This is a genomic window from Streptococcus oralis (assembly GCF_026782375.1).
Taxonomy (GTDB): domain Bacteria; phylum Bacillota; class Bacilli; order Lactobacillales; family Streptococcaceae; genus Streptococcus; species Streptococcus oralis_CL.
On the sequence record NZ_JAKUWJ010000003.1, the window covers coordinates 1 to 57,671 of the forward strand.

Annotated in this window: 61 protein-coding genes, 1 tRNA gene and 1 pseudogene (1 of these 63 running past the window's edge); 6 read left to right on the top strand and 57 right to left on the bottom strand. The window is 42.5% G+C overall.

Annotated features, from left to right (window positions below; genetic code table 11):
• Window positions 1-196: 196 nt before the first annotated feature.
• The 3 genes from MK409_RS06880 to rlmD form a co-directional block, all read right to left on the bottom strand.
• A tRNA-Glu gene (locus MK409_RS06880) sits at window positions 197-268 on the bottom strand.
• 89 nt (window positions 269-357) lie between these two features.
• Complete coding sequence (locus MK409_RS06885; RefSeq protein WP_268705791.1) at window positions 358-927, bottom strand: hypothetical protein; 570 nt, start codon at window positions 925-927, stop codon at window positions 358-360.
• A 114-nt stretch (window positions 928-1,041) separates the two neighbouring features.
• Window positions 1,042-2,400 (bottom strand): 23S rRNA (uracil(1939)-C(5))-methyltransferase RlmD, encoded by a 1,359-nt coding sequence (gene rlmD / locus MK409_RS06890; protein ID WP_268705792.1) that lies wholly within the window; start codon window positions 2,398-2,400, stop codon window positions 1,042-1,044.
• A 55-nt stretch (window positions 2,401-2,455) separates the two neighbouring features.
• Here rlmD and MK409_RS06895 point away from each other — a divergent pair, with 55 nt between their 5' ends.
• The 3 genes from MK409_RS06895 (at window position 2,456) to MK409_RS06905 (ending at window position 4,641) form a co-directional block, all read left to right on the top strand.
• Window positions 2,456-3,232, top strand: a complete 777-nt coding sequence (locus MK409_RS06895) for an aminoglycoside 3'-phosphotransferase (protein WP_268705793.1) — start codon at window positions 2,456-2,458, stop codon at window positions 3,230-3,232.
• 10 nt (window positions 3,233-3,242) lie between these two features.
• Window positions 3,243-4,019 carry a recombination regulator RecX gene (gene recX, locus MK409_RS06900; protein WP_268705794.1) on the top strand — a complete coding sequence of 259 codons (777 nt, stop codon included), beginning with the start codon at window positions 3,243-3,245 and terminating at the stop codon, window positions 4,017-4,019.
• 88 nt (window positions 4,020-4,107) lie between these two features.
• Window positions 4,108-4,641: a DUF402 domain-containing protein gene (locus tag MK409_RS06905; RefSeq protein WP_000775318.1), complete on the top strand. Its 534-nt coding sequence runs from the start codon at window positions 4,108-4,110 to the stop codon at window positions 4,639-4,641.
• A gap of 69 nt (window positions 4,642-4,710) precedes the next feature.
• Here the strand turns inward: MK409_RS06905 and MK409_RS06910 are convergent, their stop codons facing one another.
• The 35 genes and pseudogenes from MK409_RS06910 to MK409_RS07080 all read right to left on the bottom strand — a co-directional run bounded on the left by MK409_RS06910 (window position 4,711) and on the right by MK409_RS07080 (window position 34,864).
• Window positions 4,711-5,478, bottom strand: coding sequence for an epoxyqueuosine reductase QueH (locus MK409_RS06910; protein WP_000567567.1), 768 nt, complete (start codon window positions 5,476-5,478; stop codon window positions 4,711-4,713).
• 139 nt (window positions 5,479-5,617) lie between these two features.
• Complete coding sequence (groL, locus tag MK409_RS06915; RefSeq protein WP_268705795.1) at window positions 5,618-7,240, bottom strand: chaperonin GroEL; 1,623 nt, start codon at window positions 7,238-7,240, stop codon at window positions 5,618-5,620.
• Between the two features lie 15 nt (window positions 7,241-7,255).
• Window positions 7,256-7,540 carry a co-chaperone GroES gene (gene groES, locus MK409_RS06920; RefSeq protein ID WP_000917335.1) on the bottom strand — a complete coding sequence of 95 codons (285 nt, stop codon included), beginning with the start codon at window positions 7,538-7,540 and terminating at the stop codon, window positions 7,256-7,258.
• A 155-nt stretch (window positions 7,541-7,695) separates the two neighbouring features.
• A complete protein-coding gene (locus tag MK409_RS06925; RefSeq protein ID WP_268705796.1) occupies window positions 7,696-8,091 on the bottom strand; it encodes a single-stranded DNA-binding protein in 396 nt (131 codons plus the stop codon).
• 76 nt (window positions 8,092-8,167) lie between these two features.
• A complete protein-coding gene (locus MK409_RS06930; RefSeq protein ID WP_268705797.1) occupies window positions 8,168-8,929 on the bottom strand; it encodes an SDR family NAD(P)-dependent oxidoreductase in 762 nt (253 codons plus the stop codon).
• A gap of 41 nt (window positions 8,930-8,970) precedes the next feature.
• Window positions 8,971-9,597, bottom strand: a complete 627-nt coding sequence (gene ytpR, locus MK409_RS06935) for a YtpR family tRNA-binding protein (protein ID WP_268705798.1) — start codon at window positions 9,595-9,597, stop codon at window positions 8,971-8,973.
• 9 nt (window positions 9,598-9,606) lie between these two features.
• Entirely contained in the window at window positions 9,607-9,924 is a 318-nt protein-coding gene (locus tag MK409_RS06940; RefSeq protein WP_268705799.1) for a thioredoxin family protein, read from the bottom strand.
• Window positions 9,921-10,220, bottom strand: a complete 300-nt coding sequence (locus MK409_RS06945) for a DUF4651 domain-containing protein (RefSeq protein ID WP_002875970.1) — start codon at window positions 10,218-10,220, stop codon at window positions 9,921-9,923. The genes MK409_RS06940 and MK409_RS06945 overlap by 4 nt, the downstream gene beginning before the upstream one ends.
• A gap of 233 nt (window positions 10,221-10,453) precedes the next feature.
• A complete protein-coding gene (locus MK409_RS06950) occupies window positions 10,454-11,527 on the bottom strand; it encodes an N-acetylmuramoyl-L-alanine amidase family protein (protein WP_268705800.1) in 1,074 nt (357 codons plus the stop codon).
• Between the two features lie 118 nt (window positions 11,528-11,645).
• Window positions 11,646-13,253: a CTP synthase gene (locus MK409_RS06955; RefSeq protein WP_268705801.1), complete on the bottom strand. Its 1,608-nt coding sequence runs from the start codon at window positions 13,251-13,253 to the stop codon at window positions 11,646-11,648.
• A 329-nt stretch (window positions 13,254-13,582) separates the two neighbouring features.
• Window positions 13,583-14,173 (bottom strand): DNA-directed RNA polymerase subunit delta, encoded by a 591-nt coding sequence (gene rpoE / locus MK409_RS06960; RefSeq protein WP_268705802.1) that lies wholly within the window; start codon window positions 14,171-14,173, stop codon window positions 13,583-13,585.
• Between the two features lie 404 nt (window positions 14,174-14,577).
• Window positions 14,578-15,723, bottom strand: coding sequence for an FtsX-like permease family protein (locus MK409_RS06965; protein ID WP_268705803.1), 1,146 nt, complete (start codon window positions 15,721-15,723; stop codon window positions 14,578-14,580).
• Between the two features lie 3 nt (window positions 15,724-15,726).
• On the bottom strand, window positions 15,727-16,407 hold the full coding sequence (locus MK409_RS06970) for an ABC transporter ATP-binding protein (RefSeq protein WP_033629367.1): 681 nt from the start codon (window positions 16,405-16,407) through the stop codon (window positions 15,727-15,729).
• A complete protein-coding gene (locus MK409_RS06975; RefSeq protein WP_268705923.1) occupies window positions 16,404-16,979 on the bottom strand; it encodes a TetR/AcrR family transcriptional regulator in 576 nt (191 codons plus the stop codon). The genes MK409_RS06970 and MK409_RS06975 overlap by 4 nt, the downstream gene beginning before the upstream one ends.
• Window positions 16,980-17,097: 118 nt before the next feature.
• The gene (locus MK409_RS06980; RefSeq protein ID WP_268705804.1) at window positions 17,098-17,241 is read right to left on the bottom strand and encodes a hypothetical protein; all 144 of its coding nucleotides are present in this window, start codon (window positions 17,239-17,241) and stop codon (window positions 17,098-17,100) included.
• A gap of 37 nt (window positions 17,242-17,278) precedes the next feature.
• A pseudogene (locus MK409_RS06985) lies at window positions 17,279-18,034 on the bottom strand (DUF3883 domain-containing protein).
• A 69-nt stretch (window positions 18,035-18,103) separates the two neighbouring features.
• Complete coding sequence (locus MK409_RS06990; RefSeq protein ID WP_268705805.1) at window positions 18,104-20,755, bottom strand: valine--tRNA ligase; 2,652 nt, start codon at window positions 20,753-20,755, stop codon at window positions 18,104-18,106.
• Complete coding sequence (locus tag MK409_RS06995) at window positions 20,748-21,326, bottom strand: AAA family ATPase (RefSeq protein WP_268705806.1); 579 nt, start codon at window positions 21,324-21,326, stop codon at window positions 20,748-20,750. Before MK409_RS06995 ends, MK409_RS06990 begins: the two co-directional genes overlap by 8 nt.
• The gene (locus MK409_RS07000) at window positions 21,326-21,886 is read right to left on the bottom strand and encodes a GNAT family N-acetyltransferase (RefSeq protein ID WP_268705807.1); all 561 of its coding nucleotides are present in this window, start codon (window positions 21,884-21,886) and stop codon (window positions 21,326-21,328) included. The genes MK409_RS06995 and MK409_RS07000 overlap by 1 nt, the downstream gene beginning before the upstream one ends.
• A 277-nt stretch (window positions 21,887-22,163) precedes the next feature.
• Window positions 22,164-22,559 (bottom strand): helix-hairpin-helix domain-containing protein, encoded by a 396-nt coding sequence (locus tag MK409_RS07005; protein WP_042902047.1) that lies wholly within the window; start codon window positions 22,557-22,559, stop codon window positions 22,164-22,166.
• A 97-nt stretch (window positions 22,560-22,656) separates the two neighbouring features.
• Window positions 22,657-22,911, bottom strand: a complete 255-nt coding sequence (locus tag MK409_RS07010; RefSeq protein WP_000119707.1) for a DUF1912 family protein — start codon at window positions 22,909-22,911, stop codon at window positions 22,657-22,659.
• Between the two features lie 9 nt (window positions 22,912-22,920).
• Window positions 22,921-24,255 (bottom strand): DUF438 domain-containing protein, encoded by a 1,335-nt coding sequence (locus MK409_RS07015; RefSeq protein ID WP_268705808.1) that lies wholly within the window; start codon window positions 24,253-24,255, stop codon window positions 22,921-22,923.
• On the bottom strand, window positions 24,255-24,488 hold the full coding sequence (locus tag MK409_RS07020) for a DUF1858 domain-containing protein (RefSeq protein WP_000368739.1): 234 nt from the start codon (window positions 24,486-24,488) through the stop codon (window positions 24,255-24,257). Before MK409_RS07020 ends, MK409_RS07015 begins: the two co-directional genes overlap by 1 nt.
• 213 nt (window positions 24,489-24,701) lie before the next feature.
• Window positions 24,702-24,884, bottom strand: a complete 183-nt coding sequence (locus MK409_RS07025; RefSeq protein ID WP_268705809.1) for a hypothetical protein — start codon at window positions 24,882-24,884, stop codon at window positions 24,702-24,704.
• 1 nt (window position 24,885) lies between these two features.
• Window positions 24,886-25,665: a hypothetical protein gene (locus MK409_RS07030; RefSeq protein WP_268705810.1), complete on the bottom strand. Its 780-nt coding sequence runs from the start codon at window positions 25,663-25,665 to the stop codon at window positions 24,886-24,888.
• Between the two features lie 151 nt (window positions 25,666-25,816).
• Entirely contained in the window at window positions 25,817-26,167 is a 351-nt protein-coding gene (rbfA, locus tag MK409_RS07035) for a 30S ribosome-binding factor RbfA (RefSeq protein ID WP_001273601.1), read from the bottom strand.
• Window positions 26,168-26,417: 250 nt separating this feature from the next.
• On the bottom strand, window positions 26,418-29,204 hold the full coding sequence (infB, locus tag MK409_RS07040) for a translation initiation factor IF-2 (RefSeq protein ID WP_268705811.1): 2,787 nt from the start codon (window positions 29,202-29,204) through the stop codon (window positions 26,418-26,420).
• Between the two features lie 16 nt (window positions 29,205-29,220).
• Window positions 29,221-29,520, bottom strand: a complete 300-nt coding sequence (locus MK409_RS07045) for a YlxQ-related RNA-binding protein (RefSeq protein ID WP_016466786.1) — start codon at window positions 29,518-29,520, stop codon at window positions 29,221-29,223.
• On the bottom strand, window positions 29,513-29,806 hold the full coding sequence (gene rnpM / locus MK409_RS07050; RefSeq protein WP_006144965.1) for an RNase P modulator RnpM: 294 nt from the start codon (window positions 29,804-29,806) through the stop codon (window positions 29,513-29,515). The genes MK409_RS07045 and rnpM overlap by 8 nt, the downstream gene beginning before the upstream one ends.
• A 21-nt stretch (window positions 29,807-29,827) precedes the next feature.
• Entirely contained in the window at window positions 29,828-30,964 is a 1,137-nt protein-coding gene (gene nusA, locus MK409_RS07055; RefSeq protein WP_268705812.1) for a transcription termination factor NusA, read from the bottom strand.
• A gap of 42 nt (window positions 30,965-31,006) precedes the next feature.
• Complete coding sequence (gene rimP / locus MK409_RS07060; RefSeq protein WP_268705924.1) at window positions 31,007-31,486, bottom strand: ribosome maturation factor RimP; 480 nt, start codon at window positions 31,484-31,486, stop codon at window positions 31,007-31,009.
• 126 nt (window positions 31,487-31,612) lie between these two features.
• Entirely contained in the window at window positions 31,613-32,248 is a 636-nt protein-coding gene (gene trmB / locus MK409_RS07065) for a tRNA (guanosine(46)-N7)-methyltransferase TrmB (RefSeq protein ID WP_001266087.1), read from the bottom strand.
• Window positions 32,245-33,039, bottom strand: a complete 795-nt coding sequence (ccrZ, locus tag MK409_RS07070) for a cell cycle regulator CcrZ (protein ID WP_268705813.1) — start codon at window positions 33,037-33,039, stop codon at window positions 32,245-32,247. The genes trmB and ccrZ overlap by 4 nt, the downstream gene beginning before the upstream one ends.
• A 47-nt stretch (window positions 33,040-33,086) precedes the next feature.
• The gene (locus tag MK409_RS07075) at window positions 33,087-34,136 is read right to left on the bottom strand and encodes an ABC transporter permease (protein WP_268705814.1); all 1,050 of its coding nucleotides are present in this window, start codon (window positions 34,134-34,136) and stop codon (window positions 33,087-33,089) included.
• Window positions 34,133-34,864 (bottom strand): ABC transporter ATP-binding protein, encoded by a 732-nt coding sequence (locus MK409_RS07080; protein ID WP_268705815.1) that lies wholly within the window; start codon window positions 34,862-34,864, stop codon window positions 34,133-34,135. The genes MK409_RS07075 and MK409_RS07080 overlap by 4 nt, the downstream gene beginning before the upstream one ends.
• A 67-nt stretch (window positions 34,865-34,931) precedes the next feature.
• Between MK409_RS07080 and MK409_RS07085 the strand changes: the two genes are divergently transcribed.
• Together MK409_RS07085 and MK409_RS07090 are read left to right on the top strand one after the other, a co-directional pair.
• Entirely contained in the window at window positions 34,932-35,342 is a 411-nt protein-coding gene (locus tag MK409_RS07085) for an HIT family protein (RefSeq protein WP_268705816.1), read from the top strand.
• A gap of 9 nt (window positions 35,343-35,351) precedes the next feature.
• Window positions 35,352-35,639 (top strand): hypothetical protein, encoded by a 288-nt coding sequence (locus MK409_RS07090; RefSeq protein WP_268705817.1) that lies wholly within the window; start codon window positions 35,352-35,354, stop codon window positions 35,637-35,639.
• A 25-nt stretch (window positions 35,640-35,664) separates the two neighbouring features.
• Here the strand turns inward: MK409_RS07090 and dnaJ are convergent, their stop codons facing one another.
• From dnaJ to MK409_RS07150, 12 genes are all read right to left on the bottom strand, one after another.
• The gene (gene dnaJ / locus MK409_RS07095) at window positions 35,665-36,801 is read right to left on the bottom strand and encodes a molecular chaperone DnaJ (RefSeq protein ID WP_268705818.1); all 1,137 of its coding nucleotides are present in this window, start codon (window positions 36,799-36,801) and stop codon (window positions 35,665-35,667) included.
• Between the two features lie 453 nt (window positions 36,802-37,254).
• Complete coding sequence (dnaK, locus tag MK409_RS07100) at window positions 37,255-39,078, bottom strand: molecular chaperone DnaK (RefSeq protein WP_268705819.1); 1,824 nt, start codon at window positions 39,076-39,078, stop codon at window positions 37,255-37,257.
• A gap of 251 nt (window positions 39,079-39,329) precedes the next feature.
• Window positions 39,330-39,845, bottom strand: a complete 516-nt coding sequence (gene grpE / locus MK409_RS07105; RefSeq protein ID WP_268705820.1) for a nucleotide exchange factor GrpE — start codon at window positions 39,843-39,845, stop codon at window positions 39,330-39,332.
• 26 nt (window positions 39,846-39,871) lie between these two features.
• Complete coding sequence (gene hrcA, locus MK409_RS07110) at window positions 39,872-40,906, bottom strand: heat-inducible transcriptional repressor HrcA (RefSeq protein ID WP_268705821.1); 1,035 nt, start codon at window positions 40,904-40,906, stop codon at window positions 39,872-39,874.
• 160 nt (window positions 40,907-41,066) lie between these two features.
• Window positions 41,067-41,579, bottom strand: coding sequence for a DUF2812 domain-containing protein (locus MK409_RS07115; RefSeq protein ID WP_268705822.1), 513 nt, complete (start codon window positions 41,577-41,579; stop codon window positions 41,067-41,069).
• A 34-nt stretch (window positions 41,580-41,613) separates the two neighbouring features.
• The gene (locus MK409_RS07120; protein ID WP_268705925.1) at window positions 41,614-42,189 is read right to left on the bottom strand and encodes a DUF2812 domain-containing protein; all 576 of its coding nucleotides are present in this window, start codon (window positions 42,187-42,189) and stop codon (window positions 41,614-41,616) included.
• A complete protein-coding gene (locus MK409_RS07125) occupies window positions 42,189-42,509 on the bottom strand; it encodes a PadR family transcriptional regulator (protein WP_000423976.1) in 321 nt (106 codons plus the stop codon). Before MK409_RS07125 ends, MK409_RS07120 begins: the two co-directional genes overlap by 1 nt.
• 112 nt (window positions 42,510-42,621) lie before the next feature.
• A complete protein-coding gene (gene glnA, locus MK409_RS07130) occupies window positions 42,622-43,968 on the bottom strand; it encodes a type I glutamate--ammonia ligase (protein WP_042902032.1) in 1,347 nt (448 codons plus the stop codon).
• A 36-nt stretch (window positions 43,969-44,004) separates the two neighbouring features.
• Entirely contained in the window at window positions 44,005-44,361 is a 357-nt protein-coding gene (gene glnR, locus MK409_RS07135) for a transcriptional repressor GlnR (RefSeq protein WP_268705823.1), read from the bottom strand.
• Window positions 44,362-44,440: 79 nt separating this feature from the next.
• On the bottom strand, window positions 44,441-44,965 hold the full coding sequence (locus MK409_RS07140) for an FUSC family protein (RefSeq protein WP_268705824.1): 525 nt from the start codon (window positions 44,963-44,965) through the stop codon (window positions 44,441-44,443).
• Between the two features lie 137 nt (window positions 44,966-45,102).
• Window positions 45,103-46,302 carry a phosphoglycerate kinase gene (locus tag MK409_RS07145; protein ID WP_268705825.1) on the bottom strand — a complete coding sequence of 400 codons (1,200 nt, stop codon included), beginning with the start codon at window positions 46,300-46,302 and terminating at the stop codon, window positions 45,103-45,105.
• A 248-nt stretch (window positions 46,303-46,550) separates the two neighbouring features.
• Window positions 46,551-51,275 carry an endo-beta-N-acetylglucosaminidase gene (locus MK409_RS07150; protein WP_268705826.1) on the bottom strand — a complete coding sequence of 1,575 codons (4,725 nt, stop codon included), beginning with the start codon at window positions 51,273-51,275 and terminating at the stop codon, window positions 46,551-46,553.
• 334 nt (window positions 51,276-51,609) lie between these two features.
• Between MK409_RS07150 and MK409_RS07155 the strand changes: the two genes are divergently transcribed.
• Entirely contained in the window at window positions 51,610-53,241 is a 1,632-nt protein-coding gene (locus MK409_RS07155; RefSeq protein ID WP_268705827.1) for a Na/Pi cotransporter family protein, read from the top strand.
• A gap of 95 nt (window positions 53,242-53,336) precedes the next feature.
• On the opposite strand, the gene MK409_RS07160 is transcribed toward MK409_RS07155, so the two are convergent.
• From MK409_RS07160 to xerD, 7 genes are all read right to left on the bottom strand, one after another.
• Window positions 53,337-53,633 carry a bacteriocin immunity protein gene (locus tag MK409_RS07160; RefSeq protein WP_268705828.1) on the bottom strand — a complete coding sequence of 99 codons (297 nt, stop codon included), beginning with the start codon at window positions 53,631-53,633 and terminating at the stop codon, window positions 53,337-53,339.
• Between the two features lie 21 nt (window positions 53,634-53,654).
• The gene (pepA, locus tag MK409_RS07165; RefSeq protein ID WP_268705829.1) at window positions 53,655-54,719 is read right to left on the bottom strand and encodes a glutamyl aminopeptidase; all 1,065 of its coding nucleotides are present in this window, start codon (window positions 54,717-54,719) and stop codon (window positions 53,655-53,657) included.
• 117 nt (window positions 54,720-54,836) lie between these two features.
• Window positions 54,837-55,073: a membrane protein insertion efficiency factor YidD gene (gene yidD, locus MK409_RS07170; protein ID WP_268705830.1), complete on the bottom strand. Its 237-nt coding sequence runs from the start codon at window positions 55,071-55,073 to the stop codon at window positions 54,837-54,839.
• Complete coding sequence (locus MK409_RS07175; protein ID WP_268705831.1) at window positions 55,073-55,795, bottom strand: pseudouridine synthase; 723 nt, start codon at window positions 55,793-55,795, stop codon at window positions 55,073-55,075. The genes yidD and MK409_RS07175 overlap by 1 nt, the downstream gene beginning before the upstream one ends.
• Window positions 55,782-56,351: an SMC-Scp complex subunit ScpB gene (scpB, locus tag MK409_RS07180; protein WP_268705832.1), complete on the bottom strand. Its 570-nt coding sequence runs from the start codon at window positions 56,349-56,351 to the stop codon at window positions 55,782-55,784. Before scpB ends, MK409_RS07175 begins: the two co-directional genes overlap by 14 nt.
• Window positions 56,352-56,369: 18 nt before the next feature.
• A complete protein-coding gene (locus tag MK409_RS07185; protein WP_049538168.1) occupies window positions 56,370-57,098 on the bottom strand; it encodes a segregation/condensation protein A in 729 nt (242 codons plus the stop codon).
• Window positions 57,098-57,671, bottom strand: partial view of a site-specific tyrosine recombinase XerD gene (gene xerD / locus MK409_RS07190; protein WP_326845914.1) — the 3' portion only. Its footprint extends 161 nt past the window's final position; 574 of the gene's 735 nt are visible here — the last part of the coding sequence; its start codon lies off the right edge, out of view; it ends in the stop codon at window positions 57,098-57,100. Before xerD ends, MK409_RS07185 begins: the two co-directional genes overlap by 1 nt.

The window sequence follows — 57,671 nt, forward strand, 5'->3', positions numbered from 1 at the left end:
TTGTTTTTTTCATTGTTCAGTACTATAACCTCAGTTATAGTGCCCTGCACATTGGTTTGTCTTGTTCAGTTTTCAAAGGTCTTTGTCTCTCACTTCTCTCATGAGCGACAACTATATTAGTATATCACAGCTAGCTCTCTCTGTCAACAAGTTTTTCAAACTTTTTTCCAAGTTTTTTCTAACCACAATATACCCATAGTCCGTACGGGATTCGAACCCGTGTTACCGCCGTGAAAAGGCGGTGTCTTAACCCCTTGACCAACGGACCTGAGCTTTTCGACTCTTTCTATTATACCTACTTTTTTACCTTTGTCAAGAACTTTTTTTACATTCTACAACAAAATTTTTAACTTCTATCTAATTGCTAATTGTTTTCTTTTCTTGTTTTAAAATTTGGAGTATTTCTCGTTCTTTATTTCCATATGTTGGTGGGGCTGGATTCCATAAATAAGCATGATGTTCAAGAGCAAATTTCACTTCCGAATAATTGATCTTATCATAGTTTTCATAATCTATATTAGCTAAATATTTTTCAACAATAATTTCATAAATAATAAATTCTTCGAATTTTTCATAAATAGATCTGTATTTGACACTGTCTTTATCCATGAATGTAGTGAATATATATGCTTCAACGAAAAATTCTGTAGAAACTTTTTCTTTTTTCGGTTCAGAAATCATACACCTTAATATCCCTCTTAACTCTGAGTATATGTTTTTACTACTCCCAACTTGTATGCAAATTTGTGTCATATCTGAGTTATCGTTATCCAAATCTCTCTTTTTCCGAGCAAACATTGCCCACAATTTTTTCTCGTCACTTGACACCCCTTTTATCAATTTTCTTATATCTTCATTTCTTAAATCTGAGAATTTACAAATTTCTTTTAAATAGTCATATTTATTTAGATTTTCTTCTACTGACATTTTACTTACTCCTCTGTACTCTATCACTGCTATATAACAATTTTCCTTTGCTAATTAATTATCCATTATACGTTTTTGTTTTGATTCGTTTATAATTTTTAGGTCGTAGAACTTCTATGCTTTTCTCTTAACCAACTTCACGACCGCTTCTGTCCGTGCAGTGTGAGGAAACATATCGACTGACTGGATGTAGTGGAGGTCGTATACTTTCACAAGTTTAACCAAATCTCGTGCTAATGTTGAAACATTACAAGATACATAGACCATCTTTTCTGGAACATAGGTTAGGATTGTCTCTAACAACTCGTCGTCTAAACCAGTTCGCGGAGGATCTACAATCAAGGCATCTGCTCGGTATCCTTCTTTGTACCAACGTGGAATAATCTCTTCTGCAGTCCCAGCTTCATAATAGGCGTTATCAAATCCCATTCTCTGGGCATTTCGCTTGGCATCTTCAATGGCCTCTGGGATAATGTCCATCCCTCTAAGGCTTTTGACCTTCTTCGCGAATGCGAAACCAATTGTCCCGACTCCACAATAAGCATCAATCAAATGATCTTCTTCACTAACATCTAGGGCCTTAACCGCTTGACTATAGAGAATCTCGGTCTGCTCAGGATTGAGCTGATAGAAGGCGCGGGGGGAGAGAGAAAACTCATAGTCGAGTACTCCTTCTTGAATACACTCTTGGCCCCAGATAATTTCCGTCTTTTCACCATAGATTTCACTTGTTTTTGCTGTATTTGTATTGACAGCAACCGTGACAACTTCTGGAAAATCATTAACTAGGTCTTTGACTAGTTGATTCAAATTAAGCTGGCGATTTGTGACAATGATAATCTGGACTTGTCCAGTTTTTCTCGCTCGACGTACCATGATGGTGCGAACACCTAGCGTTTTTCTCTCATCGGTGATGGGGATTTGATGGTAAGTGAGAAGCTCAGCTAGGCGATTCGCAATCACTTGGGTTTCCTTATCTTGCACCAAGCAGTCTTTCAACTCGACAAGGTAATGAGAATTTTGCGCATACAAACCCGCCTTGACCTGATTGTTGAATTTTCGAGTCTGAAATTGCAACTTAGCACGGTAGTACTTTGGTTCCTGCATTCCGATAGTTGGACGGATTTCATAGTTTTCATATCCTGCAGGAGCAAATTTTTTCAAGGCTTGTTGGAGCAAATCTGTTTTGAACTCTAACTGTTTATCATAGTGGAGATGCATGATTTGGCAACCACCACATTCATTATAAATCGTACATGCTGGTACGACTCGAAACTTGGACTTTTTATTAACTTTGAGTAACTTTGCTTCCACAAAGTTACGTTTAATAGAAGTAATCTGACAATAGATATCTTCTCCCTTGAGAGCACCTGGCACAAAAACGAGGGTTTTCTGGTAGAAACCGATTCCCTCACCATTAATGCCCATACGCTTAATTTTTAATGGAATTTTTTGTTTGACTTTTAGATTCATAAGTCTATTATACCACGTAGTTTCTCAATGGTTAAGAATATGTTACAATAAAACCATGAATACAAAGACATCTCATTTTTCCCCATTGGATTTTCCTGAGCAATTACGAACTTATATAGAGGGAGCAACCCTTTCTGACAGCTCTTCTCATTCAGGCGCAACGGTTCTCTATCTTGATTCAGGTTACTATTTGAAAATTGATCAAAAGGGCAGATTAGAGCGAGAAGCTGCCATTGCAAGGTGGTTTGAAACTAAAGGACTGGGAACTCCAGTTATCGACTACTTATCTACAGATAAAGACTACCTTTTAACAAAAGAAGCGCCTGGCAAAGATGCCCTTGCCTTTCTGGATCAGCCAGAAACAATTTGCCGAACCATGGCACATGCCCTTAAAAAACTTCACAACTTACACCCACACAATTTTCCATCAGAAAATCATTTACAGACCTATAAAGACAGAGCTTTGAAAAACTATGAAAAAGGCGAGTTCTATGCCAAGGCCCTCCTACCCCAATTTCAGATTAATAGTCGCGAAGAGGCCTTCCAACTCATCCAAGAACAAGGACACCTTTTAAAGACTGATGCCTTTATTCACGGTGATGCCTGTCTACCAAACTTTATTCTAAAAGATGCTAGCCGTTTCTCTTGCTTTATTGATCTGGGCTTGGCTGATTTTAGTGATCGTCATATCGATCTCTTTTGGGCAGTTTGGTCTCTAAACTATAACCTAGATAACCCAAAATATGCTGAACTGTTTCTTGACTATTACGGCAGAGAAGAGGTCGACACAAACAAACTTCGACTCGTTGCTGCCTTTGAAGCATTTGGATAAAAGGTAAACCATGAAAATCACAAAACTTGAAAAGAAAAAACGCCTCTACTTAATGGAGCTAGATAATCAAGAAACCTCTTATATCACGGAGGATACCATTGTCCGTTTTATGCTATCTCGAGATAAGGTCATTAGTAAAGAGGAACTGACCGAGATTCAGGACTTTGCACAATTCTCTTATAGTAAAAATCTAGCCCTCTACCATTTATCCTTCAAGGCTCGTACTGAAAAAGAAGTGCGAGAGTATCTGAACAAGTACGATATTGAAGATACAATCGCTAGTCAAGTTATCGCTAATCTAAAAGAAGATAACTGGATTGATGACCATCAGTATGCTTATTCCATCATAAATGTCAATCAACTTTCTGGAGATAAAGGACCCTATTTACTAACTCAAAAACTAACTCAAAAAGGGATTGCCAAATCAACTATTGAAGAGGTTTTAAAGGATTTTGATTTTTCAGAGGTTGCTCAACGTGTTGCAGAAAAACTGCTTAAAAAATACACAGGAAAGCTTCCTGCTCGTGCCTTGCAGGATAAGATTATTCAAAATTTGACGAACAAAGGCTTCTCCTATTCTGATGCTAAAAGTGCCTTTGATGACTTGGACAGCCAAGTCGACCAAGAAACGACTCAAGAACTCATTTTTAAAGAGCTAGACAAACAATATACTAAATATGCTCGAAAGTATGAAGGATACGAACTTAAACAGCGTTTAACCCAAGTTTTAGCTCGAAAAGGCTATGATTTTTCGGATATAGCTAGCGCTCTCAGAGAATATCTTTAATATTTTCGTGTAAAATTCAAAAAAATTAGACCGATTTATGATATAATAGTAAACGATAAACTTATAAATTGTAGAAAGTTGGTTAGTTATGAAACTTCCAAAAGAAGGCGACTTTATTACAATTCAAAGTTATAAGCATGATGGGAGTCTTCACCGTACTTGGAGAGACACCATGGTACTAAAAACAACAGAGAACGCTATTATCGGCGTCAACGACCACACACTTGTTACCGAAAGTGACGGTCGTCGTTGGGTGACTCGAGAACCGGCTATTGTTTACTTTCACAAAAAATATTGGTTTAATATCATTGCTATGATTCGCGATAATGGGATTTCCTACTATTGCAATATGGCCAGCCCTTACTATCTAGATGAGGAAGCCCTGAAATACATTGATTACGATTTGGATGTCAAGGTCTTCACTGATGGTGAAAAGCGTCTCTTGGACGTTGAAGAGTATGAGCGCCATAAACGCAAAATGAAGTATTCTGATGATTTAGACTATATTTTGAAAGAGCATGTTAAAATCCTTGTTGATTGGATTAACAATGGACGCGGTCCTTTCTCAGAGGCCTATGTCAACATTTGGTACAAACGCTACATAGAACTAAAGAATCGGTAAAGTTGTCAAACTGGGGTAAAAACCCTGGTTTTTTATTTGAAAAACCCAGCTTTACAGCTGGGTTGATTGCTATATATCTAATTTAGTAACAGTAAACTTGATGTGGGAATAGTCTTTTTCAACATCCTTATCCAACAAGAAAGCCGTGGCATCCTTCTTAACCTGAACCAGGTCAATATTCTGGGCTTGAGCCGCATAGACGCATCCACAATAACATTGACGATAAATATCATACTCCTCGCACATCTCCACCGAACGCTTGTAGCCTTGATTTTTCTTGAAATCACTTGGGAGATAGTGGGTGGTATAAATCTTTTGCACATCAATTCCGATGCTGTTGATGGTTTGAGAATTCTTATGGGGACTGATGGTTAAAGCTGAACCAAAATAGTCAAAGCCCAAATCCATAGCTACCTGCGCTGTTTTGTCCAAACGGTAATCAAAACAAACCTTGCAACGGTCGCCACCCTCGGGTTCTTCTTCCAGTCCTCTGACTAACTTCCGGTATTCATTTGGTTCGTAGGGAGCTTCTAGGTACTGAACCGTATTGCCTGTTCGCTCATTGAAATCACTGACAAATTTCTTTGTGACGTAAGCCCGCTTGTGGTATTCTGCCTTAGGATGGATATTGGAATTGGCAAAATAGATGGTCACATCAGCGTACTTGGTCAGATACTCGAGAGTGTAGGTACTACAAGGAGCACAGCAAACATGCATGAGAATAGTTGGACGTTGCTCATTTTTTTCCCAAACCTGAACCATTTTCTGCATGACACGGTCATAATTAATCTTCTGATTGGGATTCATCTTGCTCAGAATTTCTTCTACATCGATCATGTTCTTCTCCTTTTACTATTAGTTATTTTACCATATATCACCAACCAGCTCAAATCTATTTTATAAAAAGGAAGCGATAAAAGGAGGGATGCTCATTCCCTCCTTTTATGTTTTTTACGAATTGCTTAGTATAAACAGCTTACATCATCCCGCCCATCATGCTTGGGTCCATTGCTGGAGCTGGGGCTACTGGTTCTGGTTTATTGGCTACGACTGCTTCTGTTGTCAAGATCAAGCTGGCTACAGATGCTGCATTTTGAAGGGCAGAACGGCTCACTTTAACTGGATCGATGATTCCTTCTTCAATCATATTAACCCACTCACCAGTTGCTGCGTTGAAACCTGTACCAAGCTCAGCATTCTTCAAGCGATCGATGACGATAGATCCTTCGAATCCTGCATTGTGGGCGATTTGACGAACAGGTTCTTCCAAGGCACGGAGAACAATACTGCGTCCTGTTGCTTCATCACCTGTCAATTCCAAGGCTGCGACAGCTGGAATCACATTAGCAAGAGCAGTTCCGCCACCAGCAACGATTCCTTCTTCAACGGCTGCACGAGTAGCGTTAAGGGCGTCTTCGATACGAAGTTTCATTTCCTTCAACTCAGTTTCAGTTGCTGCACCGACCTTGATCACTGCGACACCACCTGACAATTTTGCCAAGCGTTCTTGCAATTTTTCGCGGTCAAATTCAGATGTTGTAGTTTCGATTTGAGACTTGATAACTGCAACACGGTGAGAAATGGCTTCAGGATTGCCAGCACCTTCTACGATAACCGTACTGTCTTTGTCCACAGTCACTCTAGCAGCTTGACCAAGCGCTTCAATCGTCGCGTCTTTTAACTCAAGACCAAGATCTTCTGTAATGACTGTTCCGCCTGTCAAGATAGCGATGTCTTCTAACATAGCCTTACGACGGTCACCGAAACCAGGGGCTTTGACAGCTACGACATTGAAAGTTCCACGAATCTTGTTCAAAACAAGGGTTGGAAGAGCTTCGCCATCTACATCATCTGCAATAATCAAGAGGGGACGATTGCTTTGGAGAATGCTTTCTAGGAGTGGCAAGATTTCTTGGATATTTGAAATCTTCTTGTCAGTAATCAAAATGTATGGATTTTCAAGGTCCGCCACCATTTTTTCGCTATCTGTCACCATGTACTGTGAAAGGTAACCGCGGTCAAACTGCATTCCTTCTACGACTTCAAGTTCTGTTTCCATACCACGTGACTCTTCAATAGTGATGACACCATCTTTGCCAACTTTTTCCATAGCTTCAGAGATGTATTCACCGACTTTTTCAGAACGAGAAGATACAGCGGCAACCTGAGCGATGGCTTCTTTGTTGGCAACTGGAATGGCTTTGTTTTTCAAGGCTTCTACAGCTGCGGCAACCGCTGCTTCAATCCCCCGACGGATACCGATTGGATTGGCACCTGAAGTAACGTTTTTGATTCCTTCGCGGACGATAGCTTGGGTCAAGACAGTTGCAGTTGTCGTTCCGTCACCTGCGATATCATTGGTTTTTGAAGCGACTTCTGATACCAACTTGGCACCCATATTTTCAAAATGGTCTTCCAACTCGATTTCTTTGGCAATAGTCACCCCGTCGTTGGTGATGAGAGGTGAACCGAATGATTTTTCCAACACAACGTTACGACCTTTTGGTCCCAAGGTTACTTTAACAGTGTCTGCAAGGATATCGACACCACGAACCATAGCTGAACGAGCATCAGATGAAAATTTAATTTCTTTTGACATACTTACTTTCTCCTTCTATTCTTCAATGATCGCCAAGATGTTAGCTTCACCAACGATGATATACTTTTCATCTCCATCTTTGACATCAAGACCTGCATGTGCTTCAACTAAGACACGGTCTCCAGCCTTAACGCTCGGAGCAACCAAGTCACCGTTCAAAGTACGAACACCTTGTCCAGTAGCCACTACTGTAGCTGTTTTCGTTTCTTCTTGGGCTGATTTTGCGAGGACAAATCCCCCAACAGTTTGTTCTTTTTCTTCAATTTTCAAGACCACACGGTCTCCCAATGGTTTCAACATTTGCTTTCCTCCATAATACAATCATATTATTAGCACTCTTTACATATGAGTGCCAAACTATAGTTCTATTGTATCACTTGGTCAGAAATAGTCAAGAAAAAAGTCTGACTTTCTCAAGATAAAAAAGCCTAAGATTGACTCAGGCTTTTCTATGCTTAAAATGGTAATTCTTCCTCTTCCAAAACCAAATCAGCCAAATCCTGACCTGCGTTATTTTCACGCATGGCACGTTGAGCACGACTTTCCAAGAGTTGGAATCCTGTCACGAGAACTTCGGTCACATAGTTGGTCTGACCATTTTTCTCAAAGCGACGGGTACGAAGTTCTCCATCCACAGAGATAAGACTACCTTTGGTCGCGTAACTTGCCAAGGTTTCAGCCAATTTTCCCCAAAGAACAAGATTAACAAAATCAGCTTCACGTTCCCCATTTTGGTCTTTGTAACGACGGTTCACAGCGATAGTTGCACGCGCTACTGACTTGTCATTGTTGGTTTTGTGCAATTCTGGTGTAGACGTCAAGCGCCCGATCAAGATAACTTTATTATACATTTTTCATCCTCCTACTTATCTATTCGCAGGAAATCAAAAAAAGTTACAGAAATTTGTAACTTTTCGAAGAAATTTTTTATTTTTTATGCACCATGAAACCTGTCGCCTGTTGATTGGCCATAATAGTCATATCTGTAATCTGCACACGACGGGGTTGACTGGTCACATAGACAACAGTGTCTGCGATGTCTTGTGCCTGCAAGGCTTCGATTCCCTGATAAACCGTCTCAGCCCGCTCTTTGTCCCCATGAAAACGTACTGTAGAAAAATCTGTTTCAACGATCCCCGGTTGAATGGTTGTCACCTTGATGTCCGTTGCGATCGTATCAATTCGAAGCCCATCTGAAAAAGTCTTAACTGCTGCCTTGGTGGCTGAATAAACTGCTGCACCCGCATAGGCATAGATTCCTGCAGTTGACCCCATGTTGATGATATGTCCTTGATTGGCTTTTGCCATTGCTGGCAAGAAAGAGCGAGTGACTGCCATCAAACCTTTGACATTGGTATCTAGCATGGTCAACATATCCAACTCTTCATAGTCTTGATAGGGAGCCAAGCCAAGAGCCAGTCCGGCGTTATTGATCAAGATATCAATCTGCCCTATCGTTTCTAGAATATCGGAACAAACAGTCTTTACCATGGTCATATCCGTCACATCCAGAGGAAAAGTCCAAACTGTTTGATTTGGAAAAGTTGCTGCAAACTCCGACTTGAGAGCTTCTAGTCTGTCTGTCCGTCGCCCTGTTAGGACGACATTCTCACCCTGATCCAGATAAGCACGCGCAATCGCTTCACCGATTCCTGAAGTCGCTCCTGTAATCACTACATTTTTTGCCATCTTATTTCCTTCTATCTGGTCTATCAGATATTAACAACTTCTTAGGCAGTCCAGTGCTTAGCTGGATCAAATGGAGTTCCAACAACTTGGTCTTCTGATAATTCAATAATACCACGTTTTTGCGGAGCATTTGGCAAATGCAATTCACGAGGACTGCACATCATGCCAAAACTCTTTTCGCCACGAAGTTCGCCTGGGAAAATGAGATTGCCTTTGGGCATCATAGCTCCAGGAAGAGCGACAATGGTTTTCAAACCGACACGCGCATTAGGAGCTCCTGCAACGATTTGCACTGTCTTGTCACTTGCAACGGCAACTTGGCAAATGTTGAGGTGGTCACTATCTGGGTGAGCGACCATCTCGACAATTTCACCAACAACAAACTTAGGTTCCTTGTCATTGACAATTTCTTCCTCAAAACCTTCCGCCTGCAACTCTTGGTTTAAACGAGCGACTTGCTCATCTGTTAAAAAGACTTGACCGCGTTCTGCAATTTCAAATAAACGTGAAACTTCGAAAATATTCCAAGCTACTGTTTCCCTATTTTCTTTGAGAAAAACACGGGCTACCTTGCCTTTGCGCTCCACGTCCAACTTGGCATCTCCGCTGTTTTTCACGATGACCATAAGGACATCGCCGACATGCTCTTTATTATATGTAAAAATCATTCTTTTCTCCTATTTCAGTCCTGCTAAAAAGTCGTTAATTTGTTCCTTGCTTTTACGATTACGATTGACAAAACGGCCGATTTCCTTGTCCTTTTCTAGCACAACAAGGCTAGGAATCCCGTACACATCCCAGAGTTTGGCCAGATCCATGTACTGGTCTCGGTCCACTCGAATAAAGGTGAACTCTGGATTGGTCTCCTCAATCTCTGGCAAGGCTGGATAGATATAACGACAATCTCCACACCAGTCTGCCACAAAAAGAAAGACCTTCTTACCATCCTGCTCGACAAAACCTGCGAGTTCTTCTATATTACTGGGAATAATCATAAGACTTCCTCCTCATAGACTAGGTCTTCATTTTCATAGACAAAAGTATAGTGACGACCATCCTCGAAAATGACCCCTCCGACGAGTCGCTCTAGACTACTTTCGTAGACTTGAACATAGAGAGTCGCAATCTCACCCATATCTGAGAAAAGTTCGCGCACGATAGCGGTCAACTCTTCTTGCGTCTTCATGAGTTTGTGGTTATCTGCTGCTTTTTTAGCCCCCAAAGCAAGGGCGCTTAGACCAGCCACAGTCAAGCCAGTCATCCATAATTTCTTAGCTTTCATACCATTCATTGTAACACAAAAAGGGCTCTAGGACAAATAGGGAAGCCGCAGAAAAGCAAGTAAAAAGCCCCTTCCTTAAAGGAAAAGGACTTCTTATACTCAAAGAGCAAACTAGGAAACTAGCCGCAGGTTGCTCAAAACAGTGTTTTGAGGTTGTGGATAGAACTGACGAAGTCAGTAACCATACCTACGGTAAGGCGACGCTGACGTGGTTTGAATTTGATTTTCGAAGAGTATTATTCTTATTGCCAGGCGCCTGAGTTGCCAACGTAGTAACCATCAGGTGTGTAGGTATTGCGAAGCATCTTACCTGAGGAATCCATATAGTACCACTTGTCCTGATTCTTAACCCAATCACTCTCGATCATAGCGCCAGAAGAAGTGACATAATACCACTCTCCCTTATCATATACCCAAGAACTTGCCTTCATAGCTCCGGATGCTGATAAATAGTACCATTTGCCTTGATCGAAAAGCCAATCGCCCGCAATCATAGCTCCTGATGACTTAAAGGCATACCAGAAGCCACCTTGATAGAGCCACGTTTGATGAAACATAACTCCCTTTTCATCCATAAAGTACCAAATTTCCTTGTCCTTAACCCAATCATTTTGAACCAATTGGCCTTGTTTTTGATAGTACCAATTTTGGTCTGATTTTAGCCAGCTTTCTGCTTTTACAATCGGATAAAGTTCTCGGAAGGCTCCTCCCCCCTTGTAGGAATGACTGATCGATTCTGGTTTTGTAAGTTTTAACTCACCATTGTCATGGTCTTTCCAAGCATAAACTTTTTGACCATTGACAGTCTCTGGTAAGGTAGCAGTGTAGGTCTTGGTTTGATAGTCCCATTTTGTATCAAGGTAGGTGTAATGGTCTTTTGATTCTTCAATACGGTAGTAGCCACTTTTCTCACCATTATATACATCATCTACCACTTTAGAGGACCAGGTCTTTACTTCATTTCCACTCTTGGCCTCGACCTTGATATCTCCTCTATAGCCGTAAGGTACGTAGAAATTCAGGTAACGCCCCTCTGTACCGACCATAGACTTGTCCTTTTCTTGGCCTAGGAAATTGACTGTCTGATCTTGACCATTGAGACTGACCGTCCACTCGACTTTCTCAGTTTTTGGCAAATCCAAGACTTTGATATCTACTTCATGGCCATTATTAAATCGAAGAATTTTGCCATCTTGATACTTAACCCCACCCTTAATAACCCATTCTTCTTCCAATTCGAATGCTTTTCCTGAATGAGGGAAAGCCAGTAAAGCTAAACCTGCTAGAGACAAACAAAATAGTGTGATTTTTTTCATTGTATATCCTCCTTAGGGATTATTATATTAATTATATCACTATCTATTTTTTTTGCAAATCTTATCCTGAATATGCTAGAAGAAACCTCTGAGATTATTCTCAGAAATTAGAAGATAACTAGTTACTATTTTCAACTGCTGCAGTAACAAAGGCAGTGTAGAGTTCTTCTGGACGATTTGGACGGCTGGAAAGTTCAGGGTGATACTGACAAGCCACAAAGAATTTATTTTCAGGTATCTCCACTATTTCTACCAAACGATTATCTGGAGAAACTCCTGAGAAGACAAAGCCTGCTGCCTCAAACTGCTCACGGAAGGCGTTGTTAAACTCATAACGGTGACGGTGACGGCGTTGCACCACTTCTTGATTGTGATAAGCAGCTGCTGCCTTAGAGCCACGTTTCAACTTAGATGGATAAAGTCCCAAACGAAGGGTCCCTCCCATATCCTCAATATCAACCTGGTCACGCATGATATCAATGATAGGGTATTTTGTTTCTGGTGCAAGCTCTGCAGAATTAGCACCTTCAAGACCCAAAACGTGACGAGCAAACTCGATACAAGTCAACTGCATTCCCAAGCAGACACCCAACATTGGAACATCATTCTCACGCGCATAGCGAATGGCTTGAATTTTCCCTTCCGTACCACGTTGACCGAAACCGCCTGGCACGATGATTCCGTCCGCATCAGACAAGAGCTCTGCCACATTCTCTGCCGTCACATCATTGGCATTGATCCAATTAATCTTCACTTCTGCGTCGTTGGCATAACCAGAGTGTTTCAAGGCTTCAACCACAGATATGTAGGTATCTTGCAACTCCACATACTTACCAACAAGGGAAATCTTGACTTGTTTCTTGAGGTTCATGACCTTGTCCACCATAGCTGACCACTCTGTCATATCCGCTGCTGGTGCATCTAATTTCAAGTGATCACAGACAATCTGGTCCATACCTTGTGCCTGCAAGTTCAGTGGAATTTGGTAAAGATGCTCAACATCTAATGATTCGATAACGGCTTCTGGTGCCACATCACAGAACTGGGCCAGTTTGTTTTTAATCCCTTGACCAGCTGGTTTTTCTGTACGAATGACCAACATATTTGGCTGGATTCCCAAACCACGCAATTCTTTTACAGAATGTTGAGTTGGCTTGGTTTTCATCTCACCAGCAGCCTTGAGATAAGGAAGCAAGGTTGTATGGATATACATGACATTATCCGCACCCACATCTGCCTTCATCTGACGAAGGGCCTCTAAAAATGGCAAGGATTCGATATCTCCAACGGTTCCACCAACCTCTGTGATAATGACATCCGAGTCGGTCGTTACAGCGGCACGCTTGATTTTTTCTTTCAAAGCATCTGTGATATGAGGAATGACTTGAACAGTTGCGCCAAGGTACTCGCCACGGCGTTCCTTACGAAGAACTTCACTGTAGATTTTACCAGTTGTCACGTTTGAGTATTTGTTAAGATTGATATCGATGAAACGTTCATAGTGTCCCAAGTCCAAATCTGTCTCAGCCCCATCATCTGTCACAAAGACCTCCCCGTGCTGGTAAGGACTCATGGTTCCCGGATCGATATTGATATAAGGGTCAAACTTCTGAATAGTCACTTTTAGACCACGATTTTTCAAGAGACGGCCCAGACTTGCTGCCACAATCCCTTTCCCAATAGACGACACCACACCACCAGTTACAAAAATATATTTCGTAGACATAGATTCCTCTTTCTAAAATGCTCAAGGTCTTGTTAACTACAAGGGGAGATAGAGAACAAGACCTTTATGGATAACGACTTTTCAAGAAAAACTTCCTGAAAAAACAAAAATAGCTCCCTAGTAACTAGAGAGCCCCGACCTCTAAAAGAGGTGCCCGAACAATATAATACCTCAAAGCAGAACATTTGTCAATCCGAATCGGTAAAACATGAAAAAGAAGATTGCTTTCAGAAAACCAACTAAAGTTCCTCATCCCAACGGATGACCTGCTTAACCACTCTGCTCAAGGAACAAAAAAGGAGATCTTACGATCTCCTCTGTGAGGCTTCTTATACTTCTTCACTCGTTTCAGCGTCATCGTCAGAAAACTCATCGTCTTCTTCGTTAAGATCCACATCTTCACCCAAGTCATCTGGAGCGATTTCGTTGATTTCTGCATCGTAAGCTTCCACTTCATTTTTCTCATCATCAGGATTTTCATCATCGTATGAAAGAGCTGGGTCTGCTTCGTATGCGTCTTCGTCTTCTGGATCATCCGCATTGTAGTCAATAGCATCTGAATCACCATCCATAAAGGCATTGACACGTTTTTTCTTAGCTTTCGGTGCCACTTCATCGTCGTCACTTTCTTCAAGAGCGATGATTTCTTCGTCGATTTCGTCCACACCATACCATGAACGAAGACCCCATTTATTGTCTCCAAGAGAGATGAAGCTACCGTCAAAGTTCAACTCTGTGTAGAACAAAGGCAAAGCTTCGCGGATATCGCTGTTTGATGTTCCAAGGTAGTTTTGAATTTCGTTTACAAGATCGCTAAAATGCATCTCATGATCGCGACCACGAAGTTCCAAGATAGCACGCGCTACCTCAATCATAGATAGTTCACTTTTTTCTTGCCCAGCAAATACTTCTAATTCCAAAGCGTTTCTCCTCATTTTTACTACTATCGCCAGAGCAAACAGACTCTGACCTCATTTTATCATGTACTCTTTATTGTACGATAATTTTGCGGAATAGTCAAAGGTTAAGAAAAAATAAAGGTGAAATATTTCAGCTAATTGAAAGACCTGTGTAACATGACCACAGGTATATTGATTTATTTATAACTCAAGGCTGCAACTCCAATACCAACCACAAACTGCAAGAGGATTCCTACAAAGATAAAGGATTATTTGTTGCATCAAATCAAGTAAAAAGATCATTTCATGTCCTGCCAGTAACTTCGTTTTCTTTCCTTTATTTCATTTTCCCTAGAATAGTGAAAAATCCTTCTCTTGTTAATGAGTTTCATAAGAAAAAGGCTGGAGAATCCAACCTTCTCTATTTATTCAGCTAAGAGTACTTCTTTGATGGTTTGCTTTTGGAGTTTTCTGTTGGATAGATAAAAGAGGCTTTCATAAACCACAGCAAAACCGATCAAAGTCCAGAAGAAAACATTCCCATTAAAGTGATGCTCAATCTTTTCAGGAACCGTATCTTTTATCACACCAATCAAAATTTCCATGATAGCATACTGATAAGCCGTCCCAAGAACAAATCCTAGATAGGCCCAGAAACGATAGGGAGATAGGATATGACCTTGGCATTCACGATCTGTGTAGCCAAAAGCCTTCATAAGAGCCAGGGTTTCGCGACTTTCTGAGACGACAATCCCCAATGACAAAAAGAGAATAGAGAAAGAAAGGATCAAGCCAATCATGATCATCATGGTTTGGATGATGTCATCTGTGTAGTCCCTTAGACCAAAGGACAATTGAACCATGGCCGCAAAACACATAGAGCCAAAGACTACAAAAAACAGAATAGATTTTCTCCCCCAAATTAGTGACGAAGACAGCTCTTTTAGGAAGTCTTTCTCTTTCTTAGGAGCCCTCTTTCTCCTTTTGACCTTGATTGGTGTTGGGGACTTTTTCAATAAGCGAAGAGTCGGCGTTTGTAGTTGTCTTCTAGCATAGCCAATCGCGAGAAGCATAAAAAATGCCGTTGGAAGGATCACCAAAGCAACTAAGAGCTGCCAGTGAAAATTGATGGTGATTTCTGGCAGGATCCCCTTCTCATTACGAAAGTCATAAAAATGTCCCATCATAAGAAAAGAAGCAAAATAGCCAAGAAGCGCCCCAGCTCCAAAACTGAGCCCAAAAGCCCAAAATCGTTTCGCCAACTGGCCATTACTATAACCCAAAGCCTTTAAAATCCCTAATTGTTCCTTGTGGTCATCGACAAATTGTTTGATATAAAAACACATGAGAAGGATCGACGTCAAGGACAAGACGATCCCACTGACCATGGCCACCATCCAAGATAGCGAAACCTGGGCATCATAATAGGCCATAATCATCAGATTGGTTTTAGAAATCTCCAACTGCTCGATATCAAGATAAAAATTCAAGAAAAGATTGGCCACAAAAACCGCACAGGCTCCAATGATACTGACGACAACTAATTTTCGAATATCTTTTACTGAAAACATGGCTTACCATCCAATCTCATAAGCAGTCTGTGGCTGATCATTGGTCACAACTTCAGTAATTTTGCCACTATTGACGCGAATGATGGTTCTGGCCATATCCGCAATATTTTGGTTGTGTGTCACCATGATTAGGGTAAAGCCTAGCTTTTCCTTCAACTTCCAGATATAGTCGAGAATCTTGCGACCTGTTTCTTCATCCAGAGCTCCCGTCGGCTCATCTAAGAAAAGAATCTCTGGCTTTTTGGCTAAGGCACGAGCAATGGAGACTCTCTGCTGTTCGCCGCCAGACAATTCACTCGGATACTTGTCCAGCTTATCGCCAAGTCCCAAATCCTCGATAATCTGCAAAAAATCATGATTGTCTGCCAGGTCAGCTCCCATCTTTACATTCTGTCTGACCGTAAGATTAGGCAATAAATAATACTGCTGGAAAATAAAGGCAATCTTCTCACGTCTAAAGGCCGTCAATTGAGCATCCGTGAGTTGTGATAAATCTTGCGCTTGAATGAGGATATGCCCCTCGTCTACCTTCTCTAATCCTGACAATACGTTTAAGAGAGTTGACTTGCCTGATCCAGAAGGACCGAGGATAACCACATCATCCTGGTCTTGAATCTGCAAATCAATCCCTTTTAAAACCTTGGTTTGGCCGTAACTTTTGTGCACATTTTCTAGTTGAATCATTTCTTTCCTACCATTTCTTTGATGAGAGATTGACAAACCTCTGTCAGTAATCCAATCACTTCTTCCATGCTGAATTGATAAATACCAGAAGCAACCATAGAGGCCATGCCGTGTGAGTAGATAAATAAATGCTGGTACAGGCGACTAGCCTCCTCTAACGTCAATGGATAGTCTGCTACAATCGATTCCAGAACCAATTGGTAACTATGATCCTTCATAGGAAGAAAATCTTGAAAGCGACGAATCGGATCTTTACTAGGATTTTGGAAAAGCAATTGAAAAAGTTGGGGCTCTTTTGAGGCGAACAGGATATAAGCAACTCCGACAGATCGAAATGGCTTCTCATCTTCTAAAGCCTTTCGTATATACTCCACTACGACCATCTCTGCAGCAACAATAACCTCTGCTTGTAACTCGGCCATATTGGCAAATTGCCCAAAAATCACTCTCGGTGTAGCTCCCAGTTGCTCCGCTAATGCTCGAGCCGTCAAACTCGCCATGCCCTCTTCTCTCACCAATTGTAAAGCTGTCCCAATGATAGTCTCTTTACTAAATTTAACCTTTGGTGGCATAAGACTCCTTTCACGCAACATTTGTTGCGCAACACTTGTTGCATAAAAATATACCATAAAAAAGAAAGACTTGTCAAGAAAAAACTGTAAAACACAAAACAAAAAGACAGAGGACGTTTTATTTCTTTGCTACCCAGCCGATAGCATAGCTAGGTAGATTTTCGGTATCAAGCCAGATGAATTCAATCCCGATTTCCTCATTTTTAAACTTGGTCAAGCCAATACCATTGATTTCTAGTTCGTTGAGTCGTTGTCCTGTCAAAACTTCTCGTTCCTTCAATTAGAAAAGTTAAGGTGAACTAATATAAATCTTCTAAGCTTCTATATTCTATGACTTCATTTTTTATGATGCTCTTTTTGAATTCAAAATGATTCAAAGGATTATCGATTAATACTAACTTTGTAATATCATCCAGGTTAGTAACCAAGGATAGAATAAAATCTGATTTAAATTCTTTAGCTTTCTCAAATTCTCTGGCAGTCAAACGAACGCGACCCTTAAGTTTTCGAATTCCTTTAACTTCGGCAAGATAAGAATGTTCTTGAACATCTACTTGGAAATCATATCCATCACCATAAAGACGGGCATCGGTCAATAGTCCACCTTGAAATTTTTCTTCTTTATCAAAGTTGAGTATAAAATAATTTTCTGCTTCCATTCCAGTTTCTTGTAGGCGTTTGAATTTAGTTCTAATTATTGGTTTTTCAACGATGGTTATGCCTGTTTTCTCCCCTTCACTTGCAAGCAACATTTTAACGATTTCTGCATAACTGTGAACATCTTCATTCCCAAACATCATGTCAATTAAATCTTTACGAAAACGGTAGACTTCAGCTTTTTGTCACCAGCCTTTTCTATTGTTATCAAAATAAGGGTCGAATAAATCCATTCTATTTTTAACTACCCCAGTTGTTTCTGCGATACCCAAAGAAACTATATAACGATAAAACTCAGATTTACTAGAGCATTGAAACTCTTTTATAAATAACTTATCAAATTTGGCAAGACCATAGCTAATTAAATTTAACAATTCATAATGAGGGTGTTTGAACATCACTTTCTCCATCAATAGATATTGATTTCAATATACAAAAAAACACGGTTTATCACCGTGTTTCTGTGTTTATTTCACCAACTTCTTCATCTCATCAATACGTGCGACGGTCGCGTCGTACTTAGCTTGGTAGTCGGCTTGTTTGTCGCGTTCTTTTTGGACGACTTCTGGTTTGGCGTTGGCTACGAAGCGTTCGTTAGAGAGCTTCTTACCAACCATATCCAGTTCTTTTTGCCATTTAGCCAGTTCCTTGTCGAGACGAGCCAGTTCTTCTTCGACATTGAGGAGGTCTGCCAGCGGCAGGTAGATTTCTGCTCCTGTGATGACGCTTGACATAGCGAGTTCAGGTGCAGGGATGGTTGATGCGATTTCCAAGTGTTCTGGATTTGTGAAGCGTTTGATGTAGTTGACATTGCTGTTAAAGAAGGCTTCCAAGTCGCTATCGCTTGTTTTAACAAGGATGGTGATAGGCTTGCTTGGTGCAACGTTTACTTCCGCACGCGCATTACGAACGGCACGGATCAAGTCTTTGAGGCTTTCGACACCAGTGTGAGCTGCAAGGTCTTCAAAGGCTGGATTGACAGTTGGGTATTCTGCTGTGACGATAGAGCCTTCTGAGATTTGTCCAAAGATTTCCTCTGTCACGAATGGCATGATTGGGTGAAGGAGACGAAGGATCTTGTCCAAAGTGTAAAGGAGAACAGAACGTGTGATGACTTTCTCTTCTTCGTTGTCGCTATAAAGGACTTCCTTGGTCAACTCAACGTACCAGTCCGCAAACTCGTCCCAGATGAAGTTGTAGAGAATATGTCCAGCCACACCAAACTCAAACTTGTCAAAGTTAGAAGTAGCTTTTCCGATTGTTTCATTGAGGTTGTGGAGAATCCAGCGGTCTGTGACATTTCCAGCTTCCTTGTTAACAACTTTTTCGACATTGGCAGTAGCTTGCTCAAGGGTTAAACCTTCATTGTTCATGAGGATATAGCGAGAGATGTTCCAAATCTTATTAATGAAGTTCCATGAAGCATCCATTTTCTCGTAAGAGAAGCGCACGTCTTGGCCTGGTGCAGAACCGTTTGAAAGGAACCAACGAAGGGCATCGGCACCGTATTTCTCGATGACATCCATAGGGTCAATCCCGTTACCGAGAGATTTAGACATTTTGCGTCCTTGCTCGTCACGGATGAGACCGTGGATAAGAACGTTTTGGAATGGCTGACGGCCAGTGAATTCTAAGGATTGGAAGATCATACGAGACACCCAGAAGAAGATGATGTCGTAACCTGTAACCAAGGTTGAAGTTGGGAAGTAACGTTTGAAGTCTTCTGAGTCGACATCAGGCCAGCCCATGGTTGAGAATGGCCAAAGAGCCGAACTGAACCAAGTATCCAAGACGTCTTCGTCCTGAGTCCATCCGTCACCTTCTGGAGCTTCTTCACCGACATATATTTCACCCTCAGCATTGTACCAAGCAGGGATTTGGTGACCCCACCAGAGCTGACGAGAGATTACCCAGTCGTGGACATTTTCCATCCATTGGAGGAAGGTGTCGTTGAAGCGTGGCGGGTAGAATTCTACCTTGTCCTCTGTGTCTTGGTTAGCGATGGCATTTTTCGCCAATTGGTCCATCTTGACAAACCATTGCGTAGACAAGCGTGGCTCAACCACTACACCTGTACGCTCAGAGTGACCAACACTGTGGACACGTTTTTCGATTTTAACAAGGGCACCGATTTCTTCCAACTTAGCAACGACTGCCTTACGAGCTTCAAAACGGTCCATACCTGCAAATTCGAAGGCCAAGTCGTTCATAGTTCCGTCGTCGTTCATAACGTTGACTTGTGGCAAGTTATGGCGTTGACCAACCAAGAAGTCGTTTGGATCGTGGGCAGGTGTGATTTTCACGACACCAGTACCAAACTCAGGATCTGCATGCTCATCTCCAACGATTGGGATGAGTTTATTAGCGATTGGAAGGATGACGTTTTTACCAATCAAGTCCTTGTAGCGTGGGTCTTCTGGATTGACCGCAACCGCAACATCCCCAAACATAGTCTCAGGACGAGTTGTCGCAACTTCAAGGGCGCGTGAACCATCTTCCAGCATGTAGTTCATGTGGTAGAAGGCACCTTCGACATCCTTGTGGATCACCTCGATATCAGAAAGGGCTGTGCGAGCTGCTGGGTCCCAGTTGATGATAAACTCACCACGGTAGATCCAGCCTTTCTTGTAAAGGTCCACAAAGACCTTGCGAACGGCTTTTGACAAGCCTTCGTCAAGGGTGAAACGCTCGCGGGAGTAGTCTACAGAGAGCCCCATCTTACCCCATTGTTCCTTGATGGTAGTGGCATATTCGTCTTTCCATTCCCAGACTTTTTCCAAGAATTTTTCACGACCGAGGTCGTAACGGCTAATACCCTCACCTCGCAAGCGCTCCTCAACCTTAGCCTGAGTGGCAATCCCCGCGTGGTCCATCCCTGGAAGCCAAAGTGTATCGAAGCCTTGCATGCGTTTTTGACGGATGATGATATCTTGCAAAGTTGTATCCCAAGCGTGACCAAGGTGGAGTTTACCAGTTACGTTTGGTGGTGGAATCACGATAGAATACGGCTTAGCCTTTTGATCGCCTGAAGGCTTGAAAACATCGGCATCAAGCCATTTTTGATAACGACCAGCCTCAACCTCGGCTGGATTGTATTTAGGTGAAAGTTCTTTAGACATGTGTTTGTCCTTTCTCTATTGTATTCATTTTATTTTGAATCTGCTTTGCAACTTCTTCTGCAGACAGATTCGTATTATTTATTTTAAGGTAGTGGTACAACTCGTTCGGTTGATGTTGGGAATTTAATTGAAGTGTTTCAGCAGTCTCCAAAATTTCTCTTTCAGATACCTCAATATGTCGTTTTAAGGGTTTGTGCTTTAATCGATTCTCCGTTCGATTTCGATGTAAGCGCTCCTCAAGACTTGTTTCCAACTCAACAAACAGAATCTCTTGATGAAGGTTATCCAATAAATCCTGAATTTGTTTTAAATACAGTAGCTGGTACTGATTTGAAAAATCAATTACGTCTGTTAAAATCACAGATCGCTGATTCCTAGCACTTGCTCCAAGGAAAGAAAAGGTAATTTCACGAACAAATTCCCACATTTCCTCTGTATAGTCCTGATAGATTTCTAGTGCAAAATCGATGGCTTGATGGTTATAAAAGAGGGTAGCATTTGTCTTTCGAGATAACTCTTGGCCAATCGTCATTTTCCCAGAAGCCGGAGCCCCAATGATGAAAATGTGCATCAAACCACCTCCCACTCACTCTTCAGCAAGCCATATATCAGACTATCACAGCGGTTCCCTTGAACATCCTTTCTGTCTCGGATGCGAGCTTCGAGGGTGAAGCCAAGCTTCTCTGCGACTCGTTGACTTTGAAAGTTATATCCAAAGCAAGACAATTCAATTTTATGTAGATTCAATTCTTTAAAAGCTAGATCAATCAAGGTACGCGCTGCTTCGGGCACATAACCTCGCCCCCAATAATAGGGGTGCAAGGTATAGCCAATCTCCAACACATCGTCTTCGTGGCGATGGTTGAAATCAACAGATCCGATAACTTTATCAGTCCCTTTGACCACAATGCCGTAGCCTGCTGGGAGATTTTCCTTTTCATTGCGCTCGGGAAGGATATGCTTTAGGTAATAAATCTCATCTTCCAAGGTCTTGACGGGTGGAAAGCCTGCTGGGTAGCCGACTTCTGGACGACTAGCGTAGTCAAAGATATCCTCGGAATCAGCCACGGTACGGACTCGCAAGACAAGTCGCTCCGTTTCTAATCGTTCTGGTAATTGTGCTTGCTCCATCTTCAGCCCTCACTTTCCATAAAAAAATGCCCCTGCCATCTACATGACAGGGACGAATGTGTTTATCCGCGGTACCACCCAATTTCGGGCAAAGCCCGCAACTCTCGTCTTTATAATAAAAAGACAATATTATTTCATTTTTTATCCATCAGCAACCAGTTTTGACACATTTGTGGACTTCTCAGCTCCGCCACTTTCTGTAAAATGTGGGATTCAAAACACCTCTAATGGCTTTATTGTAACAAGTTTTTGACGGAAATGCAAGGGACAAGAAAAATTACTTGAAGCTGATTCCGTGTTCTTTTAATTTCTTGATCGTAGCTGGGCCGATTCCCTTCAAGGCAAGGAGTTCTTTTTCAGTCCAGTTTTTGAAGTCAGAAGCTGACTTGATACCTTCATCATAAAAAGTCTTAGCGCGATCTACTGAGAGGCCACCCAAAGTAGCTGCGAAATCTTCTACTGAATTGGCTACTTTTTGAGCTTGTTCCTTGGTCGCTTCTACAGCTTGTTCCACTTTTTTAGAGACAACTTTTCCTGCTTGGCTGGCAGATTTTTCTGCGTGTTTCACGACTTTCTTGGTCTCTTCTACAACTTTGGTCACTGTAGTTGAAAATGCACCTGAGCGACGAAGGCTGTTTCTTAATTGTTTTTTACGTTGGAGTTTCTTTGACATGATAAAATCCTTTCAATAAAAAATCCCTGCTCTGACAAGGATTTAATAAAGATATTCTATCAAGATTTTGGCAAAAAATCAAGAAAGTATCTGAATTTTAATAGTTTCGCTCACCAAACAAGCCTTCTGGCAGATCATGAAATCCCTTGCCTGCTTTGAAGTTTTCAAACTTACCCAGCAAGAACTGGTAGGCATCCAAGCGACTCTCGTAGCGAATCATGGCATCTTTGGCACGTTCGTCTTGGTCTTCTTCGTAGACCTTTTGACTTTCCTTGTGCGCCATGTCGTTGATCATGATCTGGGTATTGACCCAGGCCTCAAATTCCTTCATAAATTCTTGTTCGTAACTCATTGCTTCTCCTTATTCTAATCCACGGAAGTAGTCCGTATCAATCTCACGGTAGGGCTGAATGTCCTGAACATACTCCAGCACACCTTGGAATTCCCCGTTCTCATCGTGTACCGCAGCGTAGGTGATGTGGACAAACTTGCCTCGCGACTCAGACTTGAACCACATTTCATACTTGTCCTTGACCCCTTCACGAAGACCTTTCATAACGGCCTTCACCTTGTCTAGGTACTTAGGCGGATGGCAGAGTTCAACATTGCGCCCGACTTGGGACGGCGTCCGTTTGAAAATCATCTCATCAGCTGGCGCATTGTTATTGTAATACTGAAAAATGTCGTCTTTATTGACAAAGGTGATCTCCATGGGGAGGTGATTGAGAATGAGGTTGGCCTGCTCAATTGAGAGATAGCCATTCCCAAAAGCCTGTTGACTATGGCGGTCCAGCACTGCTTCCTTTTCCTTAGGGGTAAAGGTAATGGTGAACTGACCTTCTGGTGTATCGATAACTTGTTGCACTTGACCTTCAGCCGTGTCTAGTTGCACGGGCTCCTCTGCACTATTTTCCTCAACAAAACTCTGGCGTTCTGGAACCCATTTCTCAGACGGACGGATGATGGCATAACCATAGGCGTCACTCTCCTCCGCAATCTGAAGCCAGTCATCCTGAGTGAAGGACTCGAGGAGAATCATGAGAAGGATGGACTCTTCCTTGAAAATCATACTTTCAAACTCTGTCGCAAAAGCTTCAAAAGCTTCTTTTACACTGCTAATCGACACTTCTGGAAGTGACTTAGCTGTCGTTAGAGCTGTTTGAAAGAGTTCTCTGATCTGGTCATCCACTCCCCACATAACTTTGGGAGGTGAATCGTGTCCATAGCGCTCCATGATAGGAAAGAAGAGCTCTTCCTTGCGCTGATAGTGGATGTCAAATTGGCCCAAAAGCCCCAGTTGACGGACCAAACCCTTGCGCATCTCTGCCAGCATTTCCTCGTCTTCCATAGACTCATAGGTATCTAACAGTCTCCGAATGCGAATCAAGGCAGCACGGAGAGCCAGATTTTCATCCTTAAAGACGCGAACGGGATGGCCAGGATGCTCGGTATCCTCTACTTCGACACCCTTAACAGCATTTTTAAAAAGATTGGCATGGACATCACAGAGCTCCATGACATCTTCAAAGGTAACACCTGAGTCTGAGTTCATCAGCTCGTGCTCCATGAGGGAAATCTCGATGGCTGACACACCTGTAAAGGTCGCATCAAAACGCTCCTGAACTGACTCAGGAGAGGCGCCATTGTGCAATTCTAACAAAATATCCCGTAGGATATGAATTCGTTCATCTGCCATTAGTCTAACCCAATCACTTCGTAACCATTCGCTTCCAGTGTGCGGACAATCTTGTCCATAGGAGTTCCTTCAAGTTTAGAACCCTGTTTGAGCGATACCTTGCGACCGACTGTGTTGCGCATCAAGGGATTAGCAAGTGGTTTAAAACCGAGCTCTACTAGGATTTCCAAGACTTCTGGATGCTTATCCACCACTTCTGCAACGGGAATTGACACATCGATGATATTGTCCATGACGACCTCCATGTATGTTCTAATACTCAATGAAAATCAAAGAGCAAACTAGGAAGCTAGCCGCAGGCTGTACTTAAGTACGGCAAGGTGAAGCTGACGTGGTTTGAAGAGATTTTCGAAGAGTATAAAATGATTTTACTGCTTATATTATACCATATGGGAAGAGATTAAAAAACTAGCAGCGGAGTTCCTGCTAGTTTCTTTCATTTCAAGTTATTCCTTATCATCTGGTTTTGCTAACCAGTGAGCCGTATCCATTAACTTATCTACAAGAAATAACTTCCCTAGACCAACAACAAGATTGTCATCTTTTTTCATTGTTTTCATCACTTTTAAACCTTGCATCGTAAAAAAGTAATTCCCGTAAGTTTTAGCTAACATTTTTATGAATCCCATATTACTCTCCTTCGATGATTTCAACTTCTTTTCGGATAATATCAACATCTTTTTGATATTGAACTTCATTGTAGTTGACTAGCTTGGACAATTCCTGTTGCAATCTTTCTCCCATTGGCTTCATGGTCGCAAAGGTTAGGCCACCAGAAATGACTCCACCTAGGATAGGGATCACTTTCCCCATCCCTTTGGCTAGGCCTCCTTTTGTCAGATTAACACCAAAAATTTTCAAAATTTTCTCTAAAATAGGATACCAGAGCGTCTTTGTCAAAGCTTTCTTGTTCACTACTTTTATGACTTGCTTGGCTACTGTCACACCGCCTGATCGAAGCAGGGCACCTGCACCATTTACTCCCAGCATCACACCGAGGTACAGTAGAAGTGTATTTTTAGCTTCCTCGCTTAACTCATTGCGCGATGCCCAGAGATCATCAAATCCGTAAATATACCCTAGTTCTTGAGCTAATTTCAATGAAAAACCATAAAACTGAGCTACGTCTGTTGGGATAGTGATCGCCATGAGAATCCCTCCAGGTAGACCTGCCAAAACCGAAGTTCCACTGGCTAACAGGACATTATCCTTAATACAGGCCTTGGCCACGCGATCCAAGCTTTCTTGAGGCAACAAAGAAGTCGGTCCTTGTTCAATCAAAGTTGAAATATCCTTACGGTCTAATTCCTTTGAAAACTTTTCTACTAAAAATTTCTCTCGATCAACTTTGACTACGGGTAATTTCACCACTTGTTGCAATACTTGCATAGCTATATCTTGTTTAGCCATTTGTATCTCCATTTTTCATTCATATCAGACTTTATCATATCATACTATTTGAAATATACAAATTTTTTAAACTGCCTTTTACAAGGGCAACATATTGTTGAGTAGCAGATGGACTACTCTGACAAGAAAAAAGAGGGGTATCCCCTCTTTTTTAGTTCTTATCCAGATTGCGTAGCATCTCGTCAATCTTGTTTCCGTATTCAATGGATTCGTCTTTGACGAAGGTCAAATCTGGGATTTTGTACAATTTCAAATTGCGACCAAGTTCACGTTTGATAGTACCAGTTGCTTTTTCAAGCCCGATTTGAGCTTTTTGGTTATCCGAAGCAAGGTTACTCAAAATGGTGTAGTAAACCTTGGCAACAGACAAATCCCCCAGCATCTGAACATCGGTGATGGTCACACCTTGGACACGCGGATCACGGACTTTCTTTTGCAAAATCTCATTGACTTCACGCTTGATTTCCATGCCCACACGATCCGTACGGAAATGATTTGCCATGATATTCCTTTCTCTACCTTGAACCAAAAGCTAGGCCAGCAGACCTAGCTATTTTTAAATTTATTGCTTTTCAGTTCAAATTGAAACGAAGTGCAATTTGAACTCATTCGCTTCTTTCGCCGTGGTGAAAGTGATGGAACTGATTTATCAGTCCCATCACAGGGGATTTTTGAGACTCTAGGCTCAAAAATAAGCAATGAAACCATCGGTTTGCTTGCGTCCCTCACCACCTAAGAAAGGAGCAAAAATCTTATCTCTTAATTTCTTCCATGATATAAGCCTCAATCACATCATCCATCTTGATATCATTGTAGCCCTCAATCATCAATCCACCTTCACGACCGTTCGTAACTTCTTTCACGTCGTCTTTGTAGTGTTTCAAGCTTGCGAGTTCACCGTCATAGATAACGACACCGTCACGGATTACACGGACTTTAGAATCACGGGTAACCTTACCGTTGATAACCATAAATCCACCGATAGTTCCCACTTTAGACACCTTAAAGGTTTCACGGATAAGAGCTTCACCGATGATTTTTTCTTCAAATTCAGGATCGAGCATCCCTTTCATGGCTTCTTCCATCTCTTCGATAACCTTATAGATAATGCTGTGGAGACGGATTTCGACATCGTCAGCATCTGCTTGTTGACGAGCTTGTGGTGTAGGACGTACGTTGAAACCGATGATAAAGGCATTTGAAGCTTCCGCAAGAGTAACGTCAGATTCGTTGATAGCACCGACTGCTGAGTGAACGATGGTAACTTTTACACCTTCTACATCGATCTTTTGAAGTGAGGCAGAAAGGGCTTCAACCGAACCTTGTACGTCGGCCTTGATGATAACGTTAACAGACTTGAGTTCACCCGCTTTAAGCGTATCAAAGAGGTTTTCAAGGCTAACACGTTGGGTAGCTTGACGTTGTTTCATAAGGGCACGTTTGGCACGTTCTTCACCTGCTGCACGCGCAGATTTTTCATCTTCGTAAACGGCAAAATGGTCACCCGCCATTGGTGCTTCGTTCAAACCTGTGATAGAAACGGGCGTTGATGGACCTGCAACCTTAACACGACGACCAAGATCATTGGTCATGGCACGGACACGACCAAAGGTATTTCCGACAACGATAGGATCTTGCACATTCAGAGTACCTTGTTGCACAAGAAGGGTTGCGACCGCACCTTTTCCTTTATCCAAACGAGCTTCGATAACCGTACCGATAGCACGCACTGTTGGATCTGCCTTGAGTTCTTGGATTTCAGCCACAAGAAGGACTGTTTCCAAGAGTTCATCGATATTTTGGTTGAATTTAGCTGAGATTTCAACAAATTCAGAATCTCCACCCCAAGCTGTTGACATGACACCATGCTCTGCCAATTCACCGATAACGCGTTCTGGGTTAGCACCTGGTTTATCAATCTTGTTGATGGCTACAATGATTGGAACGTTGGCTGCTTTTGAGTGGTTGATGGCTTCGATAGTCTGAGGCATAACCCCGTCGTCTGCCGCTACAACCAAGATGGTGATATCGGTAACAGATGCACCACGCGCACGCATCGATGTAAAGGCCGCGTGTCCTGGTGTATCAAGGAAGGTAATCTTCTTGCCGTTTTCAACGATTTGGTAGGCACCGATATGCTGAGTAATCCCACCTGCTTCTCCTGTTGCAACACGAGAGTTACGAAGGGTATCTAGAAGGGTTGTTTTACCATGGTCAACGTGTCCCATAATCGTCACAACTGGTGGACGTTCAACCAATTCATCTTCATTAAGATACCCATCTTCGACGAAGAAGCGTTCGATGTCCGCATTGTCCACTTCAACCTTTTGTTTGGCTTCAATACCATAATCTACCAATAGGAGTTCAATGGTGTCACCATCCAAAGATTGGTTCTGTGTGGCCATAACCCCCATCATAAAGAGTTTCTTAACGATTTCAGCTGGTTCACGTTTAATACGTTTTGCGATTTCCGCAACAGTCATACCATCTGTATATTCAAATTCTGTTGGCAATTCGTGGAACTTACGTTCTGTAACAGGTTTTGGTGCCTGATTGCGGTTATTTTGCTTGTTGCCTTTTTTATTCTTTTTGTTGTTATTCCAGTTACTATTTCTTTGATTTCTCACTTGATTCTGACTACTTCGATTCTTTTGTTGTTTTCTAGGACCATCTTCTTCGTGATCATAATCGTCACGTTCTTTGTCTGGTCGAGCTTGTTTTTTACGACGTGTATCCACTGGCGCTTCTTTAGCTACAGGAGCTACTGCTACGGCTGGCTGCGTTTGTTCAGCTAACTTAGCCGCTTCCTCAAAGATTTCTTCAGGCTCCTTGCGTTTATTAGCTTGAGCCAAGGCTTCTTTGGCAGCTTGCGATTGCTTGAAGCGCTCCTCGCTTGAGCGAGCGTACTCTGCATTTTGCTCTGCTTTTAGTGCTTCTGCACGGGCTTTAAAGTCAACACGTGGTCCAGCTGGTTTTGGCTGGAAGTCTTGTTGCTGACGGCGATCATTGCCACGATTTCCTTGACCTTGTGGTTTCTTCCCTTGGTCGTTAAAACGGCGATTGTCGCGGTTTCCTTGACCAGGTTTGCCACCATTACGGCCGTCATTTTTCGGACGGTTACCGTTTTGTTGTTGGTCACGGTTATTGCCCTTGTTTTGTTTGCGTCGCTCTGCCTGCTCTTTGGCACGCGCCTCACGCTCCGCCTTGAAGTTTCGACTCTGTGGTCTTGCGGCCACTACTTTTTCTTCCTTAGGAGCTGCAGGTGTAGCTGATTTGCTTTCTTCCTTAGCGGCTACTGGTTTAGCTGATACAGGCTTTTCTGCTTTCTTTTCTACACTTGCTTTTGGTGCTACAGGTTTTGCTTCTGCCTTAGGAGCAGGTGCAGGTTTAAAGCTAGCTGCGATTTGTTCAGCAACAGCAGCTTCCACGCTCGATGAGTGGCTTTTTACATCCAAGCCCAACTCTTTTGCACGCGCTACAACTTCTTTACTTTCTTTTCCAAGTTCTTTTGCGATTTCGTACAATCTTTTCTTAGACAAATCATGTCCTCCTCTTCTATTCCATAAGAGACCTCATTTTCTTTGTAAATCCAGCATCTGTCACAGCCAAAACCTTTCTCGATTTTCCGACTGCTATGCTTAATTCCAGTGTTGAAAACACGGTTATAACTTCTACTTGATAATAGTCACTTTTATCTTGAATCTTCTTGGTTAGATTGGGACCAGCATCATGAGCTAGAAAGACTAGCTTGGCTTTCTGGTCTTGAATGGCCTTGACCACCAATTCCTCACCCGATATGATCCGGCCTGCTCGTTGAGCAAGACCCAAGAGATTGCTTACTTTTTGCTTATTCAAGTCCTAACTCTCTTCTTTTTACTTTGTGATCCACATAAGCGATCAACTCGTCATAAAAGCTTTCTTCCACTTCCATGTTAAAGCTGCGGTTAAAGACTTTCTTCTTTTTTGCCTCTAGGGCTTCTGCATTGTCTAGCTTGATATAAGCGCCACGGCCATTGGCCTTGCCTGTCGGATCGATAAAGACCTCTCCTTCTTTGTTCTTGACAATGCGGAGCAGATCACGCTTGTCAATCACTTCGTTAGATACAACAGACTTGCGCAAAGGGATTTTTCTTGTTTTCATCTTTCCCTCCTCTAGCAGCTTTTATTCTTCAATCAATTCATCTACATCTGCGTAATCAATTTGACCTGCTTCTTCCATAGCTTCAAACTCACTGGCAGACTTGATATCGATACGGTAACTCGTCAAGTGAGCTGCCAAGCGAACGTTTTGTCCACGACGACCGATTGCAAGAGAAAGCTTGTTATCAGGTACAACGACCAAGGCACGTTTGCTGTCGTTTTCATCAAAGATAACTTGGTCAACCTCTGCAGGTGCGATGGCATTGTAGATAAACTCAGCTGGATCCGCTACCCACTCGATAACGTCAATGTTCTCTTCTACAGGAATCATACGGTCGCTCTTAGCGTCGTAGCGAGCTGGGTGGAACTTGCTGGTGATCTTCTTGATATTGGCACCACCACGCCCAACGATTGTCCCGATAGCGTCCACGTTTGGATTGTGGCTACGAACAGCAACCTTGGTACGGTCACCTGCTTCACGAGCTACACTCATGATTTCAACAGTTCCATCGTAGACTTCTGGGATTTCTTGTTCCATCAAGCGTTTAATCATTTCTGGATGGCTACGACTGACAAAGACGTTGACGCCACGAGGATTGTCTTCAACCTTGTAAACGTAGACTTCGATACGGTCGTGGGAAGCAAAAACTTCTCCAGGGATTTGGTCTTGTTTTGACAATTGAGCTTCGATGCTGCCAAGATTGACATAGATGAAACGGTTGTCAAAACGTTCTACCGTACCAGACATGATTTCTTGTTCATGTTCCTTATAAGTATTGTAGGTGATGGCACGTGTTTGCTTGCGCATTTTTTCCATGATGGTTTGTTTTGCAGATTGGGCTGCTACACGACCAAACTCAGCTGGTGCTTCTTCAAACTTGATCTTGTCACCAAGCTCATAGGCTGAATTAATGGCAAGGGCATCTTTCAAGCTGATTTCCAAACGGCTATCAAATACTTCATCTACAACTTCACGGACAGTATAAACTGTAAAGTCACCTGTTTTTTCATTGAAGTCAATGGCTACGCTATCAGATTGACCATAACGTCTGCGATAAGCGGAACGAAGCGACTCTACTACTGCGTCGATGATGTCTTCTTTTTTGATTCCCTTGTCTTCTTCCAAAATGCGGAAGGCCTCTAGCATTTCTTTACTCATGTTCTTTTTACTTTTGAATCCTCAAAAGCTATCCTTTCTTTTCTATAGTTTTACTGCTAAACGTGCTTTTGATACTAAACTGTATGGAATTTGGACGGTTTTCTTACGTGTCTTGTCCATATATTCCATGGTCAACTCATCCTCTTCAAAGGATAGCAAGGTTCCTTCAAAGACTTTTTGCTTGTCGATGGCCTTATAAAGACCAACGTGAATGTATTTCCCAACTGCTCCAGCGATAGCATCCTTGGTTTTCAAAGGACGCTCCAAGCCTGGACTGGTGATTTCTAGGAAATATTGTTCTGGGAAGGGATCAGGCTTGATAGTGTCTAGGACAGGACTGATAATTTCTGTCAGGTCTGCCGTGTCGTTCAAGGTAATTCCTTCAGGTTTATCTACAAAAATACTGAGAATCATGTCACTGCCAATCTTTCCATACTCGATATCCACGAGTTCGAAAGGCGCTTGGATGACAGGTTCTACAACTTCTCTAACTAATTCTACGATTGTTGCGATTGCGTCCACCTCCTCATAAGCAAGAGGCGAAGATATTTCCCCGCCTCTCTTTCTCATATTCTTACTATCAGTATAGCACGTTTGTCAATTTATGTAAAGTATAAGCACTCAAACGGCTGTTTTTTAAGCTGTTTCTTAAAATTCTGCCTCAACTCGGTAGATTACTTGACCCTTGTTGGAGAATTTTTGCTCATATTCCGTCATGACATTGCCTTCAAAATCACTGGCATGTAAGTCCAACCAAACCCCGTTCAGTTTCATCCCATACTGAGAAAAACTCACCAAGCTGTACTCAAACAAGCCACGATTGTCTGTCTTGAAATGGATTTCCCCATTCTCAGGCAAGATGCGCTTGAAGGTGTCCAAGAAACTCTTGTAGGTCAGACGGCGTTTTTCATGACGTTTTTTAGGCCAAGGATCTGAAAAGTTTAGGTAGAGACGATCAATCTCACCGTCTTCAAAGTAGTCCGTCAAATCTGAACCATCTACCCACAACAACTTGATATTAGGCACTCCAACTTCTAATACCTTATCTAAGGCATAACTTAACACCGACTTTTGGATGTCAATCCCGATGTAATTGATGTCAGGGTTTTGTTTGGCCATTCCTGATACGAAGGCTCCTTTTCCACTTCCAACCTCAACATGAATAGGATGATCATTTCCAAACAAGTCTCGCCATTTCCCTTTAGCTTCCAAGGGATTGAGGACAACATACTGGGGATTAGCCTCTAGTAACTCTGTCGCCCCTTTACGATTTCTAACTCTCATCTCTTCTTTCCATACTTGTCACGGAAGACACGCAAGGCATAAATCTCCCGGTTTACATTGTCTAAATCTTGATTTTCACAGTATTTGGCAATCTGGTTCAAGTAAGAATACTGACCATACCAATACAATTTATCTAACACTGTCTGATTGTACTTATAGCCGTAGTCACTCAACCATTGACGCCACTGATGATCTGGAATGTAGTGGCATAGCAAATGCGCCACATCAAACATACGATCCGTCAGACGAACCGAATCCCAATCCACTAGATAAACAAGCCCACTCTCTGTCTCAATCCAATTACTATGGCGAAGGTCTCCATGCACAATCGTTGCATGATCTTCCCTAAAGCCTGGAACCGTCTTACCTAGTTCAGCAATCACACTATTTAAGTAGTGGTTCTGTTGCAAGATTTCTGGTACTTCTTGTTGCCAAGAACGCAATAAATCAACCGGTTTTTCCATGGTATAGCCCAAACGACTCAACTGCTTCATCAAGGGACGCGAGCGGTGGAGACGGTTCAAGATTGTAATGATTTGTTTGCGATTCATATCGTAGGGAGTCAAGATTTTGCCCGTCAGCCATTCCTGAGCACACATATCACGACCATCCGCTAAACGACGAGTCCATAGTAATTGAGGAGCGATTTGTTCTCTGGCTAGGCCAGGTAGGATTGGAGAGGTGTTCATTTTTACAAAGACGCGCTTCCCATCAGGGTAGCTTCCCATATAAGCCTTGCCGCTCTTCCCTGGTATCGGGGTCAGCGTTAGCTCATTATCACCCAAGTCCATTTCTTTCCTCCGTATAAAGTTTCCTTACTATTCTACTAGTTTTTTGTCTATTCGTCAACCAATCTTTTCACTTGGTAAGGTAAATAAAACAATTGTAGGACAAGACTTGCTCCTACAAGAGCCAACAAGGCTATTTTTTCTTGAAAAACTACTGCTCCGACTAGTAATTCCACCAAAAGAACGACATTTCCAACACCGAGCACTATCTGTTTCAAACCCTTCTCTTTTTCACCCTTTTCTAAAGGAAAGAGCTGGGTCAAGTACTGGTAGTCAAAAGCACGATAGAGAGCCAACAACTGGAAGAGCATAAGATAATTAAACAGGACAACCACTGCCGTCGCAATCCAAGATTGCTCGATGAAGATCACAGCTAACAAGGATAGGAGCAAGAGGCGGAGACTGAGGGCAAAGAGGTCTCCATTTCGCAGATATGAACGAAGATAGAGGTTTTGCCAGATTTTCCCAGGCACCTTTTGAACTGCCTTTAGGATAAAATCCAGATAAGCGCGACGTTTGACACTATTTGAAACGCCCTTGACCTGAGTAAAGAGAGCAAAGAAACGAAGCAAGACTTGCTTGCGCTTGCTTTCTTGGGCAATGACATAGTCCCAGTCGAGGCCATTCTCAGTATAAAATTTACTGGCTTTTTGGTGAAAGAGGAGATATTTTCCAGCTCCCAATAAAACCACATAGATGAGAAAGACTGGAAAACCATAGCCCATGGCTAAAAATAAGGGCGCAAATAAAAGTAAGAAAAGGGTTTGGACAAAGAGCCAAAAGACCAGTGAGCGTACTGTCTGCCCTTTGAGGTGAGACTTAACCTCTTCTTCGCTGACCAAGAGAAAGAGTTTGTCAGGTCCTTCCATGTAGGTCGCGATTCCTCCCCAAGCCAAAAGCAAGACAGATACAATTCCCAAAAACAAGAGGATGGGCCAATGATTTTCAGGAAAATCTTGCAGGAGTTGACTGTACTGGTAAGCTAAAAAACCGATGAGAACCAGCAGGAACAAGACAAAGTGGTCATTGAGAACATAGCGCAGATAACCGACACACTCCTTACGAAAAGCCTGCTTTCTCCTTAAAAACAAGTCTTTCATAGGTCCTCCTCTTTGGTCAGAGCCAAGTAAATATCATTCAAACTCGCTTCAGGCATGTCAAAGGCCTCGCGCAATTGCTGGAGGTTCCCCTGAGCTCGCACCTCTCCCTTGTGGAGGATAACAAAGGCGTCACACATCTTCTCCGCCGAGTCCAGCACGTGGGTACTCATGAGGATGGACTTGCCTTTTTGCTTTTCCACTTCCAAAAGCTGAATCAAGTCGGCAATCGCCAAGGGATCAAGACCAAGAAAAGGCTCATCCACGATAAAGAGGCTAGGATCTACCACAAAGGCACAGATAATCATGACCTTCTGCTTCATCCCTTTGGAGAAATGCACAGGAAACCAATCTAATTTTTGATCCAAACGAAACATTTTTAACAAAGATTCTACTCGCTCAAAAGCCACATTTTGTTCAATACCGTAAGCCATAGCCACCGTTTCGATATGCTCTCTGAGAGTCAGCTCTTCATACAAGCTAGGCGTTTCTGGGATGTAGCCAATCTGCTTGCGATAGTTGGTCGCATCTTCTCGCAGGGTCAAACCATTAATCTTGATTTCCCCACTGTAAGGTGTCAAAAGACCGATAATCTCATTGATAGTCGTTGATTTCCCAGCACCGTTGAGACCAATCAAACCGACCAACTGCCCACTTTCAACTGTAAAGGACACATCTTTCAAGACAGGGACATGAACATAGCCTCCTGTCAGTTTTTTAATTTCTAACATATTTTCTCCGAATCTGGTATAATGTAGCTATATTATATCAAAATTCAATACAGTAGAGGTGGATTTTATGTCAGATTGCATTTTTTGTAAGATTATCGCAGGGGAGATTCCTGCTTCAAAAGTATACGAGGATGAGCAGATTCTTGCCTTCCTTGATATCTCTCAAGTAACACCTGGACATACCTTAGTAGTGCCAAAAGAGCACTACCGCAATCTTTTGGAGATGGATGCTACCAGCGCTAGCCAACTCTTTGCCTCAGTGCCAACAGTGGCTCAAAAAGTCATGAAGGCTACCAAGGCTGCCGGAATGAATATCATCGCCAACTGTGAGGAAGTTGCTGGTCAAACAGTCTTTCATACTCACGTGCATCTCGTACCTCGCTACGGTGCAGAAGATGACCTCAAGATTGACTTTATCGCCCACGAACCTGACTTTGACAAACTTGCCCAAGTCGCTGAAACCATTAGAAACGCTTAAGGAGATGCCATGAAACTATCAAATCTACTGCTATTCGCAGGAGCTGCAGCTGGAAGTTATTTTGTCGTAAAAAATCGCCAAGCCATTCAGGATGAAGTGCTAGATACAACTGACCGCGTCCAAGCTATCAAGGATGATTTGGATATCATCCAAAACAGCCTACAAATCATCGACCAACAAAAAAACCTTATCAAGGAATACCAAAAAGACTTGACCTACAAGTTCAAAGTCTTGGAAAAAGATTTCCAAACTAGACTAGCTGTGATAAAAGAAACACAGGAGCTTGAGGATAAGTAAAAAGAGCCAATTGGCTCTTTTTACTTTATTCTCCTTCAAAGGCATCTTTAATATGGTCAAAGAAGCCTTTTTTCTTTGGATTGACTTTCAAGTCGCCTGCAGCTGCGAATTCTTTAAGCGCAGCTTTTTGGCGGTCGTTCAAACCTGTCGGAGTCACGACATTAACTGTAACATATTGGTCACCAACGGCACCGCCACGAAGGCTCGGTGCTCCCTTGCCACGTAGACGGAATTTCTTGCCAGTCTGAGTTCCTTCTGGGATAACCAATTCAACATCTCCATGAACAGTTGGAATTTCTACAGTGTCTCCAAGAGTAGCTTGGACAATATTAAGATTTAACTTGTAGAAAATAGTTGTTCCTTCACGTTCAAACTTATCGCTAGCTTCCACAGAAACTACTACATACAAGTCACCATAAGGTCCACCGTTAAAGCCTGCTTCACCTTGACCAGCTAGGCGGATTTGTTGGCCTGTTTCCACACCAGCAGGGATCTTCACATGTACGCTATGAGCTTGTTTTTCATGACCTGTTCCGTGACAAGTTGTACATGGATCTTTAATTTCTTTTCCGCGACCATGACAGACATCACAAGTTACTTGACGGCGCATCATACCAAGAGGAGTCTGCGTATCGACATTAATGACACCAGCGCCATGACAGCGTCCACAAGTGACTGGACTTGTCCCTGGCTTAGCACCAGATCCATTACATGTACGACAGCTTGCTTCACGGTTGTACTTCACTTCTTTTTCCGTTCCGAAGACGGCTTCTTCAAAAGTCAAATTCACACGGTACTGGAGGTCATCCCCTTGACGAGGAGCGTTTGGATTGCGTGAAGCTCCGCCTCCCCCGAAAAAACTTGAGAAGATATCTTCAAAACCACCGAAGCCACCTGCTCCGTCAAAGCCGCCAAAACCGCCAGCACCACCAAAGCCACCGTTGGCACCTGCAGCACCATATTGGTCGTAGGCCGCACGTTTTTGGTCGTCACTCAAAGTCTCATAGGCCTCTTGAACTTCCTTGTATTTTTCCTCAGCGCCAGGCTCCTTGTTGATATCTGGGTGGTATTTTTTAGAAAGCTTACGATAAGCCTTTTTGATCTCGTCTGCCGAAGCGTTTTTTGACACCCCCAGACGATCATAAAATTCAGTATTGTTCATAATTCAAGATACAAAGGGCGTCAAACGGACACAGCCAAAATAGGAGTTTTAACGACGGACGCGTGCGTCCTAGAAAAAACTATCTTTTTGGCACAGTCCGTAGCCCGTGTTCAGTTGCGAACACCTTTGTTCCTTTCTATTGATATTGTGAATCAAACCACGATTTAGGTCGGGTTCAATTCCTTTCTTTATATATTGATGATAAAAACTCAAATAAATTAGGTTTGGCCCCTTTTTACCGAAAAACAGAGGCTGGGTTGCAACCTCTGGATTTCTTACTATACTTATGACATTCAAAAGCAAAGTCGATTATACTTTTTTTGAACGAGTAAGGCTTTTAGCAAGTCGCCATAGCGATTGCAGTAGAATGACAATCACTTTAGTGATTCCTCATTCTTAACGACCTCGCTCTCCGATTTTCAAGCTCGGGATAAAATAGTCCACTGGACTATTTTATTTCTCCGTAAACTCTCCGTCTACGACGTCATCGCCTGCGTTTCCTGTTGCCTGTGCGCCTTCTGCTCCTGCTTGAGCTTGTTGAGCTGCTGCGGCTTGTTCGTAGAGTTTCACAGCAAGTCCTTGAGCTTTTTCGTTCAAAGCTTCGAGTTTTGCTTTCATTTCGTCCAAGTTGTTGTCTTCTTGAGCTTTTTTAAGGTCATCAAGGGCAGCTTGGGCAGCATCACGTTCTGCGTCGAAGCCTTTGCCTTCAGTTTCCTTGATTGTCTTTTCAGTCGCAAAGATAGCTTGGTCTACTTCGTTACGAAGGTCTACTTCTTCTTTACGTTTCTTATCGGCTTCAGCGTTTGCTTCTGCATCTTTCATCATACGATCAATTTCTTCATCTGTCAAACCTGAGTTAGATTGGATCACAATAGTTTGTTCTTTTTGAGTTCCAAGATCTTTGGCCTTAACAGACACGATACCGTTCTTGTCGATATCAAATGTTACTTCGATTTGTGGAATACCACGAGGTGCAGCTGGAATATCTGTCAATTGGAAACGTCCAAGAGTCTTGTTATCCGCTGCCATTGGGCGTTCACCTTGAAGAACGTGGATATCAACGGCTGGTTGGTTGTCTGCCGCAGTTGAGAAGACTTGTGATTTAGATGTTGGAATTGTTGTGTTGCGCTCGATCAGTTTTGTAAAGACGCCACCCATTGTTTCGATACCAAGTGACAATGGTGTTACGTCAAGAAGGACAACGTCTTTGACATCACCAGTAATCACACCACCTTGGATCGCAGCACCCATAGCAACTACTTCATCAGGGTTTACTGATTTGTTTGGTTCTTTACCAGTTTCAGCTTTAACAGCTTCTACAACGGCTGGGATACGAGTTGAACCACCAACAAGGATAACTTCATCGATTTCTGACAAGCTCAAACCTGCATCTGAAAGGGCTTGACGAACTGGAACTTTTGTACGTTCTACAAGGTCACGAGTCAAATCGTCAAATTTCGCACGAGTCAAAGTCATTTCCAAGTGAAGAGGTCCAGCCTCACCAGCAGTGATAAATGGCAAGCTGATTTGTGTTGAAGTTACACCAGAAAGGTCTTTCTTAGCTTTTTCAGCCGCATCTTTCAAACGTTGCATTGCCATCTTGTCAGTAGACAAGTCAATACCGTTTTCTTTCTTGAATTCTGCTACCAAGTGGTCGATAATTTTTTGGTCAAAGTCGTCACCACCGAGTTTGTTGTCCCCTGCAGTTGACAATACATCGAAGACACCGTCACCGAGTTCAAGGATAGAGACGTCGAATGTACCACCACCAAGGTCAAATACCAAGATTTTTTCTTCTTTGTCAGTCTTGTCCAAACCGTAAGCAAGGGCTGCTGCTGTTGGTTCGTTGACAATACGTTCTACTTCAAGACCAGCGATTTTACCAGCGTCTTTTGTAGCTTGACGTTGTGCATCGTTAAAGTAAGCTGGAACTGTGATAACTGCTTTCGTTACTTTTTCACCAAGGTATTCTTCAGCGTAACCTTTCAAGTATTGAAGGATCATAGCTGAGATTTCTTGTGGAGTGTATTCTTTCCCGTTAGCAGAAACTTTTTCAGAAGTTCCCATCTTAGATTTGATAGAGATAACTGTATCTGGGTTTGTGACTGCTTGACGTTTTGCAGCGTCACCAACGATGATTTCACCGTTTTTGAAAGAAACTACAGAAGGGGTTGTGCGGTTTCCTTCTGGGTTTGCGATGATTTTTGATTCAGTTCCTTCAAGAACTGCTACTGCTGAGTTTGTTGTACCTAAGTCAATACCGATAATTTTAGACATGTGTTTTTTCTCCTTAAATTTATCTTTTTTCTTTTTGATACTCTTCTTAAGTGGCGGCGCCGTCAGAGCTTGACCTCGTCAATCTCTTTGACTAAACTTTGAGCCTAAGGTCTCAAAGTTTGCGCAAATAGCGCCACGGCGAAGAGTATCGCCTTTGGTTCGCTTCGCTCACTATTGCAAAGCTGAACAACTTTCTTAACTTTCTTCATAGTTTATTGTCGTTTCGGACAAGGTTTTTTAAGTTCTCTAGCCTAGTTATAGACCACTACCATTGCTGGGCGTAGGATGCGGTCATGGAGTTTGTAGCCTTTTTGGAAGACTTGTGCTATAGTGTCTGCGGGGTGTTCATCGTCTGCTGGGAGAGTTTGGATGGCCATGTGATAGTTATGGTCAAATTCACCGTCAGCTGCGATTTCTTCGATTCCTTCGTCTTTCAAAGCATGAACCAAGCTTTCTTGCACCATCTCTAGTCCTTTTTTGACATCGTCTGTCAAACCTTCAACTGCGAGTGCACGCTCAAGGTTGTCAAGTGATGGTAAGATTGCTTTCGCCAAGTCCTGGCTACGATAACGTTGCAAGTTTTGACGTTCTTCATTGGCACGGCGTTGAATATTTTGCATTTCTGCATGAGCGCGAAGGTATTTGTTTTCGAACTCATCCGCACGTTCATTTGCCAAGTCCAACTCAGACTTCTCAGGAGTTGTTTCTTCAGTTGTTTCCACAACTTCCTCTTCTTTCATTTCTTCGTTTTTTTTATCTTGGGCCATTTTCGCCTCCTTTAATGATTTCAAAATTAATTTACTTCGTAATGATTACTGCTGAGGTAACGGTAAAAATCTGTCAACTTCATGGTCAGAACACGATTGACAACATTGACTTGATTGATCAATTGTTGGTAGTCCAGATTGACCGGACCTATAATCGCCAAAATTCCAAAACCTCGATAAGGAATGAGGAACTTACTGCTAATCACTGCTAGGTCAGCTAGACAAGACTCTTGACTGTCCGCAACACGGACATTTTGCATCTGATCTTCATGCAGACCCTCACGAATCTCTAGAGCCACCTTTTGCGGTTGATCAAAGAATTGATAGGCTGCCAGATTGGCAAAATTCAAGAGATTGACCTTGCCAGATACTACAATGTTTTCGTTGAACATTTCTTTAAAAATGTGTTCAAAGAGATCCATGACATTGTCCGTAGTTGTGAAGTAACGCTGGATAATCTGCGGAATCTCCGTCCGAATCTTGTAGTGAATATCTAGAACGGTGTGGCCGAGGAAACGTTCCTGAATGATGCTCTTCAGCTTCAGCAAATCTTCCTGCAAGAAATTCCTTGGAATCAAAAACTGACTGGTAACCGTTCGAGACTCGTCTAGGGTGAAAACTGCAAGAGCAGTATGTTGTCCTAGAACGACAATATCGAAGGCCGTCAGGCGCTGTCTACTTGGCTCAACATCCAGAGCCACTACCGTACAGCCACTCAAGTTTGTCAGTAAATTGGCAGCCTCTTGCAGAATATCCTCCAGTTTGAAGAATTCCTGATCAAAGGCTTTGACAATCTCATAAACCTCATTCTCAGCTAGTCGATCAAAAGCCAGCGAGTGTTTCACATAGTACTGAAAACCAGCCACACTAGGCATCCGACCACTTGAAGTATGAGCTTTCTCAAGCAATCCTTGTTTTTCTAGAGCTGCCATATCATTCCGAATGGTAGCACTACTAGAATTAATAGACTCTTGTAGCGCTTTGGATCCGACAGGTTCGTGCGTTTTGGTAAAGATGTCAATAATCAGATTTAAAATATCCTGCTGACGCTCTGTAACCATCTCATCACTCCTCTCTGTCAGATTGATTAGCACTCGATACACACAAGTGCTAACTCATGATTCTATTATACACCCTTAGAAGAGAATGTCAAGACAAAAACTCAAAAAATTAGCACTCTTTTGTCAAGAGTGCTAAAAATCAGTCTAAAGACCTAGAAACTTATTTTTCATCTACTTGGTATTTCCTTTTAAGTCTGAAAAAACCATAGATTAGATAAGAGATTAAGCAAGCGTATAAAAAGAAAATAATAAAGAAAGACTGAGACAAGTTTTCTCGATACAAACTCATGCAAACAACAAGACCACCAGAGAAAGCGGCTATACAGGAACGAAGTCTAGACCGCATAACTTCCCATCTAAGACCCTTACTCATATAGACTTTCTCCTCTGAAAGTATATCAGAAGCTGGTTTACGAAGAATTGAACAAAAACCTGTTTCTATCAATTCCCAACCGCTATTTCTAAAATCTTGCAGTTCATGCTTATACTTTTTAAGAAATCTAGAATCATAGATATGATAGATGACATCATCTGGTTGGCATTGTTCAAAATAGAAAAAACCAAAACGATTAGTTCTATATCTCCAACCTTGCAAATACATTTCACGTAAATAGTCTTCTTCCTTATCATAATCAAGAATGCCAAACATCCGAAATTGTACCTTGCTATTCATTGTCTTACCTCCAAATTAGAAAACAGGCATTGTTTCATTTATCAGATAATTCTTTCCACTTTTGAAACAATCTCCAAAAAATATAAGAAATCTGAATCGCAAAAATAATCAATAAAACACAATCTATTATGAAAATCAAAAATACTTCCCAACTGAAAGAACTAGCTCCACTGACAAACTTTGAGAAAACCGGTAGTAGAGCTAAAAACAGAAGCAAAATAGGAAGCATACGCATTATTAAAATCCGTTTGACCACAGCTAACTTCCCGGCCGCGTCATTATAAATTTCAAACTCGGCATCCGATTCAATTTCAAAATGTACTTTTCTAAAGTAGGAAAAACCATTAAAGTCTGTAATATGCTCCCATCCACAGTCTTTAAACAGTTGCAAATAGGAGGCTCTCTCTGATTTTTTCATTGGATAAAAGTCTAACTGATAAGACACCTGCTCCGGTTGGCACTTTTCAAAGGTATACTTAACTGCAAACAACAAGATAGAGTAGGTTACTTCCTTGAGTTTCCAGCCCTTGGCATGCATTTTTCTAAGATATAAAGCCTCTCTATCATAATCCGCAATGGTAGCAATTCTATAAATAACCTTCTTTCCCATCATCCTTCCTCCCGACTGTTTCTATAGAGCCGCTCAATACGTTTCAATTCAATATCTAAGACTTTGCGTCCCAAATCTGTTATCTGATAAATTTTCCGTTTTTCCTCTTCTCGGACAAAGAAAATCAAGCCATCCTTTTCCATCTTTGACAAGGTCCCATACATAGTTCCAGGACTAATCGAAACTTGCGAATCTGTCATCTCCTTGACCTTTTGTGTGATACCATATCCATGGTTCTCCTTCTGTAAACAAAACAAGATATAAAAACCCGTTTCAGTCATAGGAAGGTAAACACGCCTAATCTTATCTGTTAATTCCATTTAACCACACCTCCTATTTAGTTCGATACATCGCGATTCGTTATATAAACTATATCACAGTTCGATATAAAATGCAAAAAAAAGATCACCCTCAGGCAATCTTTCTTCTATATTAGTAAAGATCTAAATAATTATCAACTTCCCATTGTGAAACGAAGGTTGCATAGCTAGCCCACTCGATACGCTTAGCTTCAAGGAAGCTCGTATAGATGTGTTCACCTAGGGCTGCCTTAACCACTTCATCTTCTGTCAAAGCTTTCAAGGCGTTATGAAGCGTTGATGGAAGATCGGTAATTCCAGCCTCTTTACGTTCTTCAGCAGTCATGATGTAGATGTTTTCTTCGATTGGAGCAGGAGCCTCGATTTTGTTTTCAATACCATGCAAACCAACTTCCAAAAGAACTGCCATCGCGATGTATGGGTTTGCCATTGGGTCCACTGAACGCAACTCAAGACGAGTTCCCATACCACGTGAAGCCGGTACACGAACTAGTGGCGAGCGGTTACGACCAGCCCAAGCAATGTAAACTGGCGCTTCATAACCAGGAACCAAACGTTTGTAGGAGTTAACTGTTGGGTTCATGATAGCAGTATAGTTATAGGCATGCTTAATCAAACCACCAAGGAAATGGTAGGCTGTTTCAGACAACTGCATTCCCTTTGGATCGTTTGGATCAAAGAAGGCGTTATTCCCATTCTCATCAAACAAGGACATATTACAGTGCATACCCGATCCAGCGATACCAAATTTTGGTTTCGCCATAAAGGTTGCGTAAAGACCATGTTTGCGAGCGATGGTTTTTACTACAAGCTTAAAGATTTGAATCTTATCACAAGCACGGAGCACTTCATCATACTTGAAGTCAATTTCATGTTGACCAACCGCAACCTCGTGGTGACTTGCTTCTACTTCAAATCCCATTTTAGTCAAGACATTAACGATTTCACGACGCGTATTGTCCGCAAGGTCAGTAGGCGCCAAATCAAAGTAGCCACCTTTGTCATTTACTTCAAGTGTTGGGTCCCCATTTTCATCCAACTTAAATAGGAAGAATTCTGGCTCTGGTCCAAGGTTGAAGGATTTGAATCCTACTTCCTCCATGTGACGAAGAGCACGTTTGAGGTTGCCACGAGGGTCACCTGCAAATGGTTCGCCTTCTGTTGTATAGACATCACAGATCAAACCTGCAACACTTCCGTTTTCATCTCCCCAAGGGAAGACTGTCCATGTATCCAAGTCTGGGTACAAGTACATATCTGACTCATTAATACGTACAAAACCTTCAATAGAAGATCCATCAAACATGGCTTTGTTTGACAAGACCTTGTCTAACTGTTCATCTGTAGCAGGAATTTCGACGTTTTTCATCGTCCCCAGAATATCTGAAAACATGAGACGGATAAAAGTAACATTTTTTTCCTTGACTTCACGACGAATATCTGCAGCTGTGATTGGCATGTGTTTACTCCTTAATTTTTGACTACTTGCGATTGCCTAACCGCGACCAAAAGGTGACTGCGCTGAAGCAAAGCGTCCCTGTTGGAGGAGCTCATTATGAAGCGCACGACGCACTTCCGTTGGGCTCACTGCTTTCTTGGATTTCGCCTCACGTTCAGCATATTTCTTCTTAATGGCAGCAATATTGAGACCTTCAGAGATATAATCTTTGATCTCAAGCAAACGATCCATGTCATTCAAAGAATACATGCGACGGTTCCCTTCGTTTCGATCAGGCTTTATCAACTCTTGATCTTCATAATAACGAATCTGACGCGCCGATAGATCGGTCAACTTCATCACACTACCGATAGGAAAAACAGCCATATTTCGACGAAATTCTTTTTCCTTCATTTACAATTTCCTTCTTTCTGTCTATTATAGTCTAAAAAAATCCATACGTCAATTAATAATGTCACAAAATGTAACATTATTATCTTTTTTTCTCTAAAAGATTTCGGAAACGATCAATATCATAATTTACGAGTATTGCTACAAAAACACCCATAAAAGTTTCAAATACACGAGCAAACACGTACAAAATTGTCTCCCCGCTCGGTATCGATAGGGTAATAATCAACATTGCCGAAACTCCGCCGATAACTCCCGCCTTATTATTCATGGCGACATTTGTCATAATGGTTAACATGGTGCAGATTGGAACGATCAGCAAGGTCACCCAAAAGGCTTCTTGAAATAGAGTGTTTAAGAGGAAGAAAACAAGGGCGTAGAAACCTCCGATACTGTTTCCTAGAATGCGTGATGTCCCAAAATGAACACTCTTGTCAAAGCTTTCTCTCAAACTAAAGACTGCTGTCAAAGCCCCAATTTGAAGTCCCTTCCAACCAAAAAATCCAAAAATCAAGAGAACTAAAAAAACAGCAATTCCGGTTTTAAAGGTTCGTAGACCAAGCTTGAACTGTGACTTATCAAATTTATATTTTTTAAAATAACCCATAATCTCAACTTTCTATTTCCATTTTATCATAAATTAGTTGATTTTATGAGCCAAAATCGATAGGAAACGTTTTTAATTCAAACAACAAGAAAAAGAGGAAACAAAGTTCCTCTTTTCATCGTTTCGTTTACGAAAGCTTATTTTTCTGTAAGTGCTGCCAAACCTGGCAATACTTTACCTTCAAGAAGCTCCATTGAAGCTCCACCACCAGTAGAGATCCATGAGAACTTGTCTGCGCGACCAAGGTTGATCGCTGCAGCAGCTGAGTCACCACCACCGATGATTGATTTCACACCTGGTTGTTTCACGATAGCGTCCATGACACCGATTGTACCAGCTTGGAAGTCTGAGTTTTCAAATACACCCATAGGTCCGTTCCAGACAACTGTTTTGGCACCAGTCAAAGCTTCATCAAACTTAGCGATAGATTTTGGACCGATGTCAAGACCAAGGAAGCCTTCAGAAACTGCTTCACCTTCAGTATCACGTACTTCAGTATAGTCAGCAAATGCGTTTGCTTCTTTTGAGTCAACTGGCAAGATCAATTTGCCGTTTGCTTTTTCAAGAAGAGCTTTCGCAACATCCAATTTGTCTTCTTCTACAAGTGAGTTACCGATTTCGATACCTTGTGCTTTGTAGAATGTGTAAGTCATCCCACCACCGATAAGGACTTTATCAGCTTTTTCAAGCAAGTTTTCGATAACACCGATCTTGTCTGAAACTTTTGAACCACCAAGGATAGCCACGAATGGACGTTCTGGAGCTTCAACTGCTTCTTGGATGTAGGCAATCTCGTTTTCAAGAAGGAATCCAGCAACTGCTTTTTCAACGTTTGCTGAGATACCAACGTTAGATGCGTGTGCACGGTGAGCTGTACCGAATGCATCGTTTACGAAGATACCATCTCCAAGTGATGCCCAGTATTTACCAAGTTCAGGATCGTTTTTAGATTCTTTCTTGCCGTCAACATCTTCGTAACGAGTGTTTTCAACCAAGAGAACTTGTCCATCTTCAAGAGCGTTGATCGCAGCTTCCAATTCAGCACCACGAGTGACACCTGGGATAAATTTAACTTCTTGTCCCAATTTAGCAGCCAAGTCAGCAGCTACAGGAGCAAGTGATTTACCTTCCTTGTCTGCTTCTTCTTTTACACGGCCAAGGTGAGAGAAGAGGATAGCACGTCCACCTTGTTCAAGGATGTACTTGATAGTTGGAAGAGCTGCAGTGATACGGTTGTCGTTGGTAATCACACCATCTTTTACAGGTACGTTGAAGTCAACACGAACGAGAACTTTTTTCCCTTTCAATTCAACGTCTTTAACAGTCAATTTTGCCATTAGATATGACTCCTTCTTTTTTTATACGTGTTAATTATATCACAAAATCAGCAAAAGAGATAGCAAAACCCTAAACTTTTCTTGTTCTTTCTTGCAACCGAAATTAGGATTTTTTAAAATCAAATCTAGAAAAACCTTATCAAATAAGTAATCAATGCAATATAAAATAATCAAAACAAGGCCTGACTGATTTGCAGCCAAACCTTGTTTTTAGTTGTTATGAGGAAATCCAAGATTCGTAAATCCGATTAGTCTTCTCTCCTCTTTCTAGCAAGCAAGCCATAGGCACTCATTGCTCCGAGAAGACCCAGCGCTACTAGACTGGCATCTGTTTCTACACCAGTATTTGGAAGTTGATTTGTTACCTTTTCAACTTTTGCCGATGCTGCTAAAGACGCTTGATCTGTTGTTTGTGAGTCTAGCTCTTCTTTTGTTCCAACTTCTGTGATTTCTGGGACAGCTTCCTTGAGAATTTCAGTTGAACGAAGGGTGCGATTGCCTTGGGCATCCACCTCTACAAAGTGACGAACTTGACCTTCCACACCTACTTGAACTAGCTGGCCTTGTCCTTTTAGAAGGCTTGCATTTGGTCGCTCTTGACGTTCGAAGGCCACTGTATCCTCTTCAATTTCTAGTTTCGAAATTTCTAAAACTAGGTCTTTTACTCCCTCAGCCGGTTGGTTACTTGACAGAACTTTTGTTCCAACTTCTGTGATTTCTGGGACAGCTTCCTTGAGAACTTCAGTTGAACGAAGGGTGCGATTGCCTTGGGCATCTACTTCTACTAGACGACGAACTTGGCCTTCCGCTCCTGCTTGAACTAGCTGGCGTTGTCCTTTGAGAAGCTCAGCATTTGGTCGCTCCTGACGTTCAAAGGCTGTTGTTTCAGTTTCAACAACTAGTTCAGGAAGAGCTTCAACCGTTGGAGCCACTTCATTTGGATCCATGCTTCCAACATGATGGCTTTCTTCTGCAGGTGCTAGTTTCTTATTCAACTTTTCTTTCATGTCCGCAAAAGCTTGTGGAGTTGGTGTTTGTGAAGACAACAAAGCTTCAGCTTGGGCAATCAACTCATCTTGAGAATCTTTTTCACGGACGGATTCGAGCAAGCCTTCCAATTCTTCTCTAGCAGTTTGATAACGTTGATTTCCATTCAAGTCCGCTCCAGCTTGTTTCAATTCATTCAAGGCTTTGTTGACTTCTTCTTGACTGGCATCATGGTTTTCTGCAACAGCTTTCGCTGCATTGAGTTTCTCTGCTAGTACAGCTTGTTTGTCCTCACTTGAGAAGGTATAGGCAAGGGTTGACTGGCGACCTTGGGCAGCAGTGATTTCTTGTTTGAGGTACTCATCGTTGACAGCTGCTTTTGGAGAAACCAAGACATCGAACTCAGCAGTGTGTCCCTTGTAATGCAAGGTCAAGGTTTGTCGTCCAGTCTTCTGAGCATCATAGCCCGTAATTTCAACACCTTGATCCGTAAAGGCATGACTTTCTTCCGTCTCATCATCATAGAGAACACCGAAGCGACCTTCAGAGAGATCCAGTTGATCTCCTACCAGATAGTCTGTTTTTGGTTTCTTAGTAATATACAAGCCTGCTACTTCTTTCGGTTTTCCTTCATCCTGTCCTGTCACTTGGACTTTCAGATCACCTGACACTGGTAAACCAAGGTATTGAAGTGTTAGGTTTTGTTCCCCTTTTTGATGAGCATCGTATCCAGATACCGTCACACCTGAGTGAGTAAGGTTAATCAGCTCGTTGGCTTGTCCTCCTTCGTATTGAACGCGGAGTGTTCCGCCTCTGAGGTCCAGTTTTTCTCCTTCTTTATAAACCGTCTTCTTAGGTCCTTTTTCGAGACTAACTGCAACAATTTTTCTTTCATCCTGTGGAATCGCTACAGCCAAGGTGTTACTGATTTCTTTGCCAGGTAGTTGGGTACGATAATAGAGGAGATTTGGTTGTTTGTCAAAGGCCAATGGTGCTGTTGCCAGGTCGCCACCAGCTTCAGTCTTCAAGGTTGCAATTGGTGTTTGTGAATCTGCCTTGTCGTAAACGGTGATGGTTGCGCCTGCTGGAACATCAGAGAAGCCTAGTTGAACTTGGTGGTTTCCAAGTGAACGAGCAGCTACCTTAGCCATTGGAATATTTTGACTTTCTGTGTCCAAGGTTTCGTACATCTTCCAGTTGTAGATACGAATGGCTTTCCAAGGTGTTCCGTTATCAGATGTGATAACTTTTAGACGCCAGTCTTGCGCGGTGATTGGTTTGTCAAGAGTGATATCTGTAACGTGCGCTTTATTGCCACGGACTTCCTTAGCTAGTTTCCACTCGCCATCTGTATCCTTGTAATAAAGATCAAAGTCCTTGGTATTCATCAAACCATCGTTAACAGACTCACCACCAGCTCCCGCATGATCCATTACCCATCTGACAACACGACGTGGTTGAGTCAAACGAATATCGACACTACCGCTCAATTGTCCTGAAGACCACTTGTCTGACAGACTTGTAATCGTACCGTTCAACATGCCTTCGATGCCTTCCCCGCCTTCAGTATTCGGGAAAGTGCTACCAATAACCGTTGCCCCTGGAACAATATTTTCAGCCAAAGGTCTTGGGAGAGTTGTATCCTGAACAGTCATGCCCCAGTTGAATGACGCAGTTGCAGCTTCAGAACGGAGGCCATTTTTACCAACTGCAACGACTTTCAATTCTTGAGTCGTACCAGTGGCATTAGCAGAACGGCTAACTTTTGGCAAGTAGATAGTTGAAGCAGATGAACCTGTCAACAAACGCCAGTTGTCACCGTCTTTTTCGTAGACTTCATAGAAATCTGCGTCTTGGTTACCCGAAAATTGAACCACTGCTTCAGCTTCTTGGGCATTCTTAAGAGATTGCTTCACCACAGAGAGACCTGTAGGTGCTTGTGGCGCTTGGTGATTGTCCGTAATCGTTAATTGTCCTAGGTTGAACTGATAATCTTTTACAGCACCTTCATGTTCGAAGAAGAGTTTAACTGCATAGATGGTTTTACCTGCCAGTGAGCTAAGGTCAAATTCTTCATTCTTCCAGTCATCAGAGAGAGTTAGTTCTTTCCATGCCTCTGCATCCTCAAATTTGTAGTCTGGAGTCGTAGAGAAGGCCATGTAAACTTTGGAGCCTTTTCCTCCCTTGTGGGCAACCCGAAGTTTGGTTTTCTCCGTTACTTCTAGTTTAGTAGAATACAAATTCACATCCTGGTCCGTCTTACCAGCTACATCACCTGAGAATTTAAGGGAGTTTCCTCCATTGTAGGCATCTGTAAAGTCATATTCTGCACGAAGCTTTTCTCCTGTTGAAGTCTGCCACCAGCGCCATGTTGGCAAGACACCTGAAACAGAACGGTAGTTCCACTCAGAATCCTTAGAAACTTTGCCATCTACAAACCACTTTCTACCATGACCTGTATTAAAAGAGGTAGTGAAGGTCCGGCCTACTGCTGGAGTGCGGTCCGCAACTAAATTGGCAATTCCATACCACTCTTTATCTCCTGGTTTTTGAGCCGTTGGATCCCCTTGATAACCTGTAAAGAAGATATCTTCGTTCTTGTGGTAGTCTTCACCTGTTTTTCCTAGACTGGTAATCGTATCTGGCGCAAAAAGTCCAAGTGACAAGCGCAACTTGCCATTTTCATCTAATAGAGCATCCCAGTTGACCTTGGTCTTATATGAACCGCCTTGTTGCAATTCTAAGCCTGCAAAGACATCATACTGGCTACGTTCTAGCCATTTTGCCATCTCTACAGAGTGGTCATTCTTTTCCTTGTTCCAGTTGAAGTTAGCAAAGAATTGATCTGCAGGGACCTTGTCACCTTCCTTTTGCATGAACTGGTAGTTGTAATCACCTAGACCATCTTCATGGTAACGGCCATATTTGTAGGTCATGGCATCGTACCAAGCATACTTGATTGGATGGTTGACCTTAGCTGCGTATTCTTTTGTATAGAGCATGAATTGGCGCATTTTTTCACCAAGAGGTGCTACCAACTCCCCCGTTGTTTCTTGGTTGATAAAATAGCCATCAAAGCCATAGTATTTAGCGAGATCAACGAGTTTGCGTGCAATCGGGAAGGTGCCATCTTCATCTTGTTTCAAGGCGGCGGCAAATTTCTCTTGGTCAGCAATGCTGTTTGACCAGTTGAAAAAGAGGGTTCCATAAACGGGAACTCCGTTGCGGTGCCCTGCATCAATGACATCTGGAGTAGGAACTAGGCCTTCCCAGAAGACCATTGAATCCAAGTATTGCCAATAATCAAATGCGTAGGCCTTGAATTCTTCTCCACCAACAGAAGCGTGGTCTTTAGCCTTTGAGTTGGTATTTGCTAGCGCCTGAACTTTAGCTCTTCTGCTTGCTTTTTCGTTAACCAACTGACCTCTATGGCGCTTGGCGAGTTCAACTGAGGAACGATTGATGGGATCATCCTCACGCGCACCCGGTTCCCATTTCAACAAATCATCCCAAGTATCAAATTTGATTTCTTTCGGTCGGAGACTCTTCTCTTCATTCTTAGGAACGTCTGCTAGACTTGGTTTGTCGGCTTTATTGTCAGCCACTTGAGGAGTTTCCTCTGGTTTGACTTCTTCTTTTTCAGTTGGTTGAGCAGGTTTTTCAGCTTTATCTGCCGGAGCGGGTTTTGCCTCTTCTTTTTCATTGACCAAATCGGCTATTGCTGGAGTGTTTTCTGAAATTGGTTGCTCAGCTACTTTGTTCTCTGTTTCCGATAATTGTTTTTCGATAGCTGCAGTATCTGGATTAGCTGTTTCACTAGCGCTTGTAGCTTGGGCGCTCGTATTTGCAGCTGTTTCAGGGGCTGCGACTTGTTCGGCAAGAGCTGGACTTGCGAATAGAGCTGAACCAATCATCAAGGAACAAGCCCCGATTGACAGCTTTCGAATACTGTAACGGCAACGTTTTTCAAAAAATAGATCTTTCATCTTTTCCTCCTAATATAATAAAAAGTAAGCGCTTTACTTTTTAGATAAAAAGCAACTGTTCTTAGTGGGCACCACCCGAACAGGATCATCTTCATTTTATCTTATATGAAAGCGATGTCAATCTGTTTGACACAAAAACTATAACTAGGATAATAATCAGTAAAATTTGGACACAATCCTATCATTCGACTCTCTTACAGTAAATTTATCCTCTATTTTTAAAGAAAGTTATCTTTTTCTTATGAAAATTTCCATTAAACACTTGTTAGATTTCCTTTTATCCTTTAAAATAGAATAGGAGAAATTCCGCGATTATTTTTCGGAGGAAAAAGAAATGTCCATTAATTGGCAGGAAATTTTATTTCACTTTTTAGGTGGTCTGGGACTATTTTTATATAGTATCAAGACCATGGGAGACGGTTTGCAACAAGCTGCTGGAGATCGCCTTCGTTTTTACATTGACAAATACACCAGCAATCCCTTCTTCGGCGTGCTGGTTGGTATCGGTATGACGGCGCTGATTCAATCAAGTTCTGGTGTTACAGTCATTACAGTAGGACTTGTCAGTGCAGGACTTTTGACCTTGCGTCAGGCTATCGGTATTGTCATGGGTGCCAATATTGGAACCACCGTTACATCCTTTATCATCGGTTTTAAGCTAGGAGATTACGCCTTACCTATGCTCTTTATCGGAGCAGTTTGTCTCTTCTTCACCAAGAATCGCTCTATCAATAACATCGGACGAATTATCTTTGGTGTGGGAGGTATCTTCTTCGCTCTCAATCTTATGAGCGGTGCAATGGAGCCGCTAAAAGACCTACAAGTCTTTAGAGACTACATGGTTGAACTAAGCAAGAGTCCTATTCTTGGTGTCTTTGTCGGAACCGGACTGACACTACTCATTCAGGCTTCATCCGCAACTATCGGTATCTTACAGAACCTGTATGCAAGTGGTCTGATTGACCTACAAGGTGCCCTACCGGTCTTGTTTGGTGATAATATCGGAACAACCATTACAGCTATCATTGCTTCTCTTGGAGCCAATATCGCTGCCAAACGTGTTGCCGGTGCCCACGTCGCCTTTAACGTGATTGGTACGGTTATCTGTATTGTCTTCCTTGTTCCTTTCACTGGCTTGATTCAATGGTTTGAATCGGCGCTCAATCTAGCGCCAGAAATGACCATTGCCTTTGCCCACGGAACCTTTAATATCACAAATACCATTATCCAGTTCCCATTCATCGGCACCTTGGCTTACCTTGTGACCAAGCTCATTCCTGGTGAAGATGAAGTTGTTAAATACGAGGCTCTCTACTTGGATGAACAACTCATCAAACAGGCTCCTTCTATCGCTCTAGGAAATGCCAAAAAAGAACTTCTTCACTTGGGGAACTATGCTGCAAAAGCTTTTGACCTTTCCTACGACTACATCGTCAATCTAGATGAAAAACTAGCTGAGAAAGGCCACAAGACTGAAGAAGCTATTAACACAATTGACGAAAAACTCACTCGTTACCTGATTAGCCTTTCAAGCGAATCCTTGAGTCAAAAGGAAAGTGAAGTCCTAACCAACATCCTCGACTCGTCTCGTGATTTGGAACGGATTGGAGACCACGCAGAAGGGTTAATCAACCTAACAGACTATCTCCAACGCAAGAATGTTCAGTTCTCTGAGGCTGCTTTGAAAGAGCTAGCTGAGATTTATCACGCTACCACTGAGTTCATCAAAGATGCCCTTGATAGTGTGGAAGACAATGATATTGAAAAAGCTCAAAGTCTGATTGAACGCCATAAAGAAATCAACAATTTGGAACGCATTCTCAGAAAGACCCATATCAAACGCCTTAACAAGGGTGAGTGTTCTACACAAGCTGGGGTCAACTTTATCGACATTATTTCCCATTACACTCGTGTATCTGACCACGCCATGAACCTTGCTGAAAAGGTCATCGCTGAACAAATTTAATTGGTAAGAAGCCACCTTAATTTAGGTGGTTTTTTTCGTCTCTTAATCAAGAATATTTTTTCTAACGTAAAAAAATGCTCTGATTCACAATGGAATCAAAGCATTTTAAATAGCTCTCCAAACATAATAGCAGAAACCGCGGTTCCTCTGTACTTGGCTTCTTCTCTTTTGATAAAGCGAGCCAAGTTTATCAATTCAGGTGCTGGGTGTTTGGGATTGGTGAGCAATTCACGGGTGACCAGTCCTGAGAGACGGACTGCTAGTAACTGCTCATTTGTAGTAGGCAGTTTCTTAGCAGTCTCTAGGAGAGCAGCGACTAAATCGTCACTCAAGCCCTGACGGGCATGGTTATAGAGATCTTTTATAAGGTTTTCTAGATTTGCTTCTGCCATTTCGCGCACCTCTCTTATTCTTTAATAATGTTTAATCAAATCAACCGTTGAACGATCCAATTTTTTCACCAAGGCTTGCAAGAAAGCTTGAGCTTCTAGGAAGTCATCCATCGCGTAGAGAGTTTGGTGAGAATGGATATAACGAGCGCAGACACCGATAGTTGTAGATGGGACACCACCATTTTTCAGATGAGCTGCTCCAGCGTCCGTTCCGCCTTTTCCACAGTAATATTGGTACTTGATGCCAGCTTCTTCAGCCGTTGTCAAAAGGAAATCCTTCATACCCGGGAGAAGCAAGTGACCTGGATCGTAGAAGCGAATCAAGGTGCCATCCCCAATCTTGCCTTGGCCCCCATAAACGTCACCTGCTGGTGAACAGTCAACTGCTAGGAAGACTTCTGGGTCAAACTTAGTTGTAGAAGTATGAGCGCCACGAAGACCAACCTCTTCTTGGACGTTCGAGCCAAGATAGAGTTCATTTCCGAGTTTTTGACCTGAAAGGGCTTGAGCTAACTCGCTCACCATGAGAACACCGTAGCGATTGTCCCAAGCTTTAGAGATGATATTTTTTTCATTTGCTGTCAAAATAGCGGAGCTATCAGGGACAATGGTGTCACCTGGACGGATTCCAAAACTTTCTGCTTCAGCCTTGTCCGCAAAACCGCCATCAAAAATGATATCAGCAATAGCTGGCATGCTGGGTCCACCTGTTCCACGTGTCAAATGTGGCGGAACAGAGCCTGAAATCACAGGAATTTCACGACCGTCACGAGTAAAGAGTTTAAAGCGTTGGCTGCTAACCACCATTGGATTCCAGCCACCGATTTCAACCACACGGAAGGTACCATCTGGCTTAATCTCGCTGACCATAAAACCAACTTCATCCATATGAGAAGCGACCAAAACACGGGGAGCATCGGCTGCTTCTGAATGTTTAATACCAAAAATACCGCCCAAGCCATCTGTCACTACTTCATCCACGTGCGGGGTCAACTTTTCACGAAGATAAGTCCGGACAGGCGCTTCATGACCTGAGATTGCAGCAAGCTCTGTTACTTCTTTGATTTTTGAAAATAATGTTGTCATATCAGTTCCTTCTTTCTGTCCTCCATTTTACCACTTTTTAGAGAAGAAGGGTAGTGGGAATCATCATTCCAACTTGAAACTGCTTATAAATAAAACGAATCACCATTGTAATTCGTTTTATTTATGATTTCGTTTGAGTGAAAAGTGATCTGGGACGGGATCCTTGCCTATTTCCGACCAGGGATGACAACGCAAAATCCGAGCCAAGCCCATCAAGACACCCTTGAAGCCATGTTTTTCAATAGCCTGAATCATGTAGTTGGAACAAGTCGGCTCAAAGCGACAAGAGGGGGGAAAGGCTGGCGAGATAAAGCGTTGGTAAAAGCGTACTGGCGCTATTAAGATTCGTTTCATTATTTCTTGGTTACAGCCATGGTGTGTAGTTGGCTGATTTCTTTTTTATTGAGGCGACGAGCTTCACCTGGACGAAGCCCCGTCAAGTCTAGATGTCCAAAACGTGTTCGAGACAACTTGTCCACTTGGAGGCCGACAGCTTCAAACATCTTTTTAACCTGGTGGTTGCGCCCTTCATGGATAGTCAACTGTACTACAGAGCGATTTTTGACTGGATCCACTTTGATAATCTCATAGACAGCTGGCTTGGTTTTCTTGCCCTCAATCTCCACTCCACGAGTCAAGGGGCGAAGATTTTCCTTATTGGCCACACCTTTGACACGCGCGACGTAGACCTTGTCAATCTCATTACGAGGGTGAATCATTTCATCCGTAAAATCCCCATCATTGGTCAAAATCAAGACCCCGGATGTATCCCAGTCCAAACGTCCAACTGGGTAGATGCGTTCTTTGACATTTGGCAAGAGATCCACAACAGTCTTGCGGCCCTTGTCATCTGTCACACTGGAAATCACTCCACGTGGTTTGTTAAGCAGATAGTAAACCTTTTCTTCGTTGTAGATAGGTTGACCTTCCACTTCGACCTTGTCACCAGACTTGATGGTCGTTGCGAGTTCACGCACTACTTGGCCGTTGACTGTCACCAAGCCTTGCTTGATCAGCTCTTCTGCTTTTCTCCTACTGGCCACACCTGCGTGGGCAATATATTTATTGATTCTCATCTTCTTCTATCCTTTCACCAAATAATTGGCTTTCTTGGGCTTGAATCTCAAGCTCATCAATCACTGGCAGTTCTTCCAAATGGTTTATCCCCATGTAATCTAGGAAATAATCCGTAGTCACATAGAGGTTAGGGCGACCCAACACTTCTTTTTTCCCGTCTTCTCGTATCAAGTCAAAGGCCTGTAACTTTGCCAAAGCCCCACTCGAATTGACCCCACGGATGGCATCAATTTCTATCCGCGTAATCGGCTGCTTGTAGGCAATGATGGACAAGGTCTCAAGGGCCGCCCGAGATAAACTCTGATTGATGGGAGCTTTGGAGTATTCCTTCAAAATCGCTGCAAATTGAGGCTTGGTCACCAATCTGTATGCTCCACCAGTCTCAATCAGGGACAAGCTCGAATCCTGGTCTTCTTCATACTTTTGGGCTAATTTTTCTAAACTCTGCTGGATGCCTGTCGGGGGAAGCGATAGGAGTTCAGCCAACTGACGAACTCGAATCCCATCTTCACCCCCTACAAACAAGAGCGCTTCTATTTCTGCTAAAGTACTCATCTTTCCTCTCTATCAAGTCTAGCTTTGGGCAACTTGACTTTCTTCCTTCTTTTCCATGAGATAGATATCTCCGAAACTCTCCTCTTGAACGAGGATCAGTTCCTGGGTTTTGATTAACTCTAAGGTCGCCAAAAAGAGAGTAATGACCTCTTGGACATTCTGGGCTTCCTTGAACAAATCCTGCAAACGCAACTGGTCTCGTCCAGTCAAGGACTCTTTTACAATGCCCATCATGTCCTCAATCTTATACTCATCCCGCAAGATGGTCGTGTGATTCTGAGCGAACTCCTCTTTTTTCTTGGCTAGGATATTTGAAAAAGCCAAAAAGAGGTCAATGGTCGTCCTATCATGCACAAGCTCCGCATCTTCGTAGATCAACTCTGTCGGCGCTTTGGAATAGTACTGGGCCCGATCTTGGTGCTTAGCCTCCAAGCGCTCACCCAAGAGCTTGAACTTGCGGTATTCTTCGATTTGAGAGAGAAGATCCTGCTCTAGGTCATCCTCTAAGTCTGTCACTTCTGCTACCTTTGGCAAGAGCTTGCGACTCTTGATCAGCATCAGCTGACTAGCCATGACCATATACTCGCCCGTCACTTCCAGACGCATGGCCTGCAGAGTTGAGACATAGGCTAGATACTGTTCGATGACTTCTGTGATGGGCACATCGTAAATATCCATCTGATACTTGGAGACTAGATGCAAGAGCAAGTCCAGGGGCCCTTCAAAATCTTTTAATTTAATATCCATTATCTATATTTTTCTAAGGTCAGAACTGTTTTTAATCCTAATTTTTTTGCAATTTCGTACAAATCGACCTTGTTTTCTATTTGTCTTAGAATGAACTGTTCCCGCAAAGCTTGGGCTGATAAGGTTGGAAAACCTTTCTCCTTGACAAAGGACTCCAGCTGACGAAAGGCCCACTGACGAGAATAGGCTTTTCCTCCCCTTTCAAAGAGATAGGCCTGGCCCATCAAGGGTTCCAATTCTGAAAGCAAGGTCGTGGGAATGGTGACAATCCTTTGTTGGGAAGCCTTGTTGATTCGCAGTACTTGAAAATCTAGATTGATATCCGCAACCTTGAGAGCTAAAATCTCGCTTGGCAAGAGTCCCATTTCTAGGATTAAGAGCGCCAGCAAGCGCCCCTCTGGATAATCACTTTCCTGCCAAAAAGAGTCTAAGTCTAGAATCTCTGGCTTTTCGGTCTTCTTTTCAGCTTGTTTGGCTAATTCCAGACGGTAAAAACTGTCCACTTCACCTTTTTGATAGAGAAAGTAGAGAAATTGGTTGCAGGCCGAAAGTTTTCGCTTCTGGGCGCTGATT

Coding starts and splice junctions, on each gene's coding strand:
- yidD (WP_268705830.1), bottom strand. CDS start 55,073: ATGAAACGAATCTTAATAGCGCCAGTACGCTTTTACCAACGCTTTATC.
- MK409_RS07155 (WP_268705827.1), top strand. CDS start 51,610: ATGTCCATTAATTGGCAGGAAATTTTATTTCACTTTTTAGGTGGTCTG.
- MK409_RS06990 (WP_268705805.1), bottom strand. CDS start 20,755: ATGTCTAAAGAACTTTCACCTAAATACAATCCAGCCGAGGTTGAGGCT.
- MK409_RS06970 (WP_033629367.1), bottom strand. CDS start 16,407: ATGATTCAACTAGAAAATGTGCACAAAAGTTACGGCCAAACCAAGGTT.
- MK409_RS06910 (WP_000567567.1), bottom strand. CDS start 5,478: ATGATCGATGTAGAAGAAATTCTGAGCAAGATGAATCCCAATCAGAAG.
- MK409_RS06885 (WP_268705791.1), bottom strand. CDS start 927: ATGTCAGTAGAAGAAAATCTAAATAAATATGACTATTTAAAAGAAATT.
- MK409_RS06995 (WP_268705806.1), bottom strand. CDS start 21,326: ATGCACATTTTCATCATTGGGGCTCCGGCTTCTGGGAAAATGACGATT.
- MK409_RS07080 (WP_268705815.1), bottom strand. CDS start 34,864: ATGTTAGAAATTAAAAAACTGACAGGAGGCTATGTTCATGTCCCTGTC.
- MK409_RS07115 (WP_268705822.1), bottom strand. CDS start 41,579: ATGAATAGCAAGGTACAATTTCGGATGTTTGGCATTCTTGATTATGAT.
- groES (WP_000917335.1), bottom strand. CDS start 7,540: ATGTTGAAACCATTGGGAGACCGTGTGGTCTTGAAAATTGAAGAAAAA.
- MK409_RS07140 (WP_268705824.1), bottom strand. CDS start 44,965: ATGGGTTATTTTAAAAAATATAAATTTGATAAGTCACAGTTCAAGCTT.
- MK409_RS07030 (WP_268705810.1), bottom strand. CDS start 25,665: ATGGCTAAACAAGATATAGCTATGCAAGTATTGCAACAAGTGGTGAAA.
- groL (WP_268705795.1), bottom strand. CDS start 7,240: ATGTCAAAAGAAATTAAATTTTCATCTGATGCTCGTTCAGCTATGGTT.
- MK409_RS07175 (WP_268705831.1), bottom strand. CDS start 55,795: ATGAGAATCAATAAATATATTGCCCACGCAGGTGTGGCCAGTAGGAGA.
- MK409_RS06975 (WP_268705923.1), bottom strand. CDS start 16,979: ATGCCACCAAAGGTTAAATTTAGTAAAGAGACTATCATTGGGACAGCT.
- grpE (WP_268705820.1), bottom strand. CDS start 39,845: ATGGCCCAAGATAAAAAAAACGAAGAAATGAAAGAAGAGGAAGTTGTG.
- MK409_RS07020 (WP_000368739.1), bottom strand. CDS start 24,488: ATGGACAATATCATCGATGTGTCAATTCCCGTTGCAGAAGTGGTGGAT.
- MK409_RS07145 (WP_268705825.1), bottom strand. CDS start 46,302: ATGGCAAAATTGACTGTTAAAGACGTTGAATTGAAAGGGAAAAAAGTT.
- MK409_RS06895 (WP_268705793.1), top strand. CDS start 2,456: ATGAATACAAAGACATCTCATTTTTCCCCATTGGATTTTCCTGAGCAA.
- MK409_RS07075 (WP_268705814.1), bottom strand. CDS start 34,136: ATGAAAGACTTGTTTTTAAGGAGAAAGCAGGCTTTTCGTAAGGAGTGT.
- MK409_RS06950 (WP_268705800.1), bottom strand. CDS start 11,527: ATGAAAAAAATCACACTATTTTGTTTGTCTCTAGCAGGTTTAGCTTTA.
- dnaK (WP_268705819.1), bottom strand. CDS start 39,078: ATGTCTAAAATTATCGGTATTGACTTAGGTACAACAAACTCAGCAGTA.
- MK409_RS06925 (WP_268705796.1), bottom strand. CDS start 8,091: ATGTATAATAAAGTTATCTTGATCGGGCGCTTGACGTCTACACCAGAA.
- MK409_RS07150 (WP_268705826.1), bottom strand. CDS start 51,275: ATGAAAGATCTATTTTTTGAAAAACGTTGCCGTTACAGTATTCGAAAG.
- MK409_RS07090 (WP_268705817.1), top strand. CDS start 35,352: ATGAAACTATCAAATCTACTGCTATTCGCAGGAGCTGCAGCTGGAAGT.
- MK409_RS06930 (WP_268705797.1), bottom strand. CDS start 8,929: ATGGCAAAAAATGTAGTGATTACAGGAGCGACTTCAGGAATCGGTGAA.
- hrcA (WP_268705821.1), bottom strand. CDS start 40,906: ATGGTTACAGAGCGTCAGCAGGATATTTTAAATCTGATTATTGACATC.
- scpB (WP_268705832.1), bottom strand. CDS start 56,351: ATGAGTACTTTAGCAGAAATAGAAGCGCTCTTGTTTGTAGGGGGTGAA.
- MK409_RS07000 (WP_268705807.1), bottom strand. CDS start 21,886: ATGGAGCAAGCACAATTACCAGAACGATTAGAAACGGAGCGACTTGTC.
- MK409_RS07160 (WP_268705828.1), bottom strand. CDS start 53,633: ATGGCAGAAGCAAATCTAGAAAACCTTATAAAAGATCTCTATAACCAT.
- rnpM (WP_006144965.1), bottom strand. CDS start 29,806: ATGAAAACAAGAAAAATCCCTTTGCGCAAGTCTGTTGTATCTAACGAA.
- MK409_RS07025 (WP_268705809.1), bottom strand. CDS start 24,884: ATGGGATTCATAAAAATGTTAGCTAAAACTTACGGGAATTACTTTTTT.
- MK409_RS07185 (WP_049538168.1), bottom strand. CDS start 57,098: ATGGATATTAAATTAAAAGATTTTGAAGGGCCCCTGGACTTGCTCTTG.
- trmB (WP_001266087.1), bottom strand. CDS start 32,248: ATGAGAGTTAGAAATCGTAAAGGGGCGACAGAGTTACTAGAGGCTAAT.
- recX (WP_268705794.1), top strand. CDS start 3,243: ATGAAAATCACAAAACTTGAAAAGAAAAAACGCCTCTACTTAATGGAG.
- MK409_RS07120 (WP_268705925.1), bottom strand. CDS start 42,189: ATGGGAAAGAAGGTTATTTATAGAATTGCTACCATTGCGGATTATGAT.
- MK409_RS07010 (WP_000119707.1), bottom strand. CDS start 22,911: ATGAGTTACGAACAAGAATTTATGAAGGAATTTGAGGCCTGGGTCAAT.
- rbfA (WP_001273601.1), bottom strand. CDS start 26,167: ATGGCAAATCATTTCCGTACGGATCGTGTGGGCATGGAAATCAAGCGT.
- MK409_RS06955 (WP_268705801.1), bottom strand. CDS start 13,253: ATGTCTACGAAATATATTTTTGTAACTGGTGGTGTGGTGTCGTCTATT.
- MK409_RS06945 (WP_002875970.1), bottom strand. CDS start 10,220: ATGAATGGTATGAAAGCTAAGAAATTATGGATGACTGGCTTGACTGTG.
- MK409_RS06905 (WP_000775318.1), top strand. CDS start 4,108: ATGAAACTTCCAAAAGAAGGCGACTTTATTACAATTCAAAGTTATAAG.
- MK409_RS07085 (WP_268705816.1), top strand. CDS start 34,932: ATGTCAGATTGCATTTTTTGTAAGATTATCGCAGGGGAGATTCCTGCT.
- nusA (WP_268705812.1), bottom strand. CDS start 30,964: ATGAGTAAAGAAATGCTAGAGGCCTTCCGCATTTTGGAAGAAGACAAG.
- glnR (WP_268705823.1), bottom strand. CDS start 44,361: ATGAAGGAAAAAGAATTTCGTCGAAATATGGCTGTTTTTCCTATCGGT.
- MK409_RS06940 (WP_268705799.1), bottom strand. CDS start 9,924: ATGATTATTCCCAGTAATATAGAAGAACTCGCAGGTTTTGTCGAGCAG.
- MK409_RS07005 (WP_042902047.1), bottom strand. CDS start 22,559: ATGTCAAAGAAACTCCAACGTAAAAAACAATTAAGAAACAGCCTTCGT.
- pepA (WP_268705829.1), bottom strand. CDS start 54,719: ATGACAACATTATTTTCAAAAATCAAAGAAGTAACAGAGCTTGCTGCA.
- ccrZ (WP_268705813.1), bottom strand. CDS start 33,039: ATGGACTTGGGTGATAATGAGCTAACGCTGACCCCGATACCAGGGAAG.
- MK409_RS07015 (WP_268705808.1), bottom strand. CDS start 24,255: ATGGCAGATGAACGAATTCATATCCTACGGGATATTTTGTTAGAATTG.
- ytpR (WP_268705798.1), bottom strand. CDS start 9,597: ATGATTTTTACATATAATAAAGAGCATGTCGGCGATGTCCTTATGGTC.
- MK409_RS06965 (WP_268705803.1), bottom strand. CDS start 15,723: ATGTTTTCAGTAAAAGATATTCGAAAATTAGTTGTCGTCAGTATCATT.
- rlmD (WP_268705792.1), bottom strand. CDS start 2,400: ATGAATCTAAAAGTCAAACAAAAAATTCCATTAAAAATTAAGCGTATG.
- dnaJ (WP_268705818.1), bottom strand. CDS start 36,801: ATGAACAATACTGAATTTTATGATCGTCTGGGGGTGTCAAAAAACGCT.
- glnA (WP_042902032.1), bottom strand. CDS start 43,968: ATGCCAATCACAGCTGCAGATATTCGTCGTGAAGTCAAGGAAAAAAAT.
- MK409_RS07125 (WP_000423976.1), bottom strand. CDS start 42,509: ATGGAATTAACAGATAAGATTAGGCGTGTTTACCTTCCTATGACTGAA.